Source organism: Colwellia hornerae (genome assembly GCF_007954355.1).
Classification (GTDB): Bacteria; Pseudomonadota; Gammaproteobacteria; order Enterobacterales; family Alteromonadaceae; genus Colwellia_A; species Colwellia_A hornerae.
This window is the reverse complement of record NZ_VOLR01000008.1, coordinates 1-57671: the sequence shown is the minus strand read 5'-3', so window position 1 is coordinate 57671 and position 57671 is coordinate 1. Positions and strand designations below refer to the sequence as shown.

Sequence of the window (57671 nt, the reverse complement as noted above, 5' to 3'; positions counted from 1 at the left end):
AGGAAAAAAGGTATTAGCGGTAGATAACCCGGCAGATTTATCGATAGAGGCATTGCGTAGCTTACGTACTAGCCTGCACTTTGCCATGATGGAAGCAAAAAATAATGTTATTGCTATTTCTGGTCCTTCTCCAGGGGTCGGTAAGTCTTTCATATCAACGAACTTAGGTGTAGTGCTCGCGCAGAGTGGTCAGAAAGTGTTATTGATAGATGCGGATATGCGTAAAGGTTATATCCATAAGCATTTTGACTTCGCATGGAAAAATGGCTTGTCTGAATATTTATCAGGACAACAAACCCTAGAGCAAGTGACTAAGTCGACTGATGTAGCAGGGTTCGACATCATTACCCGTGGTCAAGTACCGCCCAACCCTTCTGAGTTACTGATGCATGCTAATTTCAGTAAGTTAATTGCAGAAATAAAAACACAATACGATATTATCATTATCGATACACCGCCTATTTTAGCAGTAACCGATCCAGCCATTGTTGGCGGCCATGCCGGAAGTATGTTGCTAGTGACGCGCTTTGGTCAAAATGGTATTAAAGAAATAGATTATGCTCGCCAACGTTTTGAACAAAACGGTATCGATGTAAAAGGGGTGGTATTCAACGGTGTGCTAAAAAAAGCCAGTAACGCTTACGGATATTACGGATACTCAAACTACGAGTATAAATCAGATAAGTAACCCAGCAGTTACGTCATTCCAGTAGTGTACACAATCACGTCATTCCAGTTATTACTTAGGCTGGAATCTAGAAAGCAGCTGCGCCATTGCTTCAGTGTATAGTATCGTCATTACAGTAGTGCATTAAGCTAGAATCTAGAAAGTAGTGACGTCATTCCAGTTATAACTTAAGCTGGAATCCATAACTAAAAGAACATGAAGTATAAGTATGTCAAACATAAAGAAACATAATTGGTTTTTATTAACCAGTAAACCACGCGAAGAACAGCGTGCTTTTGACAACTTAAGTAACCAAGGCTATGAAGTTTTTTTACCTAAAATAGCCAAGGTAACAAATAGACAAGGAGTTAAGTCGGTATCATTGCAGCCACTATTCCCAAATTATCTATTTATTAACCTTGATCTAAGCGAGGCAAATTTTAATGCTATTCGCTCAACGCGAGGTGTTGGTAGTTTTGTTCGCTTTGGCTTAAATTATGCGACACTGAACGAGAATTTAATCAAAGAAATAAAACAAAACATTGAGGGCAGTGACCATAAATCATTAGATGATTTACTCACTTACCAACAAGGTGAAAAAGTACAAGTCACCCAAGGCCCGTTTAAGGGTCTAGAAGCCATTTATAAAACCAAAGATGGCCTAGAGCGATGCATTATATTAATTAAAATGCTCGGTCAAGAAAGTGAAGTAGCAATAGAAAATCAAGCAATAGAAAAACTCGATTAATAAAGCACGTTGCATAAGTAAATCTTTAGATGTTTGTATATTTTATGATATTTAGCCTTACGTTATGGCTGAATGTATAAAAAATAATAATTATTTCCCCAAAATGCTGAGATTTAAAATGCCTATTGGAGCTAAACCAAAGGGCGGAAGCGTGTCAAAAACACACAGGTAAAATAGTTGTTATTAATTGATGAGTATCAAAAGGTGACTCTACTAATTAAAACCTTCCGTAATTGCGGCACAGGCCGCAATCTAAAAACCCATGAAGGTGATACTGGCAAAAGACTGTGCTTTAAATCCGTCTGACTATGATGGGAAGGGTCTAAGACCTAAAATCAACCAGAGCCTGAGTGATGACTAGAGTCAGTATTTAAATCAAAGTTAGCTATCTTGTAGAGTCTGAAATTATTCGAAGAGTATACTTTGAAATAAAACACAAAACATTTTTAGTGGCAACTGAGAACTAAAGAAATATCTTAGTTAATCAATTTAAAATAACAATTTAAGTATAATATAATGAAAAAGTGCATAGTAGAAACTAAATATTTAATAGATATAAAAGGAACTTGGGGATAATTATGACATCAATTCTGTCTCTTATTGGACGTGATAAAGAACTTTTTACTGCTGATATTAATAGTAATGAAATGGTTTTGGCTGAGGTTGTTGCTAATTCAACTTTTTTAGTACTTGGTGGTGCAGGGTCAATCGGGCAAGCAGTCACAAAAGAAATATTCAAACGTAACCCAAAAAAGCTACATGTTGTTGATATTAGTGAAAACAACATGGTTGAATTAGTACGTGATATCCGTAGTTCTTTTGGTTATATCAACGGTGACTTTCAAACGTTTGCCTTAGATATTGGCTCGATAGAGTATGATACTTTCATAAAAGCGGACGGTAAATATGATTACGTATTGAACCTTTCAGCATTAAAACATGTTCGTAGTGAAAAAGATCCTTATACATTAATGCGTATGATTGATGTAAATATTTTTAATACTGAAAAAACAATGAAGCAAGCAGCAGAAAAAGGCAGCAAAAAATATTTTTGTGTGTCTACTGATAAAGCGGCTAACCCTGTTAATATGATGGGTGCATCAAAACGTATTATGGAAATGTTTTTAATGCGACGTAGTGCCGATATTGCTATATCAACAGCTCGCTTTGCTAACGTTGCCTTCTCAGATGGTTCATTATTACATGGCTTTAATCAACGCATTCAAAAACGTCAGCCTATTGTTGCCCCTAAAGATATTAAGCGTTACTTTGTTACCCCTCAAGAATCGGGTGAGCTTTGTTTAATGTCATGTATCTTTGGCGAAAATAGAGATATATTTTTCCCTAAACTTAGTGAGTCACTGCACCTAATTACTTTTGCGGATATTGCAGTAAAGTATTTGGCCAATTTAGGTTATAAACCTTATTTGTGTGAATCAGAAGATGAAGCAAGAGAGCTGGTTAAAACATTACCCGATAAAGGGCAATGGCCTTGTTTATTCACTGATAGTGACACAACGGGTGAAAAAGATTTTGAAGAATTTTTTACTGACAATGAAACGCTCGATATGGAACGATTTGAAAACTTAGGCGTAATCAAAAATGAAGCTTTATTTGATCCTGAATTAGTCAACGAATTTGAACAAACCATCGCAAAGTTAAAGCAAGATCAAGCTTGGACTAAAGATAAAATTGTTGAACTGTTCTTTAAAATGATCCCTGCCTTTGGTCATAAAGAAACAGGAAAATACCTAGACAGTAAAATGTGATAAATATAAGAGTACGTAAGATAATACTATGCATAAAAAATTAGTTGATTTTGTTCGAGACATATACCAAACACAAGAGTTTGTTCCTCTTCATGCGCCAACTTTTGGTGGTAATGAAAAAAAGTATGTGAATAACACGCTTGATAGCACATTTGTTTCCAGCGTTGGTCAGTATGTCGATCAATTTGAACAACAAATAGAAGCCTATACGGGAACAGCCAAAGCGATAGCAACCGTTAATGGCACTGCAGCTTTGCATACAGCGCTATATATGGCAGGTGTGAAATCAGGTGATCTTGTTATAACTCAAGCATTAACTTTTGTTGCCACTTGTAATGCTTTGTATTACATGGGTGCAGAGCCTGTCTTTGTTGATGTGTCCAAGGTCAGCCTAGGATTATGCCCTAAAGCGTTAGCGTGTTACCTAGAAGAGTATGCTTATATCAATAATGATGGTTTCAGTCAGCACAAGGTTACTCAACAGGTATTTCGTGCAGTAGTCCCAATGCATACTTTTGGTCATCCTGTCGAGCTTGATGAACTAATGACTGTTTGTGCTAAGTGGAATATTGCTTTAGTGGAAGATGCCGCTGAGAGTTTAGGTTCTTTTTATAAAGGACAACACACTGGAACCTTTGGTTCTTTTAGTGCAGTCAGTTTTAATGGTAATAAAGTTATTACCACTGGTGGTGGCGGCATGGTTTTATGCAAAAACTATGACGAAGGCATGCATACTAAGCATGTAACTACTACAGCAAAAGTACCTCACCCTTATGAATTCTTTCATGATGAACCAGGTTTTAACTACCGTTTACCCAATTTAAATGCTGCGTTAGGCTGTGCACAAATGGAAGTGTTACCTACCTTTCTAAAGCAAAAAAGAACTTTAGCGCTGCAATATAAGAATTTATTTAAGGACTCAGACTTTAAATTTATTGAAGAACCTGAATATGCTCAATCAAATTACTGGTTAAATGCGATAATTTGTCCTGATGTAGCTAGCCGTGAAATATTAATAAAAAAAACGAATAAAAACGGTGTTATGACACGTCCAATATGGAAATTAATGCATCGGTTGCCTATGTTTGAAAATGCCAAACGCGGCTCTCTCGAAAACTCTGAATTTATTGAAGCTAGGCTGATTAATATACCTAGCTCTCCCTCAATAAACTTGGATAAATTATAAAATGATAAAAAAAATAGGTATTGTAACTGGTACAAGAGCTGACTTTGGCTTGTTGTATAGAACAATAGATTTATTACAAAAAGATGAACGTTTTGAAACTAATGTTTTTGCTTGCGGCACTCACTTGTCACCTGAGTATGGAATGACAATTTCAGAGCTAGAGTCTAAGGGGATAAGCAATGTTATAGCTGTGGAAATGCTATTATCCACATCAAGTGGTGTGGGAATTGCTAAGTCGGTTGGTTTAGCCACAATTTCATTTGCAGATGCTTTTTCGCATGCAAACTTAGATTGTTTGCTTATATTGGGGGACCGATATGAAATTTTAGCTGCGGCACAAAGTGCAATGTTTTTAAATATCCCTATTGCTCATATCCATGGTGGCGAAGTTACTGAAGGTGCATTTGATGATTGTATCCGCCACTCCCTTACAAAAATGGCAAATATACATTTTCCAGTTGCGGAACAATTCGCAGATCGTATAAAACAACTTGGTGAAGAAGATAACTCGATACACGTAGTTGGTTCCCCAGGTGTGGATAATATTGTAAATGAACCAAGGCTAACATTGCCTGAATTAGAAGAAAGTTTAGGTTTTTCATTAGAAAAACGGTGCGCGCTAGTCACCTACCACCCTGTAACAAAAGCTAAGAATGAAGGTGAAAATGATATAACAAGCTTAGTTAATGCAATAAAGGCAAGGTCTGAACTTGATTATATTATTACATATCCTAATGCAGATGGCTGTGGGAAACAAATTATTGAACAGTGGAAAGAAATTGAGCATTTAACTAATGTTCATATTGTTCCATCACTTGGTTTTTTGAGGTACCTTTCAGTTATGGAACATGTAGATTGTGTTATTGGCAATTCATCTAGTGGTATTATTGAAGCCCCGAGTTACAAAGTAGGTACTATAAACATTGGCTCTAGACAAGCGGGTAGACCAAGATCAGAACTGATTTTAGATGTTGATATGGATGAAGAGGCAATCAAGCAAGCAATCACTGAGTGTTGCTCTAAAGAGTTTAAAGAAAGAGCTAACGACATTGTCAATCCATATGGTGAAGGAGATACTGCGAATAGAATAGTAAGCACTCTTGCATTACTTGATTTAGCATCATTTGGTTTTAAAAAATTCATTGATAGGAATTAATATGAAAAAGGGTAAGATTTTGATCATTGCAGAAGCAGGTGTTAATCATAATGGAGACTTGGAATTAGCAAAGCAGCTGATTGATGTAGCCGCTGAAGCCGGGGCTGATATTGTAAAGTTTCAAACATTCAAAGCAAGTAAATTAGCAGCAGCAAGTGCGGTACAAGCTGAATATCAAGTGAAAAACACAGGTAAGTCAGAATCTCAGTTAGAAATGTTAAAAAAACTTGAGCTTAAATATGAAGACCATTTTTTACTTGTCGAATATTGTAAAAATAAAAACATTGAATTTTTATCAACTGCATTTGATGAAGAAAGTCTTGATTTCTTAGTTAATGATCTAGGTCAAAAACTATTGAAAATACCTTCTGGTGAAATAACCAATGCGCCATTACTCTTGGCACATGCTAAAACTGGTTTAGATATTATTCTTTCCACTGGTATGGCTACACTTTCTGAAATTGAAACCGCTTTAAGTATTATAGCTTTTGGATATTGCCATTGTACAGAAGCGCCATCTATGGATAGCTTTGGAAAAGCTTACTTTTCTGACGAAGGAAAAGCTTATTTAAAAGAAAAAGTGACAATACTGCATTGCACAACAGAATACCCAGCACCTCTATCTGATATTAACTTAAATGCAATGGCAACAATCGAACAGGCATTTAAGTTACGCGTGGGCTATTCAGATCATAGTGAAGGAGTTCTTGTTCCTACTGTTGCAGCATCAAAAGGGGCAACAATAATAGAGAAACACTTTACACTTGATCGTAATATGGAAGGACCTGACCATAAAGCCTCATTAGAGCCTAAAGAGCTTACTGAAATGATTTCTTTAATTAGAAAAGTTGAGCTAGTGGAAGGTGATGGTATTAAAGGCCCACGTCCATCAGAAATTAAAAATAAACCGATTGCTAGAAAGAGCATTGTGGCTGCTAGAAAAATAAATAAAAACGACATTATTAAAGCAGACGATATTGCTATTAAACGGCCTGGAAATGGTATTAGCCCCATTAATTATTGGGATGTTATTGGCACATTGGCAAATAAAGATTTTAATAAGGATGAGTTAATAGTATGAAAATAGGTTATTTTGCAGATGGACCATGGTCACATGAAGCAATTCAATTAATTATAGAAAGCAAAGGTTTAGAGATTTCCTATATAGTGCCAAGGTTTGATACCCAAGATCCAGTACTTAAAGAATGGGCATCAAAACTAGGCATTCCATTTATACCTTGTGAAAATGTAAATTCGGCTACTTTTATTGAAAAAATTAATGCTTTTGATGCTGATTTATTAGTCTCAATGTCTTTTAATCAAATATTGAAAAAAGAGATCATAAGTCTAGCAAAAAATGGCTTCATTAACTGTCATGCGGGCGCACTCCCTTTTTATCGAGGAAGAAATCCTCTTAATTGGGCAATCATTAATGGCGAAAAGCAATTTGGTATAACAGTTCATTATGTTGATGAAGGAATTGATACAGGTGATATTGTTGAACAGAGGTTATTCCCAATTGCACTAACAGATAATTATGCAACTCTACTCGAAAAAGCGGTAGTTGAATGTGCAAATGTACTTCATTCAGCAATTATAAAAATCAACCGTGGTAAGTTGGTCAAACAGGCCCAGTCTGATATTCACCCAGTTGGGACATACTTCGGAATAAGAACTTTTGGTGATGAATTAATTAACTTTAATTGGCCAGCAGAAAGAATTCATAATTTTATCAGAGCTATTTGTACACCAGGGCCAAATGCACGATGTTTTATCGCAGAGCAAGAGTATTCCATTATAGTTTCTGAGTTGATTCACGGCGCACCTAAGTATATAGCAACTATAGGTGAAGTTGTGGGACGAAATGATAAAGGGGTTGTAATTAAAGTTGGTGATAGCACCTTACTACTTAAAACTATGAAAAAAATAGATACTCATAAAGAAACTGAAAAGTTTATTCCATCTTTTAGAATTGGTACTCGTTTCAGAGTAAATGGATAGAACATGAGTCATAATTGGAAAAATATTCTCGTTTCATCGACTGCAACGATACAAGAAGTTCTTAAAGTTATTGACAGTGAGGCGCTTCAACTTGCCCTAGTTGTAGATACAGACAACCGACTATTAGGCACTGTAACCGATGGTGATATTCGTAGAGCATTAATTAATGCTGTTCCTTTATCGCACCAAATCTCTGAGATAATGTTTACAACCCCTACCGTTGTAAACGTTGATACTTCTAAAGAGAAAATCTTAGAGTTGATGAATGTTAAGCAGCTTCATTCTATTCCAATATTAGATGATGGTATCGTGGTTGGTTTAGAGACTATTCATCATGTTACACAAAAAAACAAATACGATAATCCTGTATTTTTAATGGCTGGTGGTTTTGGAACTAGGTTAAAACCTTTAACGGATAATTGCCCTAAACCATTATTGAAAGTAGGTGATAAGCCAATATTAGAGACAGTACTGTTAAGCTTTATAAAATCAGGGTTTCATAATTTTTATATTTCTACTCATTACCTACCCGAAATGATCCAAGAGTATTTTGGTGACGGCAGTAAGTGGGGGATATCAATAAATTATGTACATGAAGAACAGCCACTAGGTACCGGAGGCGCTTTAGGCTTATTGCCTAATAACTTACCTGAGCTACCTGTTATTATGATGAATGGAGATGTACTGACAAAAGTAGATTTGGAAGCTTTACTTGTTTTCCATAATGAAAATAATGCTGACGCAACCATGTGTGTTCGTGAATATGAATATCAAGTGCCGTTTGGTGTAATCGAAAGTGAGGGTAAAACCATTAAAAGCATGGTCGAGAAACCCATACAACGATTTCATGTTAATGCCGGTATATACGTCGTTAGTCGAAAGATTATAGAAGAAGTAAATAATAACGAAGTGGTAGATATGCCTACACTTTTGGAAAGGTATTTAGATAACAAAGTTCTTATGTTTCCATTTCATGAGTATTGGTTGGATATTGGGCGTATGGATGACTTTAAAAGAGCGCAGTCAGATATATATACTTTGGGGTTTGTAAGTGAATGATTAATGGTAAGAAAGTATGTGCTATCATACCATCTCGTGGAGGAAGTAAGCGCTTGCCAGGAAAGAATGTTTTACCTTTACATGGAAAACCTTTGATTGCTTGGACAATAGAAGCAGGACTTAACTCTCAATACATTGATCGCGTTGTAGTAAGTACAGACTGTGAGGATATAGCGAAGGTAGCGATAGATTTTGGTGCTGATGTTCCTTTTATGCGCCCTTCAGAAATAGCTACTGATACCGCCTCAACAGATAGTGTCATCTTACACTTTTTATCTACATTATCAGTCGCTAATTATCCAGATATAGTGGTTATTTTACAACCTACATCTCCTCTGCGCACAGAGCAGGATATTGATCAAGCTTTAAGCTTGCTCATTCAAAAGGAAGCTGAAGGGATTGTATCCGTGTGCGAATGCGAGCACAGTCCATTTTGGAGCAACATTCTGCCAGCAGACCTTAACATGGGAACATTTATTAAAAATGATATTAAGGGTAAAAGGAGCCAAGATCTACCACCCTGTTATAGATTAAATGGCGCAGTGTACGTTTTTACCTCTAATTCGTTTGTCAATATGCAAGGGATAAGTTATACGGATTCAGTGTTCAGCTTTATAATGCCAGGTTCACGCTCTATTGATATTGATCATGAATTAGATTTTAGATTAGCAGAAGTTATTCTAGACAATAATGAAAATAGAAACTTATCGAAAGGTATATGAATTGAAACCTGTTATTTATATTATAAGTACACCTCTATCATTAAGAGATTATAGACGTTATGGCATTGAAGAATTACAAAATAAGAATGTTGATGTTGACATAGTTGATATTTCTTCGCTAATTTATCCGGATAAATACAAGGGAAATAATGTACGAAGTTGTGATTTTTGTAATGTTTCTTATGTAAGTAAAGTACAAGATTTGGATTTGTTTATTAATCAACGTAGAGTTGATCATGTATATATAACGATTGGTTTTTTACCTAAACGTATTTTATTTAAATTAATGAAAAAAGGATCAAAAGTTGCAGTACAAATGTGGGGTCCAATACCTTTGGCACATGTTGGAACTCATCGATTCATTAGTCGAATAAAAAAACCGATAGTAATAACAAAAAAAATAATGACTAAACTTTATGAACAAGTAAAATATGGAAACATAGAATACGATTATTATTTATCTGTAGATGAAGTAAAAAATAAACAAAACATACTTTGTCATAGTTATGATTATTATCTCCACCTTTTAGACGCTAATAATGTTAAAAACCAATCTAATTCAAATAGCTCTGTTGTGTTTTTAGATCAAATGCTTCCCTATCACCCAGACTTTTCTCTTTCAGGGATAAAGAATACTATCAATAGTCGAAGTTATTATCAAAAGTTAAATGATTACTTCTCCTTCGTAGAGAATAAATTAAAAGTGAGAGTCGTTATTGCTGCTCACCCTAGAAGTATTGGAGTTGAAAACTATAGTGAGCTCTTTCAGGGCAGAGATGTGATCATTGGTATGACTAATCAATTAATTTCAGAAGCTCTATTCACAATCACTCATTATTCTACTGCAATTAACTACAGTGTGATTAATAATAAAAAAATTGTATATTTATTATCTAGTGAATTGATCTCGATAGGAATGAAAAATCAGCTAGAATTGATGGCTTTTGAAACGGATAGCGAGATTGTAAATATTGATATTACTGATGGTTTTTATCAAGGTAACAACAACAACAACAATAATAAATATAAAGAATATAAGAAAAAATATATAACCCAGAGGTGTGACGATATAACTAATGGTCAAATTATTATTAATGAATTACTAGTCAATAACTAATGAAAGAATCAAGTTTAAAGAAACGTTATGCTACAAAATTATTTGCAAGTATTATCAGTGGCGTCATAGGTGTGATAATCATTGCAATTGTGCCAAAAGCAATGGGTCCTATTGCTTATGGCCAGTTTGTCTACCTTCAGCAGTTTTTTACAAAAATTATTGGCTTTCTTGATGCAGGAAGCTCTATTGCTTTTTTTACCAAATTGTCTGCGAAACCAGAACGTAAAGAGTTAATTTCTTTTTACTTTTATTATTCATTATTTGTTGGTTTAATCTTAACTGTTTTTTTCTATGCTGTTGATCAATTTGGTGATATTCAAGCCTGGTTTCCTGACATAGATAAGGGATTTATATACTGGGGAATTGGTTTTGGTTTTTTAACTTGGTTTACTCAATTGTGTATAAAAGTATCGGATGCTTATGCTTTAACGGTAACGGTAGAATTAATTAAAATTCTACATAAAGTACTATCTCTCTGCTTATTGATCTACTTTATTTACTTCTTACATTTTGATTTAATGAAGTATTTTTATTTCCATATTATTACACTGTCTATTTTTATAGTTTGGGTAATGTATTTGTTTATTTCAAATAGTATAATCACAGTGCAAAGTATGAGCTTTGAATTTTCAAAGTTTAAATCGATATTTTCAGAGTTTGTAAGTTACTGTTCACCACTATTGATATATAGCCTTGCTGGCCTGTCTGTAGGGTTGTTTGATATATGGTTGTTGCAGAGTATTAGCGGTTCAGTAGAAACGGGGTTTTATGGCTTAGCATATTCACTTGCCACCATGTGTTTCATCTTTACAGGGGCTATGACCCCGATAATAACTCGTGAATTTAGTAAGTCATTTGAAAAAAATGATTTACTAACCATGGGTGAACTTTTCAATCGTTATATCCCTATGCTTTATAGTTTAGCAGCATACTTTGCCATATTTATTGCATTCCAGAGTGATAATGTCCTAGCCATTTTTACAGATGCAGAATTTAAAGATGCGTATTTAGTACTTGTTGTCATGGCTTTTTACCCCATTCATCAAACTTATGGGCAGCTGAGCGGTTCAATATTTTATGCAACAGGGCAAACTGCGCTATACAGAAATATAGGCTTGATTTCCATGTTACTGGGTTTTCTATTAACATTATTTTTGGTATATATACTCGAATTAAACGCATTAGGTTTAGCATTTAAAATGATTATATCTCAAATTATTGGAGTCAATATCCAGTTATATTTCAATGTTAAATTTTTAAAGCTAAGTATGTACAGATTTTTATGGCATCAAATATATGCAGTTGTTTTTTTTACAATTGCCGCTGGTTTGTCATCGATGTTTGTTGAGTTTTCGTCGCCATTAGTAAGTTTTATTGTTTCAGGCTTTATATATACTAGTTTAGTAATTATAGGCTTACTTATTTACCCTAAGTTATTTTCTGTGACAGAAAAAGAAATTCAATACGGCATAGTAAAAACTAAAGGTTTTTTACCGTTTTAATGTCATTGAGAGTAACTCATAGTTGCGTTTTATAAATTTTAAGGATACTCATATGCAAAAATCAATCAAAATATTAGATTGTACGCTCCGCGATGGCGGCTATTACAATAATTGGGATTTTGATGAAGAAGTTGTTTCATCTTATCTACATGCAGTTGCTGAGTCGCAAATTGACTTTGTTGAACTCGGCCTAAGAAATTTTACAAAGCTAGGTTTTTTTGGTGCATTTCATTATACAACGGAAGACTATTTAAATCGTCTTGGGCTTCCTGAAGGGCCATCATACGGTGTAATGGTAGATGCAAAAACTATCTTACAATCAGGAAAAAGTGTTGATGATGCAATTGATGAGCTGTTTGTTAATGCTTCAGCCAGTAAATTAAATTTAGTGAGAATTGCTGCACACTTTCATGAGGTTGAAGCGTGTGGTGCCATAGCTTGTAAATTAAAAGAGAAAGGCTACTTAGTCGGCTTTAATTTGATGCAAGCAGGAGGTAAATCTAGTGCTTTAATCACAGAAAAGGCTATGTTCATAAAGTCTTGGAATTGCATTGATGCTTTATACTTTGCAGATTCTTTGGGTAATATGGAACACGATGAAGTTTGCCGGATTATTAAAGCTATTCAATCTGTATGGCAGGGCGATATTGGTATTCATACTCATAATAACATGGGTAAAGCGTTAGATAATACGCTGACAGCTAGAACAGCAGGAGCTACATGGCTTGATGTCACAATTACGGGAATGGGAAGAGGCGCGGGTAATGCACAAACTGAAAGTTTATTAGCTGTTTTAAGTAAAGAATCAGATCTTTATCAACCAGCTACAATTTATGAACTCGTTATTAAGCACTTTGCACCAATGCAAAAAGAGTGTGGCTGGGGTTCTAATCTGCCATATTTTTTGGGAGCTCAAAATGATATTCACCCCACATATATTCAAAACTTACTAACAGGTGGAGAATACGGTGATGATGAAATAGTAGCGGCAATTGACTATCTGAGTAAGTTGGAAGGGACAACATCGTATAATGGTGATGTTTTAAAGTCTGCTATTTCATTTTCGGGAACAAATTGCATTGCAGCCGGTACAGATGTCTTAGTAGATCTCTTTGCTGATAAAGAGGTACTTGTTTTAGCAAATGGTCCTAGTACAAGAAAATATGCAAAAGAGATTGAAGCGTATATATCAAGCCGAAAGCCTGTTGTCTTATCACTTAATATTGTTACAGAAATTGATAGTAGTTTAATAGATTATTACTGTGTCTCTCATAACGCTAAATTTATATCACAAGGTAAGTTATATTCAAATTTGAATAAACCTATTATTGCGCCATTGCATAGATTTTCGTCTAACGAAAGAAGTTTATTACTAAGATCGAATGACGTACTTGATTTTGGTTTTGAAGTTGTAAGTGATCAATTCAATGTAGTAGATGATTTTTGCCAAGTCCCTTATGAGATTACAGTGGCTTATGCACTTGCAATAGCCAAGGTTGCTAACGCGAATGCCATTACAATGGTTGGAGTAGATGGATATTCATCAGGTGATCATAGACAGATGGATATGATTGACATGCTAAATATGTATATGACTTCGCAATCAATACCAGAGTTAACAGCATTGACTCCAACAACGTATCCAATCACACAAAAATCAATTTATGCACCTAAGTAGGTAGTTAATGAAAAAATATGATCATGTAATTATCATCCCAGCTCGATATAAATCATCTAGATTTCCTGGTAAGCCATTGGCTCAAATTAAGGGGAAGAGTATGATTCAAAGAGTATGGGAACGTTGCTGCCTTGCAGTTACAAGCGATATTATTTTTGTTGCTACGGACGATGAGCGAATCGCTGAACATTGTAAAGAGCTTGGTATCCAAATAATAATGACATCGAAGGATTGTATGACAGGGACAGATCGTTTATTTGATGCTTCTAAAAAAATAGATGCTATTACATATATCAATGTTCAAGGAGATGAGCCTTTACTTGATCCTCAAGATATAATTGATGTCATTGAAATGTCTAAACGTGAGCCCAATAATATAGTTAATGCTATGTGCAAGATTAATTCTGAGACTGACTTTAGAAGCTCAACTATCCCCAAGGTAGTTACCAGACCAGATGGGCGATTATTGTATATGAGTAGAGGAGCTATCCCAACATCAAAGACCTTTGAGTTTAAAGCAGCCTATAAACAAGTGTGTATATATGCGCTTCCGAAAAACAGCTTAAAAGACTTTGCTTCAGTTGAAAAGAAAACATCTCTCGAGGAAATAGAAGATATAGAAATATTGCGTTTTTTAGAGCTTGGTTATGAAGTAAGTATGATTGAGGTTTCATCTGCTTCTATAGCTGTTGATATCCCTGAAGATGTATTACGTGTAGAGGCAGCCTTAAATGAAATGTCTTAGCTCTTATTCAGTCGCTATATTTGATTGTGATGGTGTGATTTTAGATTCAAATAAGATCAAATCGGAGGCCTTCGGGTTAGCGCTTCCAGATGAAGATCCTGCTTTAGTTAAAGAGTTTGTTGAATATCATCAGCAACACGGTGGAATTTCTCGTTATATAAAGTTTGAATATTTTTTTAAACATATAAAAAAACAAACGAATTATAGTAAGGCACTAGAGTCTGCATTGACACGATATGCAGCATTAAGTAAAAAAGGTCTTTTAGAATGTTCTGAAATCCCAGGGGTTAGAGATATTCTTGAGTATCTAAACTCCATGAAAACACCTTGTTATGTGGCTTCTGGAGGTGATCAACAAGAAATTAGAGAAGTATTTAAAAGCCGAAATCTATCCATTTATTTTCATGGTGTTTTTGGTAGCCCACTTTCAAAAATTGATAACTTAGCCCAATTAAAAGTTGATGAAAAACTTATTTCACCAGGCATATTTTTTGGAGATGCCCGTAGTGATATGGAGGCAGCTAACAAGTATAGTTTGGATTTTGTCTATATTTCTGGTGTTTCTGAGTGGATTGATGGAACATTGTGTGGCTTAGAGCAAGGTTTTGATGTGTTTAATGACTTTAATCAGGTGTGCTTAAATGTTTGACGTTACAAAATTATTGAATTTTGGTGTTGGAGAAAGTAGTACATCTGAAAATAACATATGCTTTTCTTCATCAAAAGGTTTACTTAGAAAATATGAGTGGCTTGTCTTTGTGGATAGTAGAGGTTTAGAGCGAGAATGTTCTGTTGAAGAAACTTGGCTTTATAAACTTTGCAAAAGTCTTGACCTACGTGGAATCTCTTATTTAGCAGTTTCAAGACCAAAAAACATTACAGTTTTTGCTACATTAGTTAACTTCCTCAATTTAAATAATATTCATTTTAATAAATTGCTGACGAACCTTGGTTTTGTTGATTGTACACCTAAAAAACATATTTTTATAAAGGACATCAATGAGCAAACTAAAGAGTTCTTTAATGAAGATCTTGAAGTGCACATTTTTCCCCAGTATTTAGATTCAGAAGAAGAGATGATAAATTTATATAACTTGCAATACAGTGATGACTATTTGATGGAAGTGGTTAAACATCTAAATTTAAGCTTTATTGAAAGCTATTTTATTACAACACCTATAATAGATAGTTCACTAATGTTTAAGCGTAAAAGACCAGATTGTTTTTATAAACAATTAAAAGTAACTAATGAGTTTATCCACAAAATAAATTTATTATCAAATGGAAAAATTTTAAAAATGGAACCTCTATCATTATGTACATTTGATGGTGTGCACTTTACTGAATCTGATCATACAAAGTTAAGTGATGATGTAATTAAGTGGATTCTATAGTGTGCGAAGAGGAATCAAAAATATATACATCCGAAAAGTTAAAAAGTGCCTTAAATAGGTTTTCAAATGCTATTAACAAGATAAATGTTTTTGCGTATAGACAAGTATATTTACTTTCTAATGGGGTTTTAAGTCGCAATCCATACATAAATAAATTATTGGGTCGATTTTATGAAGATAGTTTTACCTCTTCAGTTGATCAAAGCTATATTTTATTATTAGCTAAGTTACTTAGTTATTATATGAAAAGCTTTGCTAAATTTTTCGTGTGGTTACTCCAAAAATTTTTTTTCTCGTTATCGGGCTATAAAAGCTCAAACTTAAATAAACATACTGAGGGCTTAGTTTTAATCGACACATACTTTGTTGTACCAAACCTGAAGCGAAATGATTATAGAGATAGAGCTTATTTAAGAAATTTAGATTTAATCCTTGAAAAGCACGGTAAGGAATATTCATATTTACCTATATTCTATGGAGAAAAAAATCCGTTTAAATATATTTCTATTTTTAATGCTTTTAAAAAAAACAATGTTGATTATATTACTGAATATGAGTTGTTAAACTTAGCTGATATTTGTAAAATCACCTGGTTTATTCTTACCTATCCATTTGTTGTTTTACGATTAGCAAAAAACCTTGAAACATCAGATAAAGATGTGGCATTAGTTAAAGATGAATTATTATTAACAATCGACCAAATTACTTGGGGTAGTTATGCTCGTTATCTAGTAGGTCGTAGAGTAGGTGAAAAAGTAAAAGATTCAAAATTAATTTCGTGGTGTGAGTATCAATCTATTCAAAAGAATTTATATAAAGGCTTACGGGATAAGAATAAATCTATTAAAATATTTGGTTGTCAATTTTTTCTTCGATTTGGTGATTGGGTAAATATTGATATTCCGAATAGTGAGGTAGATTCAGGGATCGCACCTGATCTCATTTTAGTTAATGGCAGGGCAGCTATGGTTAATGATTCGAAAGTACCCCATAAACTAGGGGCTTCTTTGAGAAATAAACCAATGTTCGGTATAGCCAATAATAATAATAATAAATCTGAATTATTCCCCATTTTGCTACTCTCTTATCTCGAGGGGGAGTCTAAAAGGTTATTACAGCTCATAGGTGATTCTGGATATAAAAATAAAAAGGTGTATGTAAAAGCACATCCAACATTAAATTTAGCTTCGTTGAAGCCATATATTAGCAACCATTGGATTATAGTGGAAGGCGATTTATATGATCGATTAGAGGATGCTAATATTGTTATCGTAACAGCATCTGGTACTGCTGCAGAAGCAGTTGTAATAGGGAAATCCGTAATTGTAATAGGAGATCCTAACGGTATCACAACCAACCCTTTACTAAACTTAGGTAAAGGTAAGATCTGGGATATTGCTGAAACATCTGAAGAAGTCACGAATGTAGCTAAAAAATTGTTAGAATATAGGGTTAGTAACGAAGAGATAGTATCACAGCTCTCTGAGAAGTATAAAAGTTTATTATTTATTGACGCAACTGACGAGGATATACTTGCTATGTTTGATTTATAGCGAGACTGACATCCTTGAACGTTGATTAAAAATAATTATTATCAACTAAAACATGAGTTTAATTTTAAAAGGCATTTATTTTTATGAAGGTATTACTATTAGCGGGTGGTTTTGGTACACGCTTGAGCGAAGAAACAGGGTTACGCCCTAAGCCTATGGTTGAGATCGGTGGCAAGCCAATTCTTTGGCATATTATGAAAATGTATTCACAACATGGGTACAATGACTTCGTCATTTTACTTGGCTATAAAGGATATTTTATAAAAGAATACTTTGCGAATTATTTCTTACACCAAAGTGATGTAACGATTGACTTATCTACAAATGAAATGAAAATTCATAAAAATACATCTGAGCCTTGGACTGTTACTTTACTTGATACTGGTCTTCACACTATGACAGGGGGGCGTGTAAAACGAGCACAAGAGATAGTTGGCGACGAACCATTTATGCTTACTTATGGCGATGGTGTTTCTGATGTCAATGTGAATGAACTTGTTGATTTTCATAAATCTCATGGTAAAGCTATAACTATGACCTCAGTACAGCCCGAAGGTCGCTTCGGCGCGCTTGAAATTGATGGTGATAAAATAACCAGTTTCTTGGAGAAGCCTAAAGGTGATGGTTCATGGATTAATGGAGGTTTTTTTGTTTGCCAACCCACTGTTTTTGATTATATCAAAGAAGGTGATTCTACTGTTTTCGAACAATTACCTCTGCAGCATTTAGCCAATGATGGTGAGTTAATGTCATACAAACACCATGGTTTTTGGAAGTGTATGGACTCGCTTAATGACAAGCATAAACTAAATGAGATGTTAGAGTCTGATAACGCTAAATGGAAAAATTGGGATTAGTATGTTTTCAAATATATATAAAGGAAAAAGAGTTTTAGTCACAGGGCACACAGGGTTTAAAGGTACGTGGCTTACAACATGGTTATTAGAGCTTGGTGCTGAAGTTTGTGGTATTTCTAAAGATATACCCACACAACCTTCAATGTTTGAAGAACTTCAACTAGAAAATAAAATTGAGCATCACTTTGCTGATGTCAGAGACTTGGGTAAAATCAAAGGCATTGTTAATAAATTTAAACCTGACTTTCTATTCCATTTAGCAGCCCAGCCAATTGTCTCTCTTTCTTATAGTGATCCTCTTGATACTATTTCGACAAATGTTATGGGAACGGCAAACATTTTAGATATACTTCGGACATTAGACCATAAGTGTAATGCAGTCATCATAACTAGTGATAAGTGTTATGAAAATGTTGAATGGGTATGGGGCTACAAAGAAACTGATGCTGTTGGAGGACGAGATATATATAGTGGCTCTAAAGGTGCAGCTGAAGTTATATTTCATGCTTATCAACAAAGTTTTTTTGCTAGCTCAAATGGTAATGTAAAACTTGCAACTGGTAGGGCTGGTAATGTCATTGGCGGTGGCGATTGGGCGGCAGATAGAATTGTAGCTGATTGTATGCGCGCATGGAGTGAATCTACCAGTGTAGAGATCCGTTGTCCTGAGGCTACTAGACCTTGGCAGCACGTTTTAGAGCCACTTAGCGGTTATTTAGCTTTAGGCCAAGGACTGGTAGAGAATGAGAGTAATCATGGTGAACAATACAACTTTGGCCCGCGTTCTGAGCAGAATCATACAGTGAAAGATTTACTTTCTGATTTAAGTGAGCATTGGCAGTTTAAAGATATTAATGAAGCATATCGTATTACAGACAATATCCCATTTCATGAGGCCGGCTTATTAAAATTAAATTGTGATAAAGCTTTATTTAATTTGAAATGGGAAGCGAACTTAAATTACAAAGAGTGCATCAAGTTTGTAAGCGAGTGGTATTATTTGTTTTATCAAAAAGATAACAATATGATGGAATTTACGCGTAAGCAAATTCGAGAATATGAACACAAAGCCGTTGAAAAAGATCTGGTCTGGTGTAAATAATGATTGATGGTGTAATTGTCACTCCACTAAAACGTATTTTCAATGAAAAAGGAGACATACTCCATGCATTGAAATACTCGGAGGAAAGTTTTAGTCATTTCGGTGAGGCATATTTTTCAACTGTCAATATGGATGATGTTAAGGGATGGAAGAAGCATTCGGAAATGATTTTAAACCTTATTGTACCTACGGGGGCTATTAAGTTTGTTATTTATGATGATAGAGATTTATCAGCATCTAAAGGTATATTTCAAGAAGTTGTAATCTCTCCTGAGAACTATGTACGGTTGACTATTCCCTCAAAAGTCTGGCTGGCTTTTCAAGGTGTAGGTGATGGAGTTAATATGCTTTTGAATATTGCGAGTATTGAACATGATCCAACAGAGAGTGTGAATTATGATTTAGATGAATTTGATTATACTTGGGATTGAATATGAATATTTTAATTACCGGCGGACTAGGTAATATTGGGTTGTGGCTAACATCTTATTTTTTGGATGGGGGTCATCAAGTCAGCGTATTAGGCCGCAATGAAAAAGTAAAAGTTGAGCATGAAAATTATCGGTATATTCAAGCGGATATAACATGCTCCGAAACTTTATCTAATGCAATTGATTGTTATTATGACACATGTATTCATACGGCTAGTTATAATGAGCACTTCCAAAAAGATTACTCCAAGAAAGCGGTATTAATAAACTCATTAGGTACAGAGTTGTTATGCATAGCATTAAAAAAATATGGCGTAGGGAAGTTGGTGTATTTAAGTACATTTCATGTTTATGGTCAAGCTGAGGGAGTTGTAACTGAAAAAAGTAGTATATCTCCAAACAATGATTATGGATTGACCCATTATTTTGCAGAAAAATACATAGAAAAAAATGCAAAAATCCATGGTTTGAAATATGTTATTTTTCGATTGACAAATAGCTACGGTTGCCCAAGGGACTTTTATACAGATAAGTGGTATTTAGTGCTTAATGATTTATGTCAACAAGCATATGAGAATAAATCGATTGTTTTGAATAGTAATGGAAAAGCATTAAGAGACTTCATCTGGATGGGGGATGTGGTTAAAGTTATAGATAAAAGTATTTATAGCGATCAATGTATGTCTACGGTATTTAACCTTTCTTCAGGAAACACTTTTGATGTTTTAACTCTAGCTAATATTGTTAATGATGCTTTCTCATCAATTTATAAGGATAAACTAGTTATTTCAGTAAATAGGAATGACTTATCAGAATATAATAATCTGATAGTTTCAAATGAAAAGTTGTTGAATGTAATTGATTATAAAGTAGAAAATAATTTTTTTTCAGAAGCAAAAAAAACAATCAGGATGTTAATAAGTCACCATGAATAAAATGCCATTAATTAGTATTGTTATCCCAATGTATAACGCAGAAGAATACATACAGGAAACATTGAACTCTTTAAAGATTCAAACCTATAATATGTTTGAAGTTATTATTATTGACAATTGTTCAATAGATAATAGCTTGAAAATTGTTAAAAAATATAGTCATTACTTCAATTCTTTAATTATCATTGAATGTCCAGAAAACTCTGGAGGACCAGCAAAACCTAGAAACTTAGGTATTGATAGAGCTTCTGGGGAGTATGTCGCTTTTCTTGATGCCGATGATGTTTGGGAACCTGAAAAATTGAAAATACAGGTCGATTTGTTGCAGAAATATAATTTTATTTGCACTAATGTATCGCATATAGATAGTGATAGTAATGAAATTACAAAAAAAATATATACCCAGCTTTTTATAAAATATGGGGAGCTGGAGTTTAGAAATTTATTTTTTATTAATCAGGTATCTACTTCAACAGTGTTGTTAAAGAAAGAGCTGTTAAAAAACTTACGTTTTAATGAGACTGACAGCTTCAAATGTGTTGAAGATTTGGCTTTATGGTTAAATGTTTTATCAGAAAATGATTGTCATGCATATAAAATAGAGGAAGCATTGGTTAAATATAGACTTATGAATAATAGCCTAAGCTCATCTGATGGAAAAAAAATGATGTTTATTAAAAAAATATTGGCGCGTTGTGATTACATAATTGCCAATAATCGTACAGATCTGATTGGTGCATTATTTTTCAATTTCATTTTATATAGTATAGGTAGGATACTTTCAATTTTTAAAGTTAATAAAGATTGAACAAACCTCTATAGCTTAATATGTAAAATCGTTTTGTGTTTTATAACTATAATTACCGTGTACGGATTTGATACTAAGAGATAACCTTTTATATTAATTAATGTCACGTAGATAACAATTGAATCTTGAACTCTCACCCTAGCCTGGTTAATTAACTTGAATATTAGTATTGATAAAGTTTTTTCTTTTATGATTGTATTAGCATACTTTTCATTTGGACAATTCTATTTTTTTAATTTTTTTGGATTATCATTAGTAGTAAAAACAATAATAAGTGTCTCTACTATATTAGGTTTTACTTTTATTTTATTCAATGACGAATTATTTAAAAAACCTAATAAGTTTATTTTTTGTTTACTTTTCTTTAGCGTATATGGTTTTTCTTTAATTTTGTCCCCTAGTTTTACATATTTATATTCTATAGAAATTATAATTATGTTTACTATTAGTGTATTTATCTTATATGTGAATGAATATCATCTTGATAAAATAATTAATTATATTATCAAGATAAGTTTATTATTTGCATTAGGGGCCATTTTTGTTTCTTTGATATATAGTTTTATCCCTACTTTATATAATCAGAATAGTGTTTACTTAGTATCATCTGAAACAAGTAATAACTACGTTGCAACTTTATCCATTTTGGATTACTTAGGCTTACCTTCGCAGGGTGGCTTAAATCTTTTTGGATTTACTTTACAAAAGGTAAAATCATTTAGTAGTGAACCTTCTGCAGCGCTCTCTTTATTTTATCCTGCACTTATATTAATCCTATTAAAGTACTCTGTACTAAAAGAGAGTAACTACAAAGTATTGGCGTTATCAGTGTTTATATTGTTTTTTATATTTTCATTATTAGGCATACTTATCTTTTTATTATCTTTTGTGATAACTATTTTATTTAAACTTAAAGATAAAATAGTTATATTCATAATCACTATTATAGCCACTATATTCTTTACAACTCTAATTTCCGAGATGGATAATGTGGTTCAGTTAATTACTGGGACGGGTGCTGAATATAATTTTACTCTTATGTCGGAAAAAAGGAATTCTACTCTAACTAGACTTACTTCTTTTTGGGACGCTATATCTACCATAAAAAATATGCCTTTTGGAGGGAGTGGTCAAACATCTATGACGAGCTTATTTTTGCAGGTCGGTTTAAGTGGTGGAGTTATTGCTATGTTATTATATTTGATTTTTATCTTGAGTCTTTATTTTAAGTCTATTTCTGTATTTAAGGCATCAAACTCAATTAAATTCAAATTTGGTTTAACTTTGATGATTTCTGTGCTTTTAGTTACTTTTTCATTAACAGCTTATGGTTGGGCCACAATTCAAGGTGTTATTGCATTTTCGCTATTTTATAGAGTTATTTCAGATTTAGATATTTATTCTGCCCCGGAGAAAATATGAAAAATAGAGTTTTAGTTATAGGCCCTTGGTCTAGTGGCCATATTCAAAAATGGCTTGGTAATTGTAATGAATTCGATGTTAGAATTTTAACTTGTCATAAATTCTTAACAAAAAGCGGCTATGACGTTAGAGGAGGTTTTTTGATAAATAGCTTTTTAAGTTTTTTTATATTTCCTCTTTTTCTTATCTATCACACATTAAGGTTTAAACCTGATATTTTACACGTTCATTATTCAGCTTCTTACGGTTTTTTATCATTTTTTATGCCGATAAAAAAAATAGTTTCAATTTGGGGGACCGATTTCAATCGAAGTATAGAAAGAAGATATTTTAAACATCTTTATATATTTATGTTGAGAAGGTTTACCATAATAAACTCACCATCTGAGAATATAACTCGAAAGCTAATATGCTTGGGTATTAAAAAGGAAAATATATTAACCCTTCAATATGGGATCGATTTGGATTTTCTATCTAAGTATCAAGAAAAGAAAAATAATAATATAATTATATCTTCAATTAGGAATTGGGATGATTTATATCAAATTGAAGAGCTAATTACTTTGTGGGATGATATATCCCCTTCAGGAATTAAGTTAAGAATATTTGGGAAAACTAATGATAAAATTAAAGAGAATAAAATTAAAAATCTTATCATTAATTCAAAGTCAGATATTGAGTTAATTGGCTTTCTTTCCGGAGAACTTTTTTATTCTAAGTTATCTGAATCGGTAGCATTTATTTCGGTACCTCTTATTGATGGAATGCCATTATCCGTTATGGAGTGTTTATTTTTAAAATTATTTCCAATTATTAGTGATATACCGGCCAATAAAGAGTTAATTTTAAATGAGCCTTATTTTTTTATTTCTACACCTATTCAAAAAACTGCACTATCAAATTGCTTAGATATAATTAAGTCGAAATCATTTGCGGGTGATTTCTATAGTAATGCTGAACATATTGCTAATATCGGTGACATAAGAAAAAATAGGGAAACTATGTTTAATGTTTATAAGTATCTAATAAGTAATGTTAAAAGTGAACTTTAGGTTTTTCCTCTATAAAAATCGTTGGTTTTTATTTTTTGATGATATCGGTAATAAATGTTTAATTTTTAATATAAACATATTATTTACCAAAAGTTAAGTAAGGTACATATTTTAATGGACAAACCATTGGTAACAATCATAACTCCTAGCTATAAATCTAAACGGTTTATATCATCAACCATTCAATCCGTTTTAAATCAATCGCTTGTTGACTTTGAAATGCTTATCGTAGATGACTCCTCACCAGATGGAAGCGCTGATTTTATTGAAAGCTTACTTCCAGATAATCGTTTTAAGCTTATACGTCTAAATGATAATGTAGGGGCTGCGGAGGCTCGTAATGTTGCTCTTAATATAGCTAAGGGGCGATTTATAGCATTTTTAGATTCTGATGACTTATGGGTTGAAAATAAATTAGAATTACAAATTGATTTTATGATGAATAATAACATAGCTTTTTCTTATTCTAGCTATCAACCGATAAGTGAAAATGGTGAGTTAGCAGGTAATATTATAAGTGTCCCAGCAGTTATAACCCGCAGCGATTATTTAAAAAATACAATAATCGGTTGTTTAACTGTAATGATTGATAAAGATAAAGTAAGCACTTTTAAAATGCCTAATTTGAGATCTAGTCATGATATGGCTCTTTGGCTTGATATTATGCGAGTGAATTCAATTAATGCATATGGAATTAATGATGTTTTAGGATATTATCGTATCGTTTCATCTTCTAATACGGCTCAAAAAAGTAAAGCGGCTAAAGATGTATGGTCTGTTTATAGGGATTATTTAAAGCTAAATATAATTTCATCAACCTACTATTTTATATGGTATGCATTTAACGCGATAAAGAAAAGGCTTTAAAATGAAGAAAAGATTTTTTGATATAGTTATATCAATTATAGGGTTGTTATTGTGTTGGCCTATTTTAATATTTGGCTTGCTAGTTTCAATAATTAGTACACATTCATATGGAGTTTTTATTCAAATTAGAGTCGGCCAGTTTGGGCGCTTATTCAAAGTTTATAAACTGCAAACGATGATTCGCGGTAAAGCTATTGAATCACCAATTACGGCATTAAATTCTAACCGCATTACTAAGGGGGGGCTATTTTTAAGAAAGTATAAGATAGATGAGTTACCTCAATTGTTTAATGTACTTTTTGGTGATATGAGCTTTGTTGGACCTAGGCCCGACGTTCCGGGTTATGCTGATTTATTGACTGGTAATGATCGTTTAATTCTTTCAATAAGGCCTGGTATAACAGGACCTGCATCTATAAAGTATAAAAATGAAGAGGATATATTGATTCGACAAAATAACCCTAAAGAATATAACGATCGTATAATTTGGCCTGATAAAGTAAAAATAAATAGACAATATTTTGACACCAACACTTTATTTGGTGATATTAAATATATAATTAAGACATTAAGAAGGTAACATGTTAAGTAGCCCTTTATCTCCATGGCCTTCTTTTACGCAAGAAGAAGCCGACAAAGTATCTTCAATTTTATTATCAAATAAAGTTAACTATTGGACTGGCCAAGAAGGTCGTGAGTTTGAACGTGAGTTTGCTACATATACTGACAGTAAATATGCCATAGCCCTATCAAACGGCACACTTGCTTTAGATTTAGCTTTAGTTGCCTTAGGTATAGGTGCAAGAAATGGCGGTTTAGAGACTGATGAAGTGATTGTAACTTCTCGCACATTCTTAGCTTCAGCAAGTGTAATTGTTACTGCCGGTGCTCGTCCTATTTTTGCTGACGTTGATGCTAATACCCAAAATATTACTAAAGAAACCGTAGATGATGTTTTAACGTCAAATACTAAAGCTATAATTGCTGTACATTTAGCTGGTCTTCCATGTGAAATGGAGGAGCTAATGGCTCTAGCAGATTCTAGTGGGCTGTATGTTATTGAAGATTGCGCACAAGCTCATGGTGCTAAATATCACGGACGTTCAGTCGGTTCTATTGGCCATATTGGTTGCTGGTCTTTTTGCCAAGATAAAATCATGACTACTGGAGGTGAAGGTGGCATGGTAACAACAGACGATGAGTCATTATGGCGTAAAATGTGGTCTTATAAAGATCATGGTAAATCTTATGAAGCCGTATATGAACGTGAACATGCTCCAGGCTTTAGGTGGTTACATGAATCATTTGGTACTAACTGGCGTATGACAGAGATGCAATCAGCTATAGGGCGTATTCAATTAGGTAGAATGCCCGAGTGGTTCAGATTACGTGGTAAGTATGCAGCTATTATAGCTGATACTTGTTCTTTGTTTGATTGTATCCGTGTTCCAATTGTTCCTGAACATATGGAACATGCTAACTATAAATACTATGTATTTGTTAAGCCTGAGTTTTTAGCGTATGGTTGGGATAGGGATCGTATTATTGCTGAGATAAATGCTTTAGATGTGCCTTGTATGCAAGGATCTTGTTCCGAAGTGTATTTAGAAAAAGCATTTGATAATACTGGATTTAGACCTGAAAAAAGATTATTGGTTGCACGAGAGTTAGGTAATACCAGTTTAATGTTTTTAGTGCATCCTACTTTGGCCATTGATGAAATTGAACGCATGACAAATGCGATTTCTATAGTATTAGATAAAGCACAAAAATAATCAGAGATAGATTTTATGAAAATTGCTATTGCTGGTAAAGGTTACGTAGATTTATCAAATGCTGTGTTGCAGTTGATATTATCCCTGAAAAAATTGAAATGTTAAATCGTGCGAGTAGCCTATTGTAGATATTTAAATATCAGACTTTCTTTTGAATCGCGAGTGTAATACCTGACAAAGATTAGGCAAACTTATTACCAAAGGGTTGGACCCTGTAACAGATTTTGTGTAACTGCCAGTTTTAGATAAAGTCATTTAAGCGGTCTTCGAATTCAATCATAAATCGATTCAAGGCCGTTTTCCGGTTTCTTATCGGCATCGTCGATTTCTTGGATGCCGCATCTATCGCAAGATAAACTACTTTTATCGCTGAATCATCAGACGGATATAGCTTACGTTTCTTAATCGCTTTTCGAATAACACTGTTTAGTGATTCTATCGTGAGCGATGTTTTTCAAGACAGTTGTCGCCTAAATTATTAGTACACCTGTATCTAATACTCGACCACCGATATCTTATCTCCTAACTTAATTTCGGAGATAACCATGAAAATTACACGTAGCCAAGAGCAATGGCAAACCATCATTGAAGATCAGCAAACCAGTGGCTTAACCATTATTGACTATTGCCAACAACAGCAATTAACAACCTCTAGCTTTTATGCTGTTCGAAAGAAATTCAGCTTGTTGGCAGATAACTTTGTTCGCGCCAAAATAACGCAGAAGGTCGAATTCGTTGAGCAGAAAACTCCCATAATAGTTAACGTGGGTAAGGTACATGTTAGTTTATCTGCTCAATCTGGGGTAGTCGGATCAATTAGACCATGTCAATAAATTGCCAACTGATCGGTATTAGGCTGTATACCCAGTTTAATTATTTTTTAACCACTTAATATTGCTTAGATTAAACTTATCAAATAAAACTGATAGTTATGGTATCCTTCTGGGAATATGTTTAATTGTTTTAATTTACAATAGTTATTACAGGTTATAAAGTACGGTTCGTTTAAGGAAAATGTACTTTGACGTAAAAAGGAATTAATAAGTGTCTTTTATTCAGTCTGTTTTGAGTTTACCTCGCCCGTATAAACGTGCTATTTCGTTGCTGGTAGATTCAGTGTTTTTATTCTGTGCTTTTTGGCTTGCATTACTTATGCGCCTTGAAAGTTTTTCACCTCTATCCGACCAAAGTTATTGGCTCGTCTTCGCCTGTTCTTTACCGCTCAGTATATTGTTTTTTATAAGGCTTGGTCTTTATAGGGCTGTATTACGCTATATGAATATGCAAGCAATTTGGGCTGTTGCACTTGGTAGTGTTTTTGCTGCTATTGTTGTTATGGGCTTTTCGTTTATCTTTCATGCTGGCATTCCTCGTACCGTACCTTTTATTTTTATGAGTTTATGCTTGATATTTATTGGTGGCTCAAGAATTGGAGTCAGAGCAATAATTAGTCATCCGCGTTGGCATAAAAAAATGTCAGTGTTAATTTATGGCGCTGGCTCTGCAGGGCGGCAGTTATCAACAGCTTTGTCACAAGGACCTGAGTATCATGCGGTAGCTTTTGTTGATGACAATAAAGCATTACAAGGCCAAGTTATTCACGGTATTCGTGTTTATTCCCCTGAAGAAATAGAAAATATAGTCACCAATAAGAATATAAAGAAAATATTACTGGCAATGCCAAGTGCTTCAAGGGAACGACGTAAAGAAGTGCTGACCAAAATTGATTTTTTAGGTGTTCAGGTGTTAACTATTCCTGGCATGGCTGATGTTGTTGAAGGTAAGGCTAAGCTTGAAGAGTTTAAAGATGTTGGTGTTGAAGATTTATTAGGTCGTGACCCAGTAGAGCCTAAACCAGAGTTAATGAATGCAAATGTCGCCGGTAAAGTTGTTATGGTTACTGGCGCTGGTGGCTCTATCGGCTCTGAATTATGTCGTCAAATTATTCGGTTAAAGCCCGCCAAACTTGTGTTGTTTGAGTCATCAGAGTTCGGCTTATATACCATTGACAAAGAGCTTAACGAATATAAATTAGCGCACGACTTAACGGTAGAAATATTACCGATTATGGGCTCAGTGCAAAGAGTTAACCGCATTGAAACTGTGATGAAAAGCTTTGCTGTTCAAACGGTTTACCATGCTGCAGCATACAAGCATGTGCCCTTAGTTGAACACAATGTTGTGGAAGGTGTTAGAAATAATATTTTTGGTACTTATCATGCGGCACGTGCTGCTATAAATGCCAAAGTTGAGACTTTTGTATTAATCTCTACCGATAAAGCCGTTAGACCCACCAATATCATGGGTACCACTAAGCGTGTGGCTGAATTAGTACTGCAAGCGTTGTCTAAAACACAAAATACAACGCGTTTTTGTATGGTTCGCTTTGGTAATGTTTTAGGCTCGTCGGGTTCTGTTGTTCCTTTGTTTAGAAAACAAATTAAGAGCGGTGGTCCGGTAACCTTAACGCACCCAGATATTACCCGATACTTTATGACGATACCTGAAGCTTCTCAACTTGTTATTCAAGCGGGCGCTATGGGTACGGGTGGTGATGTATTTGTACTTGATATGGGTGAGCCGGTAAAAATTTATGACTTAGCCTGTAAAATCATTCACTTGAGTGGTTTTTCGGTTAAATCTGATAACAAACCTAACGGTGATATTGTTATTAAATGCACAGGGTTAAGGCCTGGAGAGAAGCTTTATGAAGAACTTCTGATAGGTGATAACGTTTCGGGGACTACCCATGAGCGTATTATGAGTGCACAAGAAGCTATGCTTGATTGGCATGATCTAGAGCCTTTGTTAAATAAGCTTGATGATGCCTGCCATGAGTTCGACCATGAGTTAATTCGTGAGATATTACTTAAGGCGCCAACAGGGTTTAATCCCACTGATGGAATATGTGATTTAGTCTGGTTACAGAAAGAGAAAGGTTCTGCAAAAACAGCTGAAATTATTAAATTGAAAAAAGCGACTTAATACGTGAACAGGATTCAACTCAATGGCTAGCTATTTAGTTGTTCACTGAAATTTCGTGGCTTGTTCGAGAGTATTCACTAGGGGTATTTGGGATTCTATGCTTAAAATTACTTTTATTTAGTACCTGTGCCGCTCTTTACTTTCTATACGGCATAGCCCAGACGTTGCTTTTACCCTACACACTTTTATTATCAATTGTTAAAATTCACCTTGTTAGGATTTATTAAAATGAAGTACCGTATTTTGTTCGCTTTGGCTTTGTTGCCTTGTTTTATTACTGCTGCTGAGCCCGAGGCAACAATGTCTTTTCAAGGGTATAGCGGCTTAATAAATACCCCCACAGCAACATTATTTAATGAAGGTAAGCTTTACTTACAATACAGTAACCAGATTGAAACCAAGGTTGGCTATCGCAATGGTGATAATTATCATTTTGGTGTTGGTTTATGGAAGTATGTTGAAGTTTCAGCACGCTTAGCTGAATACAAGGACCCTAGTGGTAGTGGTCCGACAGATTTATCAGCCAACATTAAAATAGGTATTCCTTTCATACCAGAGGACTGGTTTAGTTTAGCGATAGGTATTCAAGACTTAGGTGGAGCGGCTAACTATTTTGATGCTAAGTATGCTGTAGCAACAAAAAATATCCTGGAAGACGTTAATATTTCGCTCGGCATAGGGCAAAGCGACTCAAACCAGGGACGTCTTGATGGTATTTTTGCTGGTATTGAATGGCAACCTTATCAGTGGATAAAACTATCAGCCGAATATGATGCAGCCGATACTCAGTTAGGTATGCATTTATCTTCACCTAAAAACTGGCTTAGTAGTGGTATTCAATTAACGACAGATGTACTTATTTCTAGTAGCAACGAAGCGTTAAAAGACGATTTTTATTATGCCGTAGGGTTAACTATACCTCTTGATTATGACGCTGGTACTCATTCATCGTATCAAAAAAATAACCAAGTAAACCATACCAAAAGTGATAAGCAATTAGAACAAGCGGATGAATATGTAGAATTAGCTATAAGTGATGTCGTGTTAGATGATGCTTACCGTTCAGGTGCTCTTGAGCGATTACGCTTAAGAAAATTACTGGTTAAAGAAGGTTTTGAATCAATCAGAGTCGCTGAAGCTGATAAAAACACGGTCTATGTAGAACTCGAAGATCACATTTATAACCGTAACAAAATAGATGGGCTTGGCGTTATTTTAGGGATTATTAGCAAAAATATACATCATAATTACTCGCACTTTACCTTAATGCTGAAAGAGCGAGAAATTTCTACCTTAGCGGTAAAAGGCAGTATCGCTGAATATGATGCTTTTTTAAGAGATGATAAGTCTTTAAAAATTGATATATCAACAGATACTTTTGCAACTGAGCGATTGACATCGACTGACGCTGATAATACCAATAACTTTTGGCTAAAGCCGCGCTTTACCTTCTGGCCTGGCATTGCTTCTAGAGTCGGTACCGAACTTGGCGTCTTTGATGCGTCTGTAGCCTTGATTAGCCATGTTGAATTACCCTTATGGCGAGGTGCTGCATTAACTGCTGCACATGTTGCACAGTTTGCTGAAACCAAAAACTTTGAAGATGGCGAGTATTTTGGTGATGATAAGCAAACAACAGGGCTAAAAGAATATAGCTTTCATCAGACCTTTTCATTACCGTATTCGGTAAAGAACATGACCTTTTTTGGTCGCTATCGTGATACTTATAACTATGTAGCGAATGATGTTCGTTGGCAAAGTGTTGCTGGTAGTCATAAATTCAACCTATTAACGGCAAGGTATGAAAACCAATTAATACCTACCGGCAGGGCTTATGCTGGTTGTAATATTTTAGCCTTGCGTTGCAGGTCGCCAAAAGAACCTGAACCAAGAGAGGTTGTTATTGGCACGTACAAATATTATAACGCCCACCTTAATACCACTGCAGAATTACAGGTAGGAAAGTACTGGCAACGTGACAAAGGTATTGTGTTAAAAGTAGAACGGATGTTTGGTGATGTGACGCTTAACTTAACCTATAAAAATACCAAAGTTGATAATGAAGAAGCTAATCAATTTATCGGTCTTGGCTTTTCAATACCGTTAACACCACGTAAAGATTACAATAATAAATACTTTCAAGTGAGAGGTAAGCCTAAGTGGAATTACTCAGTGAGCACGCTCGTTGGCAAAAGCCATAATAGACTAACACCGGGCAGTGGTGATAACACTAAGCAGTTTTATAACCTTGATAGTGCCTTTTATAATCATGACCGTTTAGGCAGTGAATATATTTATGAAAATTCGAATCGCTTAAAAGAAGCGTATTATCAAGCGCGTTAATATGTTTGCCATTATGAATAAAACCCAGTGATGATTTTAGTTGCTGGGATGTAAGTTAAGCTTGCATGCACTGATAAATAAACGGCTATCTAGCCGTTTTTTTTTGCCCGTCGATAATTAAAATTATCATTGTTCTATTTCATGCTTGTTCTGAATACCCTATATAATTTCTTTAAACTGAAACAAACCTTGCTGATCCTCAATAGCTTAAATGGCTATATCATTAGATGTTTTTATCCATTATTACCATCGTTTTATCGGCTTGTTGAAGGTTTTAATGTGGTATATACCAGTTATTGAAGCGGGAGAACTGTTAAAATTAAATTGTTGTTAGCCTATTAATACGCTTTATAATACTGGTATAATACGCCGCTTAATTTAGGTGTTACCCTGTGCCTTCTAAATAATAATTCAAGTAGTATCAATGAGTAAGAAGTTTAGTCATTCATATTTATTAAATTAAATTAGTTACCCATAATATAGTCAATGAAAATGAGCTCTACCATGCCCAATGATGTAAATTATAAAGAACACTTTGAAAGCCAAGACGATGATGAAATCGACCTTGGTCAACTGTGGCGAGCTATTTGGGCAGGAAAAATTGTTATTATGGTTATCAGCTTTATTTTTGCTGTGGCATCGGTCACTTATGCATTGTCAAAACCTGATATATATAAGGCATCAGTTTTACTATCGCCGACAGCCAGTGAAGGTGGTGGAGGTTTAGCTGGACTTTCTGGGCAGTTTGGTGGTTTAGCCAGTTTAGCAGGTATTAATTTAGGCGGTAGTGGCGGGGATAAAACGACCTTAGCCTTAGAGATTATTAAATCCCGTTCATTTATTGAAACATTCATTAGCAAACACAATTTACTTGTCCCTTTAATGGCTGCTAAGAAATGGAATATTAGTAATGATGAACTTATTTATGATAAAGATTTGTATGATATCGATAAAAATAAATGGTTAAGAGAAGTTAAGGCTCCAAAAAAAGTTGAACCTTCGCCATGGGAGTCTTTCAAAGCTTTTTCTAAGTTACTCAGTGTAAGCCAGGACAAAGCCACGTCTATGGTTACTATAGAGTTATCTTTCTTTTCACCTAACGTCGCTAAGCAATGGCTTATTTGGTTAGTGGAAGACTTGAACAATTTTGTACGTGAGCAAGACCAACAAAACTCGCAAAATTCAATTGATTATTTAACCAAGCAGTTAGAAAAAACCCAAGTAACCAATATGGAAACGGTTTTTTATCAATTGATCGAAGAACAAACAAAAAATATGATGTTAACACAAGTGAATAAAGAGTATGTATTAAAAACCATTGACCCTGCACAGGTGCCTGACAGAAAAGACCAGCCTAAACGTGCATTAATTGTAGTGCTAGGTACAATACTCGGTGGTATTTTATCGGTAATCATTGTGTTAATTAGATACTTTTCTAATAGTAACTATTCGACTAAAGTTAAGGAAGAAAAATTAGCGTAATGCTAATTAGGAACATTTTATGGAAGTATTAATTTCAGCGTTTACTGCCTTTCTTTTTGCCTTTTTAGCCATTAAGTTTTTTAAACCCGTTGCTATAGAGGTTGGGCTCGTCGATAAACCTAACGAGCGCAAATTACATGCCGGTCATATTCCACTTATTGGTGGAATATCTATTTTTATTGCTGTGCTTATGGCAAGCCTTTTATGGTTGCCTAATACGCTAGAATTACGGATGTACCTTATAGCCTCTGCGATGATGGTGTTTATTGGCGCAGTTGATGACAAATTCGATTTAAAAGTACGTATTCGAGTAATAGGCCAACTTATTGTTGCGAGTTTGATGATATACGGTGTTGGTGGTTATATATCAAATCTTGGTGATTTGTTTGGTCTTGGCGATGTAACCTTAGGCCCTGCTGGCATTATTTTTACTTACATCGGTATTATTGTGGTAATTAACGCTTTTAATATGGTTGATGGTATTGATGGTTTAATTGGTAGTTTGAGTATCAACACGTTCGCCTCTATTGCTATCTTGTTTATTATGAGTGGTCAAAATAATTACTTAAGTTATCCATTAATATTGGCAACAGCAACTATTCCCTATTTGATTTTTAATTTAGGTTTAACCAAAAAGTCTAAGAAAATATTTATGGGTGATGCGGGCAGTATGTTCATTGGTTTAAGTGTTATTTGGTTGTTGACCATGGGCACACAAAACGAACAAGCATCATTCCGCCCCGTTACAGCTTTATGGATTTGTGCGGTGCCATTAATGGATATGTTAGCAATAGTGGTAAGACGTTATAAAAACGGTAAGTCACCTTTCAAACCTGACAGAGATCACCTTCATCATATATTACAGCGCGTTGGTTATAGCTCACGCCAAACGTTAGTGATAATTTCATTATTTGCAGCCACGATGTCTGTTTTTGGTTTAGTGGGTGAGTATTTCACAGTACCAGATGTAATTATGCTTTTAGGCTTTCTTTTCATGTTTGTTTGTTATGTTGTAGTGATCAGAAAAATAACAAAATTTGAAAGAGTTGACCAGGTAAGTAATAAAGAATAAAAATTGTCTGCTGTTAAATCGTAATTTATGTTGTCATGTTTTTGTTTAGTACTTATGTCGTGATGCTACTTTTGTTTAGCAATTATTGTCGTCATGCTGCTTTTGTTTAGCACTTATTGTCGTCATGCTACTTTTGTTTAGCACTTATTGTCGTCATGCTGAACTTGTTTCAGTATCTGGGTTTGTGGTTTAAGCACCGGTCCTGAAACCGTCATGCTGAACTTGTTTCAGTATCAGGATGACGGTTGGCGTATCTAGGTTTGTTGTTTAAGTACAGATCCTGAAACGAGTTCAGGATGACGGTTGGCGCATCTGGGTTTTGTGGCTTTAAGTACAGATCCTGAAATAAATTCAGGATGACGGTTGGTGTATCAGGATGACGGTTGGTGTATCAGGATGACGATTGGTATATCTGGGTGACGGTTTTTATTCAGGATGGGGTTTCTTAGTAGGAACTTATGTCGTTATGCTGCTTTTTTTTAGCACTTATTGTTGTCATGCTGAATTTATTTCAGTATCTAGCGTCAACTAATAATAAATAAAGTGTAATCTTAGTTTATTGTATTAATATTACACCTATTGGAAAAGAATAATTGAGTGGTTAAGTCATTAATGTTTTTTGATGACTTAACGATAATTGAGTACAAAGGTATTGTCTCAATTATTACGGGTTTTCCTCAGGGTAAAAAATACCTGGGTTTTGATGTTGAATTTATTCTACATCAAAAGTGTTACTTGCGTAATAAGCGCAGTAACTTAACTAATTTAGTAATGACTTATCTTGAAATTATATGATTCAAGGTAACAGATAAAATAATTAATATCAGGTGCATAAATGTTAAATAATAAAGTTGTTTTGATCACTGGCGGTACAGGCTCTTTTGGTAAGAAATTCATTGAAACTATCTTAGATAGATACCCAGAAGTAAAGAAAATCATCATCTACTCACGCGATGAATTAAAGCAATCTGTCATCAAACAAAAATATCCGTCGTTTGATTTTCCGCAGTTACGTTTCTTTATTGGTGATGTGCGTGATAAAGACAGAATGACACAAGCTTGTGAAGGAGTAGATGTAATTATTCATGCTGCAGCGATTAAACAAGTCGATACAGCTGAATATAACCCAACGGAATGTATACGTACCAATGTTGATGGGGCTGAAAATGTAATTCATGCTGCATTGGCCTGTGGTGTTAAAGATGTTGTCGCATTATCAACAGACAAAGCATGTGCACCTATTAACCTGTATGGAGCGACAAAGTTAGTTTCAGATAAGTTGTTTGCTGCGGCTAATAATATTCGCGGCTCTAAAGATATTAAGTTTAGTGTTGTACGTTACGGTAATGTAATGGGGTCACGTGGCTCTGTTATTCCTTTTTTCATCGATAAAAAGAAAGAAGGCATGTTACCGATCACTCATGCAGACATGACACGATTTAATATATCATTGCAAGATGGTGTGAATATGGTGATGTACGCTATTGGAAATCATATTGGCGGTGAGATTTTTGTTCCAAAAATTCCATCTTACAAAATCACTGATATCGCAACAGCTATTGCGCCAGAATGTGATACGCGAGTTGTTGGTATTCGTCCAGGTGAAAAACTGCATGAAGAAATGATAACGGATACGGACTCACTCAACACCATTGATTTAGGTCGTTATTACGCAATATTACCTTCGGTTTCATTTATGCATACCGAAGAAGATTTTATTAAGCATCATAATGCCGTTAAAGTGCCTTTTGGTTTTAAATATAACTCTGGAACAAACACTGAATGGGAAACTGTGCAGTCTTTGAGAGACTTAATAATTGAACACGTAGATGCCAGTTTTTCAGTATAATTTTGCGAAGATAATTTTATGATCCCATACGGTAAACAAGAAATAACACAACAAGATATTGATGCTGTTGTGAATGTTCTGAAGTCTGATTTTTTGACGCAAGGCCCACAAGTGCCTCTATTTGAAAATGCGATTAAAGAGGCGGTTAATGCTGAATATGTACTTGCTGTAAACTCAGCAACGTCAGCACTACACATCGCTTGTTTAGCATTAGGGGTTGGCAAAGGTGATGTTGTTTGGACAACGCCTATAACTTTCGTCGCTTCTGCAAATTGTGCTTTATACTGTGGTGCTGATGTCGATTTTGTCGATATCGACCCAGAAACGTATAATTTGAGCCCTAGGTTACTTGAACAAAAACTACAGCATGCACAACAAAATAATTTATCTTTACCTAAAGTGGTTATCCCTGTTCATTTATGTGGCCAACCTTGTGAAATGGATAAAATTCATGCATTAAGTCTTGAATATGGTTTTGCCATTATTGAAGATGCATCGCATGCTATTGGTGGGAAGTATAAGCACAATCCTATTGGAAGTTGTGAGTATAGTGATATTACGGTATTTAGTTTTCATCCAGTCAAAATCATTACAACGGCTGAAGGTGGTGTAGCAACAACTAATAGTGTAGCTTTAGCGCAAAAGATGGATTTACTTCGCAGTCATGGTATTACCCGCGATGAAAAGCTTATGACAGAGCGTAGCCATGGGGGTTGGTATTATGAGCAAGTTGATTTAGGCTTTAATTATCGAATGACGGAAATGCAAGCCGCATTGGGTGTAAGCCAAATGTCACGTTTGCATGATTTTGTTGCCAAACGAAATGAGCTAGCTACAGGCTATGATGACTTATTAAAAAACTTACCATTAATTACACCATTTCAAATTGATGATTCATATTCTGGTCGTCATCTCTATGTCATTCGATTAAAGCTAGATGAGATTTCATTATCTCACCAGGAAGTCTTTGAACAGCTGCGAGAAAATGGTATCGGTGTTAACTTACATTATATCCCTGTTCATACACAGCCGTATTACAAAGGTTTAGGTTTTAAACAAGGTCAATTTCCAATTGCGGAACGTTATTACACCGATGCTATTAGTATTCCTTTATTCCATGTGATGACAAATGAGCAGCAAGATGAAGTGGTAAAAGTGTTATCTACCATATTAGTTAAAGCGTAATGAATATTGCAATAATTCCAGCCCGTGGTGGTAGTAAGCGGATACCAAGAAAAAATATTAAAGAGTTTCATGGTAAACCTTTAATTGCCTATTCTATTGAAGCGGCAAAAGCATCAAAATGTTTTGACCGAATCATCGTATCAACGGATGATAATGAAATAGCAGAAGTGGCTAAAAAATATGGTGCAGAAGTGCCCTTTATAAGACCTTCAAAAATCTCTGATGATTTTGCTACAACATTGGATGTTATGCAGCATGCTATTCACTGGTGTAATAAAAGCGGGATGAATATCAATAACGTTTGCTGTATTTATGCAACGGCTCCATTTTTACTGCCAAAATACATAGAGCAAGGACTAAAAAGTTTAACTGATAATTCAGTTAAATATACTTTTAGTGCCACAAGTTTTCCGTTTCCAATTCAACGAGCAATTAAATTAGGCTGCAATAATCAAGTGGGTATGTTTCAACCTGAGCACTTAAATACACGCTCACAGGATTTAGAAGAAGCTTACCATGACGCAGGACAATTTTATTGGGGCAAAGCATCGTCTTTTTTAGAAGGTGCTTCATTTTTTGATAAACATTCGATTGCGATAAAATTACCACGTAAAAGAGTTCAAGACATTGATACACCAGAAGATTGGGATTTAGCCGAACTTTTATACGCAGTTATAAATAATAAGCAATGAAAATAGTCTTTAGAGCAGACGCGTCAATTCATATCGGCAGTGGGCATATTATGCGTTGCTTGGTCCTTGCTAATCTACTTTTAGCAAAAGGGTACGATGTTTTATTCGCTACACGGCCACAAAAAGGTGATTTTGTTGCTTATTTGAAAAATGAAGGCATTGAAGTTGTCGAACTTGCACAAGCTAATACGTTAAAAACGCCTAAATATGACACTGATTATGCTGCTTGGTTACAAGTTGAATGGCAAGACGATGCAAAAGACTTTGTGCAACAGGTAACGACTGCTGATCTCATTGTTGTTGATCATTATGGTTTAAACAAAGCGTGGGAAATAAATGTTTCTAATGCTTTAAACGCAAAAGTTTTGGCTATTGACGATTTAGTTAGAGAGCACTTTGCAGATTTACTCTTAGATCAAACTTTTGGTAGAGATTCTTTTGATTATATCAGCAACAATAACCACTGCCCAATTTTAGCGGGTAGTGATTTTGCATTACTAGCCCCAAAATTTGCCATGTTAAGAGCAAATCAAAGGTATTGCAAAAAGCCGCAGGCGAGTTATAAAATTTTAGTATCTATGGGAGCCATTGATAAACCTAATATAACACTGAAAGTATTAGAGAAACTCCAATGTATTAATAATATAGACTTTAAGGTTACTGTGTTACTGAGTGAACGGTCGCCTAGCTATAAGCGTGTTAACGCTTTTTGTTGTGACCACAAAAACTTCGAGCATATAAATTTTTCTTCAAATATGGCTCAGTTGATGAGTGAACACCACATCGCCATAGGTGCACCGGGTAGTACATCATGGGAGAGAGCATGTCTGGGTTTGCCAAGTATTATTATACCAATCGCAGAGAATCAAGTAGATATAGCACGCAATGTTGCTAATTCTGGGGCGGCAATACTATTAGAGATAAATACTATAGATAGTGGCTTTGAAGCTGCGCTAAGTGAGATAGTATTCAAGTGGAATGAATATCATGAAGCTAGTCTAAAGCTTACAGATGGCCTTGGCGGCAATCGGGTGGTAAACAAAATAGAGCAATTATTTAACTGATACTATGACAAAAATTACATTACTTTGTACTGATCCTAATCACCCAATCTATGCATTTTTAACGCAGTGGAAGGTTGAAAATGATATTAAATATGAAATCACCCTGTTAAATAGGGTGAATGAAGTCGCTGTTGGGGGAGATATTTTATTTTTAGTCTCATGCTCAGAAATAATAAAAGTGGCCACCAAATCACTTTTCTCACACGTATTAGTACTTCATGCTAGCGACCTACCCGATGGACGTGGCTGGAGTCCTCATATTTGGGATGTTTTAGCGGGAAAACAGTCGATTACCCTTTCATTACTCGAAGCTGAAGAGCCTGTTGATAGTGGCGATATTTGGAAGAAGCATGTTATCCCACTGAATGGTCGTGAGTTGTTTAATGAGATTAATGAACTGCTTTTTAAAGCTGAGTTAAATCTTATTGAATGGGCGTGTTTGAATTATAATAGCTGCTGTCCAACACAACAACTTAGCTTAAATAGCGCAGCTTACCTTCGTAAAAGAACACCCAGTGACAGTGAACTCAATATGAATGATTCACTTGAAAGTCAATTTAACTTGTTAAGGGTTTGTGATCCGAGTCGCTTTCCTGCTTTCTTTTATAAAGATGGGCAAAAATATACAATTAGGATAGAAAAAGATGAAAAATGAAAATAAATTTGTTGAAATTGATAATCGAAAAATAGGCCCTGATTTTCCTCCTTATATCATAGCCGAGTTATCAGCAAATCATAACGGTGATATTAATCGAGCATTTAAAATCTTAGAAATGGCAAAGGATTGTGGTGCTGATGCAATAAAATTACAAACCTACACTCAAGATACGCTTACTATAGATTGTGACAAACCTGACTTTAAGATTACAGGCGGCTTATGGGACGGTCGAACACTGTATGACTTATATACAGAGGCACATATGCCTTGGGATTGGCACAAGCCTTTATTTGAAAAAGCAAAAGAACTAGGTATTACTATTTTTAGCTCTCCTTTTGATAATTCTGCTGTTGATTTGCTCGAAGCGCTTGGCGCACCGGCTTATAAAATAGCGTCGTTTGAAGCTATTGATTTACCTCTTATTGAATATGTAGCTAAAACAGGTAAACCCATGATCATATCTACGGGTATGGCGAATGAAGAAGAGATCCAAGAAGCTGTTGACACGGCAAAGAATGCTGGCTGTAAAGAGCTAGTGGTACTTCATTGCGTAAGCGGATATCCAGCACCCTCTGGAGATTATAACTTAGCAACGATACCTGATATGGCGAAACGTTTTGATGTTCTTACTGGGTTGTCAGACCACACTATTGACAATACAACCGCTATTTCTTCTGTTGTTTTGGGTGCTTGTTTAATAGAAAAACATGTCACTCTTGACCGTAATGGTGGTGGTCCTGATGATAGTTTTTCATTAGAAAAATCAGAATTAGCTCAGCTTTGTAAAGATAGTAAAATTGCATGGGAAGCGCTTGGTAAAGTTAACTATAAACGAAAAGAAAGTGAAAAGGGAAACCTGGTTTTTAGACGTTCTTTATATGTTGTAAAAGATATAAAGGCAGGTGAACTATTTACAGCTGATAATGTTAGAAGTATCAGACCTGGCTATGGCTTAGCACCTAAGTATTTATCTTCAGTGCTGGGTAAACCTTCATCAAAAGATATTAGTAAGGGAACCCCTTTAAGTCACGAGTTAATTGATTAATTATCTTGAAAGTAACTTACAATGAATGGTTATATAGTATTATAGCCTGTATACACATTACTGTTTGTAATTAACAATATAGCCCAAGCAAATTAATTACATTGTTATATCAATGCAAATAACTGATTGCTAGTTTGAGCCTTTTTTTAGGTTAAGCGTCTTTTTTCGGTGTTACTGCACTTTTTTATCGAATGAATAATTCAGAGAAATTGATATTATTTTGTAGTTATTACTTATCGGTTTTTTTTGTAATCAGTGAAATAACAAGCTTGTTTCTTTCAAAAGCATATAAAGTATGGATTAGGAAATGCTGCTGAATCATCTTTAAGTTTTTTTTGTAAGGTTATGCTATAGATGAATTATGGCAGCAGACCTATATGTGATTGAGTTTGACGGCGGTAAAATTATGTTAGCTATTAATGTTGTTTATATAGTGATTGCATAAAATAGTGTTCTTATATTCACTGTATTATCTTTATTTTATCCAAAACTATTCAGTAGTTATAATAAAGATGAGTTTTCTGAATATACAAGTAATTTTAAAGAGTACATTTTCTGTTTTGATTAATGGTGGTGTGGCTATTATTAATAGGAATATTTGTTCATTTCGCATTTGAGTGGATCGATAAGTTAATTTTGTTGGAATATAATTACTTATTATGGTTTTTATTAATACTCTCGTTTTTATATTCTGTAATTATGAGCCCTTATTATGTTTTATAGACTAATGAGCTTGATAATTAAAAAATCTATAGCCATACAAGCAGTTTATTGTTTACGACTTAATTGGAATGAGCGATGAGAGTGTAAATTTTGTATTGTATTGCTTAGTAGGTTCAATTCTTTCTCTCTGTTTTACTAAGTCCTGGTTTACCTTTGAGAACTCGTTAAAAGATTAAAAATATTATGTCTGAAAAAATAATTATGTCTGAAAAAAATATTATATTTATTTGTTGTATAGCTGAACCTTGGGTCAAAGTGATGGAATCATTAAAGCCTCATGGTTTAAATGCTAGCTATGTTGTTCACTGGATGGATGAAAAAGAAACATACGTAAACTCCACACTAAACGCATGCCATTTTCAGACAGTAGAAGATGCATGGGCTGGTAAGGGCTTTCCCGCTAATAGTATTCCGGTCGTGCTAGATGAAGAGCAATTAAAATCTATAGCTTGGTATGAATCGCAAGCCATTACGATGATGAATAGGTTAGATCCAACAGAAAGCAGAATGACTACAGGTGTTAGACAGTACTACTTTAGGGACTTAGTTGGTCATTGGCTGTCAGTTATCAATGATAAAAACATAGAACTTGTTGTTTCCCCATCAATACCTCATCGTGTTTTTGACTATGCTTTATATGTTGCCTGTAAAATAAAATCAATAGATTATTTATCTTTTCAGCTAACACCTTTTGGTTCAAATAGCATAGCTATTTATGATATAGACAAAATGCCTGAAATTATTACAGATTATGAAGGTGAGCTTAAAGTCCCTACTGAACATGTATCAAATAGGGTCAATAAAATATTAGGTGATTATAAGGCTGCTATTCCTGATTATATGAAAGCCCATGCAAAAAACAATAAGTCTTTTCTCAAACCAGTTATAAAACGCTTTAGTTCTTTAATTCGGAATTTTATAGAAGGTAACTTTTATAAATTCAAACACCCAAATACTTATTGGACCCAATTTGGCTATATGCCTTATGAAAGTAAAATGGGTTGGTGGGAATATAGTTATATTAAAATTTCGCATGCTTTAAAGGTTAAAAAACTTGAAGTTGCTTATGAAAAAATTGTTGACTGTAGCTGGGATAAGTCTAAACCTTATATTTTTGTTGCGTTGCACTATCAACCAGAAGAAACCACTTGCCCAACTGGTGGTTCTTACGCCGACCAGATCTTAATGATTCAGCTTCTTAATGAAGTACTTCCAAGTAATATTAATATAATTATTAAAGAGCACAAATCACAGTTTTATCGTGATCAAGAAGGCTCTGCTGGAAGAAATCTCCTTTTTTATAAGAGAGTATCAACAATATCACCTCGTATATTCTTTGATAGTGTTGATAGTGACCCTTTTAGTATAATAGATAATGCTATTGCTACAGTTACCGTCAGTGGAACAATTGGTTGGGAAAGTGCAATAAGAGGTACGCCTACAATCAATTTTGGTCGAGCTTGGTATGAAGGTATGCCAAGAGCTTTTAGGGTTAAAAATAAAGTCGATTTAAAAAAGGTTCTACCGCAATTAGCAGACTTGAAAAGGAAAGATCTTCACAATGAAATTTTACATTTTCACAAGCTATTAGAAGATAGCTTCATAAAAGCGACACACTATAAATCATTTATAGGGAAAAACGATGTTAGCATGAATGAATCAATTCAAAACTTGAAAGAGACAGTATTGTCCCACTCAAAAGTAAAGTTAACAAAGTAGCTAGTGATAATAATATGGTAGTAGATGCGGGAAATGTCTTAAGTTTGGTTTATATTTAAATGAAAAATAATATTATCTATCTCTTTGGGAGTGTTGTTGGCGCGGGTATACCATTTCTCTTTTTGCCTATACTAACTAGAGTTCTTACGCCTGAAGAATATGGCGTTATGAACCTGTTATTCACTATATACTCAATATGCGTTCCATTAGTTTCGATCGGTTTATCTAATTATTTACACCGAGTGTATTTTGATAATAATTCTTTGTCGCATAGTACCTTTTTAAAATGTATTAAAGTTTTTTGTATTTGGGCATTATTTTTATGTGCACTTACTTTTATAGTAGTAGGTATATTCGTAGACTCTATGTTTAATGCGTATGCTTTTATTGTTCCATTACTTGTACTTTCTGCGGCCTTTAATTCTGTGTTTATGATTAGGCTTTCATTATACAATGCACAGGACAAGGCAATTTGTTTTATTAAATATCAACTACTTTATACCTCAGTTATATTTGTAACTACTCTATTTTTATTATTCGTTCTTAATCTCGCAGAACTCAGTCGGATATATGGTATAATATTTGCCGATATTATATTTTCGATTGTATCGATGGTACTTATTTACAAAATTCTTGATAAATCCTTACCAAATAAAGAAAATGTCGAATCTGATTATTTAAAGTATGGCTTCGGTTTAGTTCCGCATATTATTGCTTCAATTTTACTTTCATCCTTAGATAAATTTATTATAGCTAAGTATATGAGCATGGATGATTTGTCGACTTATGTTATTGCAGTTCAATACACTTCTATATTGATGATTGTTGCTCAAGGTCTATCTAAGGAGTGGACTAGATTTTTTATGTCGAACCCATATGATAAGACCATTAATAAAAAAGCTGGAAATTTATTTCTCAGCATAGCCACTTTATCGATTGTTTTGTACTTATGTAAAGATATTTTTTATGGATTATTTATAGGTGGTGCTTTCATTATTAATAATGAAGTTGTTCAATTGCTCATAGCCTCCCAATTATTTCATTGCTTTTATATGATTCTGACTGTTCAAATCTCTTATGATAAAAAAACACATATATTATCCATGATGACTCTTATCTCACTAGTTATCAATTTTATAGTGAGTATGCTTCTGGTGAAATCTTATGGTCTTATTGGTGTTGGTATAGGAACTCTTGCTGGAATGGGAGTTAAATTTTTTCTTACTTTATATTATGTACTTAACAAACGTATTTTTGGTGTAACACAATGAATAAAAAAATAATTATTTTAGTTCACGAAGGCTTCTTTACTTCACATCTATTTGAGTATCAGAATATTAACCTAGATTTTATTATTAATGAACTTGTTAACGAAGACTTTAATGTTGAAGTTGTGGAGTATTCAGCGTTGGCAAAACAGAATTATACTGTAGAGAATGACACTATTTACTGGACCGGTAGTCACCAAAACGTTGATGTTAAACAATATATTAATGATGTATTACTTGCCCGCTTTATTGGGCGTGAAAACTTAGTCCCTAAATTAGAAACAGTCATTTCACATGAAAATAAAGGTATGCAAGGTATTCTTGCTGGCGAATTAGGCATAAATTTGATTTCTCAAGACTATCATTGCACAACAACAGTGCCTAAAGATTATTTATCCGATACCGTGGTTTTTAAAAGCTTAGGTGGTGCTGGAAGTATTGGGGTATCACTTGCGAAAAATAAAAAACAGTATCAACGAAAAATTCGAATGAATTTATTGTTAAATACCACATTTTTGAATATTAAAGAAATGAGTAAAAATGTGCTGCGGCGTTTATTAAGACGTAATTCACAAGCTAATTACTTAAGGAAAAAAGCAAGGTTTGTTAGTCAGCTTTTCGTTAAAGAACTATTATTTGATTATAAAGTTTTAGTCCTCGGTGAACATGTATACTTTTTAAAACGCTATGTTCGTAAAGACGACTTTAGGGCTAGCGGTAGTGGTCAATTTGAATTTGAAGGTAATATTAACCCTAAACTCATCCAATTTGCTTTCGATTGTAAAGATAAATTGAATGTACCCTATTGCTCTTTAGATTTAATTGAATATGGTCAAGGAGAAATTGGCCTAATAGAGTTTCAAACCGTACATTTTGGTCCATATACATTACTAGGGTCAGATTGTTATTATGATAAATGTGGGAGGAAAGTTCTATTAGAAGTCAAATCAGAAACTCGATTTGAAGAAGAATTAGTTTCGTCTTTAATACAACAGGTAAAATAAATTGTTTGCTGTTTCGTTATATTTTATTTTCTGGTGTATTTTAGTTTTACTTTCGTGTTACGAATTGATTTGCATCGAAAGTAGTAAAAGAAGTCGAAAAAGATCAATTCTGCCATTTATATTATTTTTTTTTACACTTCTAATAATATTTTCAGGCTTACGATCACCGGGGGTATCTTCAGATGATCAGGTGTATATTTCCATATTTAACCAGTTTGTAAAAGGGGGAGGGGGTCTAACGTCATCAACAAATGAATATGTATTTGTAATTATCAATCAACTTATTTCATTTATTACAGATGATGTTTTCTATTTATTCCTTTTATTTGCTTTATTAACTGCTTTTTTTACAATATTTTCTTTTGTTAAAGCAAGCCCATTTATTACTATCTCTGTATTAGTTTATTTTTCTCATGTTTACTTATATAGGGATATGATTCAAATAAGAGCCGGTTTGTCATACGCTATTTTTATGCTGGCGTTGGTGTGTTTTGCAAAAAAAAATTACAAAGCTTCTATAGCTCTTTGGTTAAGTTCCACACTTATTCATTTTTCTTCATTCTTAGGTGTAGTAGTACCAATTATAAATAAAATGAAATTTTCATCTAAATTTGTAATTTATTCTTTCTTATTTTCTCTTGTTTTTGGTGCAATAGGGCTATATACACCCATTAGTTTTCTTTTAAATAATGTTAATCTGGGGCCACTCACCGCTCCAATTAAAACTTATATACTATCAAGAAATGAATTTAATAAACCTTTAGGGCTTCTAAATCCAACGACCTTAAAACAATGTATCTGGTTTTTTGTATTTTTTTATTACCGAGAAAAATTGAAATATGAATTAAGTAGCGATATATACTTTAAAACATATTTTTTATCAGTGTGTATATTATTAATATTTGCTGACTTCTCTGTATTCGCCGCCAGATTTGGTTCGTTTTTTGCTGTATCTGAGTTTTTTTTATTAGCGGCTTTAGTTGTTGTCAGTAAAAAAAATAGGCGTTTTTTATTCTCTATTATTATTGGCTATTGTTGTATGATGGCGAGTTTAAATGTCTTTTCAAAAGGGTTGTTTGATGGTTTTGTGTTTTATAATTTTGGGTAATATTAAATGAAAATAATTTATCTTTGCTCTTCTTTAGAGCGAACAGGTCCTACTAATCAGCTTTTTAATATAGTATCTAATCTAGATACTTCTACATTTAGTTCTTTAGTCATTACCTTATCGACAGAAAGCGATAAAAGTTTTTTAAGTAAGTTTGTTGAAAAAGGAATTTCAGTAAAATCCCTTGAATTATCACATAGGGCTTCAATGAAAGAACTTCGTTTGGCTTTAATGCCCTTTCTTGATGAATTTTCTCCCGATGTTATTCATAGTCAAGGGATACGTTCAGATAAATTAATATCAACTCTAAATTACCCTATAAAGAAAATAGCAACATTAAGAAATATACCTTATAAAGATTACCCAATGGCGTATGGTTGGCTATTAGGGAGAATAATGTCTTATGTTCATTTAAAGGCTCTTAGCAAGCTAGATCAAGCAGTAACAGTTTCTTATGGTGTACAAGAAGAACTTATAGGGAAACTTACAAAAAATTTAAAAGTGGTGCAAAATGGTGCTGATCATCATTTTTTTACACCAGTTATATCTGAGTTTACTTCATTAGAAAGTTTAAAGAATAAACTTGGTATTAGTAATGAAAATAAGGTGCTTGTTTATACGGGTATACTTGAAGCTAGAAAAAAATTAGACTTGTTATATGACCTGATCGACACCTCCAATAATATTAAATTGTTAGTTGTTGGTGATGGGGAACTTAAAGAAAGCCTTGAGATACATGATGCGGTTAAAAATCAAAAAGTTATCATGCTTGGTTCTGTTGATGACGTTAGGCCGTTTCTAGCTATTTCTGATGCTTTTATTTCTCTTTCATCTGCCGAGGGGTTACCTAACTCTATGATAGAAGCGATGATGATGGGTCTACCTGTAATAGCAAGTGATATTGCACCACATGCAGAGTTAATTATAGATAAAAATGTGCCTATTATGTTGTTCTCCATGGATAAACCCAATTTAGTCGCGTCATTTTTAACTGAAAACTTAGCTGGTTGGCTTGATAGGAGTCAAAGTTTTGATCTTCGAAAATATACGATAAAAAATTTTTCTGCACAGTCTATGTCTAATCAATACCAAGAATTATATCGAGAACTACTAAATAATGAATGATGTAAATGTTGCTGTTATCATGTCAGTTTATAAAAATGATAATTTTTCTCAAATAAAAGAAGCTGTTGACAGCATTATGCTGCAAACACTACATTGCCATTTGTTTGTAGTTGCAGACGGGCCTGTTTGTCCTGATGTACATGATTACTTTTTAACTATAGCCGGTAAGAATAATTGTTTATTTTCTGTATATTATTTTCCGCGAGCAACTAACCTGGGATTGGCACCTTCACTTAATGAATTAATTGATTATGTGTTACAAAGTGAAAATAAATACTTATATATTGCAAGAATGGATGCTGATGACATTTGTTATCCAGAACGTTTACAAAAGCAAGTTGACTACTTTTTAGTTCATCAAGTAGTTGATGTACTAGGGACCGGTTGCGTAGAGTTTTCTTCAACTAACGAAAGTATTTATACAAAAATATTGCCAGAAAAAAATAAAACCCTAAAAAAAGAATTGATTAAACGGTGCCCTTTTGTCCATCCATCAGTTATGTTTCGAATTAATTTGTTTCGTGACGGAGTTAGGTACCCTACGGATACTAAATTTACTGAGGATTATGCATTTTGGGTGCTTCTAGCGGTCAAAGGCTATGAATTTGGTAATGTTCAAGAAGCTTTGATAAAGTTTAGATTCGAAAGTGACGTATTAGCACGTCGTCGAGGATTAAAAAAAGCAAATTCAGAGTTTTCTGCTAGATGGAATGCAATGAACCAATTAGACTGTATGTCTTTAGAAAATATATTTTATTCATTTGCAATATGGGGCTTGAGAGTTGTACCGCCATCAATTGCAAATATTGCTTATAAAAAATTGAGATGAATTAAATGAAAATAGCAATTGCAGGAACAGGTTACGTAGGATTATCAAATGCTATGTTATTAGCACAACACAATGAAGTGGTTGCGGTTGATATTATTGAAGAAAAAATTAAGCTGTTAAATGACAAGAAATCACCGATTTCTGATATTGAAATTGAAGACTTTTTATTAAATAAAGACTTAAACTTCACCGCGACTTTAGATAAAGAATTAGGCTATAAAAATGCTGATTTTGTTGTCATAGCAACACCAACAGATTATGACGTTGAAACTAATTATTTTAATACTTCATCAGTTGAAGCGGTTATTAAAGATGTTTTAGCCATTAACCCCAATGCGGTGATGGTTATAAAGTCTACGGTTCCGGTTGGCTATACACAAAGTGTAAGAGAAAAGTTTAAGTGTGAAAATATTATATTTTCCCCTGAATTTTTACGTGAAGGTAAAGCCCTGTACGACAACCTGCACCCGTCAAGAATTATTGTTGGTGAAAAAAGCGAGCGTGCAACAACGTTTGCTCATTTGTTAGCACAAGGTGCTATTAAAGAAAATATTGATATTTTATTCACGGATTCGACAGAAGCTGAAGCCGTTAAATTGTTTTCAAATACCTACCTCGCTATGCGTGTCGCTTATTTTAATGAGTTAGATAGCTACGCAGAGGCACATGGCTTAGATTCGAAACAAGTTATTGAAGGTGTGAGTTTAGATCCTCGTATTGGTAACCATTACAATAATCCTTCTTTTGGTTACGGTGGTTATTGTCTACCGAAAGATACCAAGCAACTTCGTGCTAATTATAAAGATGTGCCTAACTGTATTATCAGCGCTATTGTTGATTCAAATAGTACCCGCAAAGATTTTATTGCTGACTCTATTATCAAGCGCAATCCGAAGGTAGTGGGTGTATATCGCCTTATTATGAAGAGTGGCTCTGATAATTTTAGGTCTTCTTCTATTCAAGGGATTATGAAACGGATAAAAGCTAAGGGTATTGAAGTTGTTATTTTCGAACCTGAATTAACAGAAGCTGAATTTTTTCATTCAAAAGTTATCACGGACTTAAATGAGTTTGCTGCAATATCTGACGTTATTGTTTCTAACAGAATGTGCAAAGAGTTAGACTTTGTTGCTGACAAAGTTTACACACGTGACCTTTTTGGTTCTGATTAGTTTGGTTTTGATTAAGGGAAAATTATGAAGTATTTAGTTACCGGCGCCGCTGGATTTATAGGTTTTCACCTAACAAAACGATTATGCACCCAAGGTCATGATGTTGTTGGTATTGATAATTTAAATGATTATTACGATGTAAATCTTAAGCTCGCCCGTTTGGCGGAATTAGATAAGTTTACTGTTAAAAATACTACCAATGATAAAGGTGTTTTTCGGTTTATAAAGTTAGACCTGACCGAACGTGAAGGTATTGCTACATTGTTCGCGGATGAAAAATTTGATCGCGTTATTCATTTAGCAGCGCAAGCGGGTGTTAGGTATTCAATCGAGAATCCTATGGCTTATGCTGATTCTAACTTGATTGGCCATTTAACCATTCTTGAAGGCTGTAGAAATAATAATGTTGAACATTTAATCTATGCTTCTTCGAGTTCTGTTTATGGTTTGAATAACAAAACGCCATTTTCAACCAGTGACTCGGTCGATCATCCGGTTTCACTTTATGCAGCAACAAAAAAATCTAATGAATTGATGGCTCATAGCTACTCTCATCTTTATGATATTCCGACAACGGGTTTACGATTTTTTACTGTTTATGGATCATGGGGGCGACCAGATATGGCGCCCTATATTTTCACGAAAAAGATCTTAGACGGCGATACTATTGATATTAACAATAATGGTGATATGTGGCGTGATTTTACTCATGTAGACGATATTGTTGAAGGCATTGTGCGTATTGCCGATGTACTTCCTGTTCGAGACCCTTTATGGAAAGTAGAAAGTGGCTCTGCTGCTGCTAGTTCAGCACCCTATGCTATTTATAATATAGGGCATGGCTCACCGATTAATTTGATGGGCTTTGTTAAGGCTATTGAAGATGAACTTGGCGTTGAGGCGGAGAAAAACTTTCGTGAAATGCAAGCGGGTGATGTTTATCAAACGTATGCAGAAGTTAATGATTTATTCGCTGCGACAGGATATAAATCTCAAGTAACAGTGCAGCAAGGTGTGGCGGAGTTTATTAACTGGTATCGAGAATTCTACCAAAAGTAACGTATATACTTTATTACATTATTTACCGCTAAATATGGCACCTAATAGGGTGTCATTTTTTTTATTCATGAGTGAACAAGCTATTTCACCGTGACAATTGATAAAAGACTCTTTATTATTATTTATCTAAAAATTTAAGGACAAAAAATGACAAATAAGATAACAAAAGCAGTAATTCCTGTTGCTGGGTTAGGTACACGTATGTTGCCAGCAACTAAAGCTATACCAAAAGAAATGCTTCCTATTGTCGATAAGCCGATGATCCAATACATAGTTAATGAATGTGTTGCTGCGGGTATTAAAGAAATTGTGCTAGTTACTCATTCTTCAAAAAATGCCATTGAAAACCATTTTGATAAATCTTTTGAACTTGAAACGACGCTTGAAAACCGTGTTAAGCGACAGTTACTAGCAGAGATTCAAGCGATTTGTCCAAAAGACGTTACTATATTACATGTTCGCCAAGGTGAAGCAAAAGGCTTGGGCCATGCTGTCTTAAAAGCTCGTCCTATTATTGGCAACGAACCTTTTGTTGTGGTATTGCCTGATGTGCTTTTGGATGATGTTTCTGCGGATTTAAAAACTGAAAATCTTGCGGCGATGTTAACGCGCTACGATGAAGTTGGTGGTTATAGCCAGATCATGGTTGAACCAGTTCCGATGGACAAAGTTAGTAGTTATGGTGTTGTTGATTGTGGTGGACACGATTTAGCGCCAGGCGAGTCAAAAACAATGACCGCAATTGTTGAAAAACCAGCAATGGAAGACGCTCCATCAAACTTAGCGGTTGTTGGTCGTTATGTATTGTCAGAAAAAATTTGGGATTTATTAAAGTTAACACCTCCAGGTGCTGGCGATGAAATTCAGTTAACCGACGCTATTGCAATGTTAATGGAAAAAGAAACAGTTGAAGCTTTCCATATGACAGGCAAATCACACGACTGTGGTTCTAAACTAGGTTACATGAAAGCAAACGTTGAATACGGCTTACGCCACCCAGAATTAGCTGATGAATTCAGAGCATACTTGTCTGAATTAATGAAATAACAACTATTTTTGTACTTTTGTACTTTTGCCCTCTTGTACTTTTGTACTTTTTCCCTCTTGTCGTCATGCTGAATTTATTTCAGTATCTGGTCTTTTGGGTTCTAAGTACAGATCCTGAAACGAGTTCAGGATGACGTTGGTGGTATCAGAATGACGGTTGTCTCGCAGAGTGACGGTGATGGAATCAGGAAGTCGGTGGTGGTATCAGAATGACGGTTGTCTCGCAGAGTGACGGTTGTGGTATCAGGATGACGGTGGTGGTATCAGAATGACGGTGTTGGTCTCAGGGAGTCGGTTGTCTCACCGCGTGACGGTGATCGTTTAGCCCTTTTGTCGTCATGCTGAATTTATTTCAGTATCTGTTTTTTTTGGTTCTAAGTACAGATCCTGAAACGAGTTCAGGATGACGGTTATTTCGTAGAGTGACGGTGATGGTATCAGAATGACGGTTGTCTCGTAGGATTACGGTGTTGGTATCAGGAAGTCGGTGATCGTTTAGCCCTTTTTTCGTCATGCTGAATTTATTTCAGTATCTGGTTTTTTTGGTTCTAAGTACAGATCCTGAAACGAGTTCAGGATGACGGTGATGGAATCAGGATGACGGTTGTCTCGTAGGGTGACGGTGTTGGTATCAGGATGAAGGTGTTCTCGTTTTCAGCTATTTTAAATTTACTATAATAAAAGTATAAATATGGATATATCTTCTTTATTACAGCTTTCAAAAGCTGCAAAATCACGTTCAATTGTTTCGTTATTCGCTGATAGTGAAAGTCGCGTTGAAAATTACTCCACCGCTAGTGCCGGTTTGTATCTTGACTTCTCTAAACAAAATATTACGTCATCAGAACTTAATCAGCTTTTTGAATTAGCAGAAAAGTCTAATTTAGCTGAAAAAATTAAAGCGCAGTTCTCCGGTGAGGTTATTAACAACACTGAGAAGCGTGCAGTGCTTCACTCCGTGCTTCGTGCTCCTGATGTCATAAAACAAAAAATATTAGCGGCTTCAGCTGACGAAGTTATTGCCACTGAACAACACATGGCAGAAATTGTTGATGATATAAGTACCGGTAAGTTATTGTCGGCCTCGGGTGAGAAGTTTACTGACGTTATTGCTATTGGTATTGGCGGCTCTTATTACGGTATTAAAGTTAGTCTCTCAGCATTAAACACTTTTCATACCACTGGCTTGAATGCACACGTTATCGCTAATGTTGACGGCGCAGCGGTTGAAGAAAAATTAGCTAAGCTTAATGTTGCTACCACGCTGGTTGTTGTTATTTCTAAAACCTTTACCACTCAAGAAACCTTGCTTAATGCCCTTGCGGTTAAAAACTGGATGCTTAAACATTCTGCTGATGCAGACATTATTGAAAAGCAGTGGTTTGCAGTTAGTACTAATATCAGCAAAGCGACTGAGTTTGGTGTGTTAGCAAAAAATATTCTTCCGATGTGGGATTGGGTTGGTGGACGCTTTTCGCTTTGGTCTGCCGTTGGTTTACCGCTAGCGCTAGTCATTGGTAATGAAAATTTTAATAAGCTCAAGCAAGGCGCTTATCAAATGGACCAGCATTTTCAAAATACTCCGTTTGAGCAAAATATGCCGGTTTTGATGGCTTTGCTTGGTATTTGGAATCGCAATGCCTTGCAGTATTCAAGCCTCGCTATTTTACCTTATGATCATTCTCTTCGAGCTTTACCCGGTTACTTACAACAAACTGATATGGAAAGTAATGGTAAGTCAGTGTCTAACGCTGGCGAAAAGCTCGCTTGGCAAACTGCGCCAACCGTTTTTGGTCAAGAAGGCACTAATGGTCAACATGCTTTTATGCAATTAATGCATCAAAGTGATGAAATTATTCCGACTGACTTTATCGTTTGCTTGAAAGGCGCGAGCAAGTTACCCGAACATCACCAAGTGTTAGTGGCTAATTGTTTTGCACAAAGTGAAGCGTTAATGCGTGGTAAAACCTTAGCTGAAGTTGAAGATGAGCTTACAGTGGCAGGTTTAACTGCTGAAGATATCGCAATGCTCGCACCACATAAAACCATGAAAGGTAATACACCTAGCAATACCTTATTACTTGATAAAATGACACCCGAGAATTTAGGGGCTTTACTTGCGCTTTACGAGCATAAAATTTTTGTGCAAGGTGTAATTTGGCAGTTAAATTCTTTTGACCAATGGGGTGTTGAGTTAGGTAAGCAATTAGGAAACAGTATTTTAGCAGCTATGAAGGGCGGAGAAACTACAATGCTGTCAGCTTCAAGCCAAAACCTAATCAAACGTTTTAATACTTCTACTCATAAATAGCATTTTAGTCTGCACAATAACTAGCCATAAAAGTGGCTAGTTATTGACTTTTTCACTACAAATCTATAGTATTCCCGCGCTTTTACCTTGATGTACCCTCAAATAAGTCAATTAACGCTTCTTGTTAAGTTTTCCTATTATTAGGATGTCGTCAGGTTACACCCCACTATCCACAAAATGAGAGTGCAATGTTCGAATTACATGCCAGTAAAGTTTCTAACCTGAAGAACGATGTTCTTTCAGGACTTACCGTCGCCTTAGCGTTAGTGCCTGAAGCTGTTGCTTTTGCATTTGTTGCCGGAGTCGACCCTCTCGTTGGTTTATATGCTGCTTTTATGGTGGGTTTAATTACCTCTGTTTTCGGTGGACGCCCTGGTATGATTTCTGGTGCAACCGGCGCTATGGCTGTAGTCATGGTAAGTTTGGTGGCTATTCATGGCGTTGAGTATTTATTTGCTACTGTGGTATTAACAGGTTTACTGCAAATTCTTGCGGGTATCTTTAAACTGGGTAAGTTTATCCGTTTAGTGCCACATCCGGTTATGCTTGGCTTTGTTAATGGTTTAGCCATTGTTATATTTTTAGCTCAGCTTGGTCAATTTAAAATAACCAATGAAGCGGGTCAATTAGAGTGGATGCAAGGCGCTCCCCTTTATACTATGGCAGGGTTGATTCTGTTAACGATGGCCATTATTCATTTTTTCCCTAAGTTAACAAAAGCGGTACCGTCTACGCTTGTTGCGATTGTGGCTGTGTCATTCTTAGTTTTCGGTCTTAACCTTGATACTAAGTTAGTGGGTGATGTTGCTTCTATTGCCGGCGGTTTACCGTCATTTAGCATACCTAGCGTTCCGTTTAATTTAGAAATGTTACAAATCATCTTCCCATTCGCTATCGTGTTAGCTGCGATTGGTTTAATTGAATCATTATTAACGTTAACCCTTATCGATGAATTAACCGGTACTCGTGGCCGTGGCAACCAAGAATGTATCGCGCAGGGTGCAGCAAATACCGTTACCGGTTTCTTCGGTGGTATGGGTGGTTGTGCGATGATTGGTCAATCTATGATCAACGTAAATTCCGGTGGTCGAGGTCGAGCATCAGGTATTACTGCCGCATTAGCACTACTTGGCTTTATTTTATTCGCCTCAGGTTTAATTGAACAAATTCCATTAGCGGCCTTAGTGGGCGTTATGTTTATTGTTGTTATTGGTACCTTTGAATGGTCAAGTTTTCGCATTTTAGGCAAAGTGCCTAAGGCTGATGCCTTTGTGATTATTCTGGTGTCAGGCGTAACCGTGTATTCAGATCTTGCTATTGCCGTTGTGGTGGGTGTTATTGTTTCAGCACTAGTATTTGCTTGGGAACACGCAAAACACGTTACCGTACATCGCTCAACCAATGAACATGGCTCAACCGTTTACGATGTCAAAGGACCGTTATTTTTTGGTTCAATTGCAAACTTTTTAGAGCAGTTCGATATGGATGAAGAGAGTAGCGACATTATTGTTGAATTTAAAAATTCACGCGTCGTTGACCATTCTGCTATCGAAGCGATTGATACTTTAGCTGACCGTTATTTGTCGCGCGGTAAAACCATGCACTTAAGACATTTAAGCAGTGAATGTACCGAGTTATTAACTAAAGCAGGCAGTTTAGTTGAAATCAACGTGATTGAAGATCCCGACTATCATATTGCGACTGATAAATTAGATTAATAGGATACAAGCCTGTAGGTTTTCATTAATACCCATCACCATTTAAGGTGCCGGTTTATTGTGTTTCAAAACGACATTTACGACGTTACTCATTGTTGCAATAGCATCCTATTGTTTCAATGAGCGTTTTGTAACCGTAATTTTGAATTCACACTAAATTAAAGTATATTGAATGGTAACGGGTATATAGGCTTTTTAAGTTTTGCTGAAGGTTTTTATGCAATTAGAGTTTTTTGATGTTCCCAGCCCTTGTGTTGGTGTGTGCCAGTCTGATGAAAAAGGCAATTGCCTTGGCTGCTACCGTACGCGCGAAGAACGCCAAACGTGGATAAACTTAACCTCTGATAACAAGCAAAAAGTTGTTAAACGTTGCTTACAGCGTAAAAAACGAAAAAATGCCAAGCCTAAAGTTAAAGTGATTCCAACTCACTTAGAAACAAAGCAACCTTCGCTACTAGAGCCCCAATCAAAAGCAAAACCAGACACCTCAACAGATCTCGATTTCGGTGATTTTGAGCTCTAAGCCGTTTATTCTGAACGAACACTGTCATCCTTTATCAGCACCGTTATCATGAATTAATCAGTGATCCTGAACGAACTCCGTTATTTTGAATTAAACTCCGTTATTTTGAATTAACCCCGTCATCCTGAATTAACCCTGTCATCCTGAATTAAACTCCGTCACCTTGAACTACCTCCGTCATCCTGAATTAAACTCCGTCATCCTGAATTTATTTCAGGATCTGTACTTGCTCTAAAAGCCCGGATACTGAAACAAGTTCAGCATGACGGGAAGGGGATGTGAAAAAGGGAATAATAAACCACACACTCCGTCATCCTGAACGAACTACCTCCGTTACCTTGAACTACCTCCGTAATCCTGAATTAAACTCCGTCATCCTGAATTAAACCCCGTCATCCTGAATTTATTTCAGGATCTGTACTTGCTCTAAAGCCCGGATACTGAAACAAGTTCAGCATGACGGGAAGGGGATGTGAAAAAGGGAATAATAAACCACGCACTCCGTTATCCTGAAGGAACTACCTCCGTCATCCTGAATTTATTTCAGGATCTGTACTTGCTCTAAAAGCCCGGATACTGAAATAAATTCAGCATGACTGGAGGGGACGTGCAAAGCCCGGATACTGAAATAAATTCAGCATGACGGGAAGGGGACGGAATGAGCAAAGCCCGGATACTGAAACAAGTTCAGCATGACGGGAAGGGGACGGAATGAGCAAAGCCCGGATACTGAAATAAATTCAGCATGACGGCAAGGGGATGTGAAAAAGGGAATAATAAACCACGCACTCCGTTATCCTGAAGGAACTACCTCCGTCATCCTGAATTTATTTCAGGATCTGTACTTGCTCTAAAAGCCCGGATACTGAAATAAATTCAGCATGACGGCAAGGGGACGGAATGGGCAAAGCCCGGATACTGAAACAAGTTCCAATGCTGTTCGCTTAAGGATTTTCTTTGTGCTTTTGCGAACGTTTTACTGGAAATTTACCCATTCTCATTTTTACTGCCCTAGGATAATTAGGCCGTTTTTGTTTTGGCAGAATAAAGTCTTTAATCGTGTCCGTTAATTCTTTTAATCTCGCCGGTATACTTTGTAAGTTTGACGCAGTTGCCATCCCATAATAATCATAAAGAACAACAC

Annotated in this window: 50 protein-coding genes and 2 pseudogenes (1 of these 52 running past the window's edge); 50 read left to right on the top strand and 2 right to left on the bottom strand. The window is 35.0% G+C overall.

Features of this window, described 5'->3' with window-relative positions:
- The 26 genes from ESZ26_RS07200 to ESZ26_RS07075 all read left to right on the top strand — a co-directional run.
- On the top strand, positions 1-688 hold the 3' portion of the coding sequence (locus tag ESZ26_RS07200) for a polysaccharide biosynthesis tyrosine autokinase (protein ID WP_146799072.1). It extends 1556 nt beyond the left edge of the window; 688 of the gene's 2244 nt are visible here — the last part of the coding sequence; its start codon lies beyond the left edge, outside the window; its stop codon occupies positions 686-688.
- Positions 689-896: 208 nt separating this feature from the next.
- Positions 897-1415 carry a transcription/translation regulatory transformer protein RfaH gene (gene rfaH, locus ESZ26_RS07195; protein WP_146799071.1) on the top strand — a complete coding sequence of 173 codons (519 nt, stop codon included), beginning with the start codon at positions 897-899 and terminating at the stop codon, positions 1413-1415.
- Between the two features lie 578 nt (positions 1416-1993).
- Positions 1994-3184, top strand: a complete 1191-nt coding sequence (locus tag ESZ26_RS07190) for a UDP-N-acetylglucosamine 4,6-dehydratase (RefSeq protein WP_146799070.1) — start codon at positions 1994-1996, stop codon at positions 3182-3184.
- A gap of 28 nt (positions 3185-3212) precedes the next feature.
- Positions 3213-4370, top strand: coding sequence for a LegC family aminotransferase (locus ESZ26_RS07185; RefSeq protein WP_146799069.1), 1158 nt, complete (start codon positions 3213-3215; stop codon positions 4368-4370).
- A 1-nt stretch (position 4371) separates the two neighbouring features.
- Entirely contained in the window at positions 4372-5526 is a 1155-nt protein-coding gene (gene neuC, locus ESZ26_RS07180) for a UDP-N-acetylglucosamine 2-epimerase (RefSeq protein WP_146799068.1), read from the top strand.
- A 1-nt stretch (position 5527) separates the two neighbouring features.
- Positions 5528-6607: an N-acetylneuraminate synthase gene (gene neuB, locus ESZ26_RS07175; protein ID WP_146799067.1), complete on the top strand. Its 1080-nt coding sequence runs from the start codon at positions 5528-5530 to the stop codon at positions 6605-6607.
- Entirely contained in the window at positions 6604-7527 is a 924-nt protein-coding gene (locus ESZ26_RS07170; protein ID WP_146799066.1) for a methionyl-tRNA formyltransferase, read from the top strand. The genes neuB and ESZ26_RS07170 overlap by 4 nt, the downstream gene beginning before the upstream one ends.
- A 3-nt stretch (positions 7528-7530) precedes the next feature.
- Entirely contained in the window at positions 7531-8586 is a 1056-nt protein-coding gene (locus ESZ26_RS07165; protein WP_146799065.1) for a nucleotidyltransferase family protein, read from the top strand.
- Entirely contained in the window at positions 8583-9308 is a 726-nt protein-coding gene (locus ESZ26_RS07160) for an acylneuraminate cytidylyltransferase family protein (RefSeq protein WP_146799064.1), read from the top strand. Before ESZ26_RS07165 ends, ESZ26_RS07160 begins: the two co-directional genes overlap by 4 nt.
- Position 9309: 1 nt before the next feature.
- Positions 9310-10425, top strand: coding sequence for a hypothetical protein (locus ESZ26_RS07155; RefSeq protein WP_146799063.1), 1116 nt, complete (start codon positions 9310-9312; stop codon positions 10423-10425).
- Positions 10425-11927: a lipopolysaccharide biosynthesis protein gene (locus ESZ26_RS07150; protein ID WP_211361207.1), complete on the top strand. Its 1503-nt coding sequence runs from the start codon at positions 10425-10427 to the stop codon at positions 11925-11927. The genes ESZ26_RS07155 and ESZ26_RS07150 overlap by 1 nt, the downstream gene beginning before the upstream one ends.
- 52 nt (positions 11928-11979) lie before the next feature.
- Positions 11980-13605: an aldolase catalytic domain-containing protein gene (locus tag ESZ26_RS07145; RefSeq protein WP_146799062.1), complete on the top strand. Its 1626-nt coding sequence runs from the start codon at positions 11980-11982 to the stop codon at positions 13603-13605.
- A gap of 7 nt (positions 13606-13612) precedes the next feature.
- The gene (locus ESZ26_RS07140; protein ID WP_146799061.1) at positions 13613-14350 is read left to right on the top strand and encodes a 3-deoxy-manno-octulosonate cytidylyltransferase; all 738 of its coding nucleotides are present in this window, start codon (positions 13613-13615) and stop codon (positions 14348-14350) included.
- A complete protein-coding gene (locus tag ESZ26_RS07135) occupies positions 14337-14999 on the top strand; it encodes an HAD family hydrolase (RefSeq protein WP_146799060.1) in 663 nt (220 codons plus the stop codon). The genes ESZ26_RS07140 and ESZ26_RS07135 overlap by 14 nt, the downstream gene beginning before the upstream one ends.
- Positions 14992-15744, top strand: coding sequence for a hypothetical protein (locus ESZ26_RS07130; protein ID WP_146799059.1), 753 nt, complete (start codon positions 14992-14994; stop codon positions 15742-15744). The genes ESZ26_RS07135 and ESZ26_RS07130 overlap by 8 nt, the downstream gene beginning before the upstream one ends.
- On the top strand, positions 15744-17297 hold the full coding sequence (locus tag ESZ26_RS07125) for a glycosyltransferase family protein (protein ID WP_146799058.1): 1554 nt from the start codon (positions 15744-15746) through the stop codon (positions 17295-17297). The genes ESZ26_RS07130 and ESZ26_RS07125 overlap by 1 nt, the downstream gene beginning before the upstream one ends.
- A gap of 83 nt (positions 17298-17380) precedes the next feature.
- Positions 17381-18154: a glucose-1-phosphate cytidylyltransferase gene (rfbF, locus tag ESZ26_RS07120; protein ID WP_146799057.1), complete on the top strand. Its 774-nt coding sequence runs from the start codon at positions 17381-17383 to the stop codon at positions 18152-18154.
- A gap of 1 nt (position 18155) precedes the next feature.
- Positions 18156-19256 carry a CDP-glucose 4,6-dehydratase gene (rfbG, locus tag ESZ26_RS07115; RefSeq protein ID WP_146799056.1) on the top strand — a complete coding sequence of 367 codons (1101 nt, stop codon included), beginning with the start codon at positions 18156-18158 and terminating at the stop codon, positions 19254-19256.
- Positions 19256-19687, top strand: coding sequence for a dTDP-4-dehydrorhamnose 3,5-epimerase (locus ESZ26_RS07110; RefSeq protein WP_146799055.1), 432 nt, complete (start codon positions 19256-19258; stop codon positions 19685-19687). The genes rfbG and ESZ26_RS07110 overlap by 1 nt, the downstream gene beginning before the upstream one ends.
- Before the next feature lie 2 nt (positions 19688-19689).
- Entirely contained in the window at positions 19690-20622 is a 933-nt protein-coding gene (locus tag ESZ26_RS07105) for an NAD-dependent epimerase/dehydratase family protein (protein ID WP_146799054.1), read from the top strand.
- On the top strand, positions 20615-21430 hold the full coding sequence (locus ESZ26_RS07100; RefSeq protein WP_146799053.1) for a glycosyltransferase family 2 protein: 816 nt from the start codon (positions 20615-20617) through the stop codon (positions 21428-21430). The genes ESZ26_RS07105 and ESZ26_RS07100 overlap by 8 nt, the downstream gene beginning before the upstream one ends.
- Before the next feature lie 156 nt (positions 21431-21586).
- On the top strand, positions 21587-22852 hold the full coding sequence (locus ESZ26_RS07095) for a hypothetical protein (protein ID WP_146799052.1): 1266 nt from the start codon (positions 21587-21589) through the stop codon (positions 22850-22852).
- Complete coding sequence (locus ESZ26_RS07090) at positions 22849-23904, top strand: glycosyltransferase (RefSeq protein WP_146799051.1); 1056 nt, start codon at positions 22849-22851, stop codon at positions 23902-23904. Before ESZ26_RS07095 ends, ESZ26_RS07090 begins: the two co-directional genes overlap by 4 nt.
- A 114-nt stretch (positions 23905-24018) precedes the next feature.
- The gene (locus tag ESZ26_RS07085; protein ID WP_146799050.1) at positions 24019-24771 is read left to right on the top strand and encodes a glycosyltransferase family 2 protein; all 753 of its coding nucleotides are present in this window, start codon (positions 24019-24021) and stop codon (positions 24769-24771) included.
- A 1-nt stretch (position 24772) separates the two neighbouring features.
- Positions 24773-25351, top strand: a complete 579-nt coding sequence (locus ESZ26_RS07080; RefSeq protein ID WP_146799049.1) for a sugar transferase — start codon at positions 24773-24775, stop codon at positions 25349-25351.
- Position 25352: 1 nt separating this feature from the next.
- Entirely contained in the window at positions 25353-26546 is a 1194-nt protein-coding gene (locus ESZ26_RS07075) for a DegT/DnrJ/EryC1/StrS family aminotransferase (RefSeq protein WP_146799048.1), read from the top strand.
- Positions 26547-26787: 241 nt separating this feature from the next.
- On the opposite strand, the pseudogene ESZ26_RS19445 reads toward ESZ26_RS07075, so the two are convergent.
- Positions 26788-26997, bottom strand: a pseudogene (locus ESZ26_RS19445) (IS256 family transposase); the annotation flags it as partial.
- A 94-nt stretch (positions 26998-27091) separates the two neighbouring features.
- On the opposite strand from ESZ26_RS19445, the gene tnpA reads away from it, so the two are divergent.
- From tnpA to ESZ26_RS06950, 24 genes are all read left to right on the top strand, one after another.
- On the top strand, positions 27092-27379 hold the full coding sequence (gene tnpA, locus ESZ26_RS07065) for an IS66 family insertion sequence element accessory protein TnpA (RefSeq protein ID WP_146799047.1): 288 nt from the start codon (positions 27092-27094) through the stop codon (positions 27377-27379).
- A 211-nt stretch (positions 27380-27590) separates the two neighbouring features.
- Entirely contained in the window at positions 27591-29531 is a 1941-nt protein-coding gene (locus ESZ26_RS07060) for a polysaccharide biosynthesis protein (RefSeq protein ID WP_146799046.1), read from the top strand.
- 228 nt (positions 29532-29759) lie between these two features.
- Positions 29760-31874 (top strand): YjbH domain-containing protein, encoded by a 2115-nt coding sequence (locus ESZ26_RS07055; RefSeq protein WP_146799045.1) that lies wholly within the window; start codon positions 29760-29762, stop codon positions 31872-31874.
- Between the two features lie 492 nt (positions 31875-32366).
- The gene (locus ESZ26_RS07050; protein WP_146799044.1) at positions 32367-33356 is read left to right on the top strand and encodes a Wzz/FepE/Etk N-terminal domain-containing protein; all 990 of its coding nucleotides are present in this window, start codon (positions 32367-32369) and stop codon (positions 33354-33356) included.
- Positions 33357-33375: 19 nt separating this feature from the next.
- Positions 33376-34428, top strand: coding sequence for a UDP-N-acetylglucosamine--undecaprenyl-phosphate N-acetylglucosaminephosphotransferase (gene wecA, locus ESZ26_RS07045; protein WP_146799043.1), 1053 nt, complete (start codon positions 33376-33378; stop codon positions 34426-34428).
- Between the two features lie 597 nt (positions 34429-35025).
- Positions 35026-35223, top strand: coding sequence for a hypothetical protein (locus ESZ26_RS07040; protein WP_146799042.1), 198 nt, complete (start codon positions 35026-35028; stop codon positions 35221-35223).
- A 40-nt stretch (positions 35224-35263) separates the two neighbouring features.
- Complete coding sequence (pseB, locus tag ESZ26_RS07035) at positions 35264-36277, top strand: UDP-N-acetylglucosamine 4,6-dehydratase (inverting) (protein ID WP_146799041.1); 1014 nt, start codon at positions 35264-35266, stop codon at positions 36275-36277.
- A gap of 18 nt (positions 36278-36295) precedes the next feature.
- Positions 36296-37462, top strand: a complete 1167-nt coding sequence (gene pseC / locus ESZ26_RS07030) for a UDP-4-amino-4,6-dideoxy-N-acetyl-beta-L-altrosamine transaminase (protein ID WP_146799040.1) — start codon at positions 36296-36298, stop codon at positions 37460-37462.
- Positions 37462-38154 carry a pseudaminic acid cytidylyltransferase gene (gene pseF, locus ESZ26_RS07025; RefSeq protein WP_146799039.1) on the top strand — a complete coding sequence of 231 codons (693 nt, stop codon included), beginning with the start codon at positions 37462-37464 and terminating at the stop codon, positions 38152-38154. The genes pseC and pseF overlap by 1 nt, the downstream gene beginning before the upstream one ends.
- The gene (pseG, locus tag ESZ26_RS07020) at positions 38151-39218 is read left to right on the top strand and encodes a UDP-2,4-diacetamido-2,4,6-trideoxy-beta-L-altropyranose hydrolase (RefSeq protein ID WP_146799038.1); all 1068 of its coding nucleotides are present in this window, start codon (positions 38151-38153) and stop codon (positions 39216-39218) included. Before pseF ends, pseG begins: the two co-directional genes overlap by 4 nt.
- Positions 39219-39222: 4 nt before the next feature.
- Positions 39223-39873, top strand: coding sequence for a formyl transferase (locus ESZ26_RS07015; protein WP_146799037.1), 651 nt, complete (start codon positions 39223-39225; stop codon positions 39871-39873).
- Positions 39863-40921 carry a pseudaminic acid synthase gene (gene pseI, locus ESZ26_RS07010; RefSeq protein WP_146799036.1) on the top strand — a complete coding sequence of 353 codons (1059 nt, stop codon included), beginning with the start codon at positions 39863-39865 and terminating at the stop codon, positions 40919-40921. Before ESZ26_RS07015 ends, pseI begins: the two co-directional genes overlap by 11 nt.
- A gap of 906 nt (positions 40922-41827) precedes the next feature.
- The gene (locus tag ESZ26_RS07005) at positions 41828-43363 is read left to right on the top strand and encodes a hypothetical protein (RefSeq protein WP_146799035.1); all 1536 of its coding nucleotides are present in this window, start codon (positions 41828-41830) and stop codon (positions 43361-43363) included.
- A gap of 59 nt (positions 43364-43422) precedes the next feature.
- Positions 43423-44634, top strand: a complete 1212-nt coding sequence (locus ESZ26_RS07000) for a lipopolysaccharide biosynthesis protein (protein WP_146799034.1) — start codon at positions 43423-43425, stop codon at positions 44632-44634.
- Positions 44631-45635, top strand: a complete 1005-nt coding sequence (locus ESZ26_RS19200; RefSeq protein ID WP_170246328.1) for a hypothetical protein — start codon at positions 44631-44633, stop codon at positions 45633-45635. The genes ESZ26_RS07000 and ESZ26_RS19200 overlap by 4 nt, the downstream gene beginning before the upstream one ends.
- Before the next feature lies 1 nt (position 45636).
- Positions 45637-46743 (top strand): EpsG family protein, encoded by a 1107-nt coding sequence (locus ESZ26_RS06990; RefSeq protein WP_146799033.1) that lies wholly within the window; start codon positions 45637-45639, stop codon positions 46741-46743.
- Positions 46744-46749: 6 nt separating this feature from the next.
- Positions 46750-47868, top strand: a complete 1119-nt coding sequence (locus tag ESZ26_RS06985; protein WP_146799032.1) for a glycosyltransferase family 4 protein — start codon at positions 46750-46752, stop codon at positions 47866-47868.
- Complete coding sequence (locus ESZ26_RS06980) at positions 47861-48697, top strand: glycosyltransferase (RefSeq protein ID WP_146799031.1); 837 nt, start codon at positions 47861-47863, stop codon at positions 48695-48697. Before ESZ26_RS06985 ends, ESZ26_RS06980 begins: the two co-directional genes overlap by 8 nt.
- A gap of 5 nt (positions 48698-48702) precedes the next feature.
- Positions 48703-49869, top strand: a complete 1167-nt coding sequence (locus ESZ26_RS06975; protein WP_146799030.1) for a nucleotide sugar dehydrogenase — start codon at positions 48703-48705, stop codon at positions 49867-49869.
- 24 nt (positions 49870-49893) lie between these two features.
- Positions 49894-50928, top strand: a complete 1035-nt coding sequence (locus ESZ26_RS06970) for an NAD-dependent epimerase (protein ID WP_146799029.1) — start codon at positions 49894-49896, stop codon at positions 50926-50928.
- A gap of 147 nt (positions 50929-51075) precedes the next feature.
- Positions 51076-51975, top strand: a complete 900-nt coding sequence (gene galU / locus ESZ26_RS06965) for a UTP--glucose-1-phosphate uridylyltransferase GalU (RefSeq protein WP_146799028.1) — start codon at positions 51076-51078, stop codon at positions 51973-51975.
- A 691-nt stretch (positions 51976-52666) separates the two neighbouring features.
- Positions 52667-54286: a glucose-6-phosphate isomerase gene (pgi, locus tag ESZ26_RS06960; RefSeq protein WP_146799027.1), complete on the top strand. Its 1620-nt coding sequence runs from the start codon at positions 52667-52669 to the stop codon at positions 54284-54286.
- Positions 54287-54474: 188 nt separating this feature from the next.
- A complete protein-coding gene (locus ESZ26_RS06955) occupies positions 54475-56004 on the top strand; it encodes a SulP family inorganic anion transporter (protein WP_146799026.1) in 1530 nt (509 codons plus the stop codon).
- Between the two features lie 217 nt (positions 56005-56221).
- Positions 56222-56527, top strand: coding sequence for a DUF1289 domain-containing protein (locus ESZ26_RS06950; RefSeq protein WP_146799025.1), 306 nt, complete (start codon positions 56222-56224; stop codon positions 56525-56527).
- A 944-nt stretch (positions 56528-57471) separates the two neighbouring features.
- Here the strand turns inward: ESZ26_RS06950 and ESZ26_RS19195 are convergent.
- A pseudogene (locus ESZ26_RS19195) lies at positions 57472-57671 on the bottom strand (hypothetical protein); the annotation flags it as partial.

What these genes read in the sequence shown, in the direction of transcription:
- rfaH (WP_146799071.1), top strand. Translation starts at nt 897, where the DNA reads ATGTCAAACATAAAGAAACATAATTGGTTTTTATTAACCAGTAAACCA.
- ESZ26_RS07190 (WP_146799070.1), top strand. Translation starts at nt 1,994, where the DNA reads ATGACATCAATTCTGTCTCTTATTGGACGTGATAAAGAACTTTTTACT.
- ESZ26_RS07185 (WP_146799069.1), top strand. Translation starts at nt 3,213, where the DNA reads ATGCATAAAAAATTAGTTGATTTTGTTCGAGACATATACCAAACACAA.
- neuC (WP_146799068.1), top strand. Translation starts at nt 4,372, where the DNA reads ATGATAAAAAAAATAGGTATTGTAACTGGTACAAGAGCTGACTTTGGC.
- neuB (WP_146799067.1), top strand. Translation starts at nt 5,528, where the DNA reads ATGAAAAAGGGTAAGATTTTGATCATTGCAGAAGCAGGTGTTAATCAT.
- ESZ26_RS07170 (WP_146799066.1), top strand. Translation starts at nt 6,604, where the DNA reads ATGAAAATAGGTTATTTTGCAGATGGACCATGGTCACATGAAGCAATT.
- ESZ26_RS07165 (WP_146799065.1), top strand. Translation starts at nt 7,531, where the DNA reads ATGAGTCATAATTGGAAAAATATTCTCGTTTCATCGACTGCAACGATA.
- ESZ26_RS07160 (WP_146799064.1), top strand. Translation starts at nt 8,583, where the DNA reads ATGATTAATGGTAAGAAAGTATGTGCTATCATACCATCTCGTGGAGGA.
- ESZ26_RS07150 (WP_211361207.1), top strand. Translation starts at nt 10,425, where the DNA reads ATGAAAGAATCAAGTTTAAAGAAACGTTATGCTACAAAATTATTTGCA.
- ESZ26_RS07145 (WP_146799062.1), top strand. Translation starts at nt 11,980, where the DNA reads ATGCAAAAATCAATCAAAATATTAGATTGTACGCTCCGCGATGGCGGC.
- ESZ26_RS07140 (WP_146799061.1), top strand. Translation starts at nt 13,613, where the DNA reads ATGAAAAAATATGATCATGTAATTATCATCCCAGCTCGATATAAATCA.
- ESZ26_RS07135 (WP_146799060.1), top strand. Translation starts at nt 14,337, where the DNA reads ATGAAATGTCTTAGCTCTTATTCAGTCGCTATATTTGATTGTGATGGT.
- ESZ26_RS07130 (WP_146799059.1), top strand. Translation starts at nt 14,992, where the DNA reads ATGTTTGACGTTACAAAATTATTGAATTTTGGTGTTGGAGAAAGTAGT.
- rfbF (WP_146799057.1), top strand. Translation starts at nt 17,381, where the DNA reads ATGAAGGTATTACTATTAGCGGGTGGTTTTGGTACACGCTTGAGCGAA.
- rfbG (WP_146799056.1), top strand. Translation starts at nt 18,156, where the DNA reads ATGTTTTCAAATATATATAAAGGAAAAAGAGTTTTAGTCACAGGGCAC.
- ESZ26_RS07110 (WP_146799055.1), top strand. Translation starts at nt 19,256, where the DNA reads ATGATTGATGGTGTAATTGTCACTCCACTAAAACGTATTTTCAATGAA.
- ESZ26_RS07105 (WP_146799054.1), top strand. Translation starts at nt 19,690, where the DNA reads ATGAATATTTTAATTACCGGCGGACTAGGTAATATTGGGTTGTGGCTA.
- ESZ26_RS07100 (WP_146799053.1), top strand. Translation starts at nt 20,615, where the DNA reads ATGAATAAAATGCCATTAATTAGTATTGTTATCCCAATGTATAACGCA.
- ESZ26_RS07090 (WP_146799051.1), top strand. Translation starts at nt 22,849, where the DNA reads ATGAAAAATAGAGTTTTAGTTATAGGCCCTTGGTCTAGTGGCCATATT.
- ESZ26_RS07085 (WP_146799050.1), top strand. Translation starts at nt 24,019, where the DNA reads ATGGACAAACCATTGGTAACAATCATAACTCCTAGCTATAAATCTAAA.
- ESZ26_RS07080 (WP_146799049.1), top strand. Translation starts at nt 24,773, where the DNA reads ATGAAGAAAAGATTTTTTGATATAGTTATATCAATTATAGGGTTGTTA.
- ESZ26_RS07075 (WP_146799048.1), top strand. Translation starts at nt 25,353, where the DNA reads ATGTTAAGTAGCCCTTTATCTCCATGGCCTTCTTTTACGCAAGAAGAA.
- tnpA (WP_146799047.1), top strand. Translation starts at nt 27,092, where the DNA reads ATGAAAATTACACGTAGCCAAGAGCAATGGCAAACCATCATTGAAGAT.
- ESZ26_RS07055 (WP_146799045.1), top strand. Translation starts at nt 29,760, where the DNA reads ATGAAGTACCGTATTTTGTTCGCTTTGGCTTTGTTGCCTTGTTTTATT.
- ESZ26_RS07050 (WP_146799044.1), top strand. Translation starts at nt 32,367, where the DNA reads ATGAGCTCTACCATGCCCAATGATGTAAATTATAAAGAACACTTTGAA.
- wecA (WP_146799043.1), top strand. Translation starts at nt 33,376, where the DNA reads ATGGAAGTATTAATTTCAGCGTTTACTGCCTTTCTTTTTGCCTTTTTA.
- pseB (WP_146799041.1), top strand. Translation starts at nt 35,264, where the DNA reads ATGTTAAATAATAAAGTTGTTTTGATCACTGGCGGTACAGGCTCTTTT.
- pseC (WP_146799040.1), top strand. Translation starts at nt 36,296, where the DNA reads ATGATCCCATACGGTAAACAAGAAATAACACAACAAGATATTGATGCT.
- pseF (WP_146799039.1), top strand. Translation starts at nt 37,462, where the DNA reads ATGAATATTGCAATAATTCCAGCCCGTGGTGGTAGTAAGCGGATACCA.
- pseG (WP_146799038.1), top strand. Translation starts at nt 38,151, where the DNA reads ATGAAAATAGTCTTTAGAGCAGACGCGTCAATTCATATCGGCAGTGGG.
- ESZ26_RS07015 (WP_146799037.1), top strand. Translation starts at nt 39,223, where the DNA reads ATGACAAAAATTACATTACTTTGTACTGATCCTAATCACCCAATCTAT.
- pseI (WP_146799036.1), top strand. Translation starts at nt 39,863, where the DNA reads ATGAAAAATGAAAATAAATTTGTTGAAATTGATAATCGAAAAATAGGC.
- ESZ26_RS07005 (WP_146799035.1), top strand. Translation starts at nt 41,828, where the DNA reads ATGTCTGAAAAAATAATTATGTCTGAAAAAAATATTATATTTATTTGT.
- ESZ26_RS07000 (WP_146799034.1), top strand. Translation starts at nt 43,423, where the DNA reads ATGAAAAATAATATTATCTATCTCTTTGGGAGTGTTGTTGGCGCGGGT.
- ESZ26_RS19200 (WP_170246328.1), top strand. Translation starts at nt 44,631, where the DNA reads ATGAATAAAAAAATAATTATTTTAGTTCACGAAGGCTTCTTTACTTCA.
- ESZ26_RS06985 (WP_146799032.1), top strand. Translation starts at nt 46,750, where the DNA reads ATGAAAATAATTTATCTTTGCTCTTCTTTAGAGCGAACAGGTCCTACT.
- ESZ26_RS06980 (WP_146799031.1), top strand. Translation starts at nt 47,861, where the DNA reads ATGAATGATGTAAATGTTGCTGTTATCATGTCAGTTTATAAAAATGAT.
- ESZ26_RS06975 (WP_146799030.1), top strand. Translation starts at nt 48,703, where the DNA reads ATGAAAATAGCAATTGCAGGAACAGGTTACGTAGGATTATCAAATGCT.
- ESZ26_RS06970 (WP_146799029.1), top strand. Translation starts at nt 49,894, where the DNA reads ATGAAGTATTTAGTTACCGGCGCCGCTGGATTTATAGGTTTTCACCTA.
- galU (WP_146799028.1), top strand. Translation starts at nt 51,076, where the DNA reads ATGACAAATAAGATAACAAAAGCAGTAATTCCTGTTGCTGGGTTAGGT.
- pgi (WP_146799027.1), top strand. Translation starts at nt 52,667, where the DNA reads ATGGATATATCTTCTTTATTACAGCTTTCAAAAGCTGCAAAATCACGT.
- ESZ26_RS06955 (WP_146799026.1), top strand. Translation starts at nt 54,475, where the DNA reads ATGTTCGAATTACATGCCAGTAAAGTTTCTAACCTGAAGAACGATGTT.
- ESZ26_RS06950 (WP_146799025.1), top strand. Translation starts at nt 56,222, where the DNA reads ATGCAATTAGAGTTTTTTGATGTTCCCAGCCCTTGTGTTGGTGTGTGC.